The 57671-nt window shown below is 60.7% G+C and carries 49 protein-coding genes (1 of these 49 running past the window's edge); 22 read left to right on the top strand and 27 right to left on the bottom strand.

Annotated features, from left to right (window positions below; all coding sequences use genetic code 11):
* Positions 1 to 9, top strand: partial view of a PilZ domain-containing protein gene (locus tag DK870_RS12550; protein ID WP_060753167.1) — the end only. The gene continues 288 nt to the left of window position 1, outside the view; only the last 9 of its 297 coding nucleotides appear in the window; its start codon lies off the left edge, out of view; its stop codon occupies positions 7 to 9.
* Positions 10 to 71: 62 nt separating this feature from the next.
* Here the strand turns inward: DK870_RS12550 and DK870_RS12545 are convergent, their stop codons facing one another.
* Entirely contained in the window at positions 72 to 710 is a 639-nt protein-coding gene (locus tag DK870_RS12545) for a VacJ family lipoprotein (protein ID WP_372241670.1), read from the bottom strand.
* 247 nt (positions 711 to 957) lie between these two features.
* Here DK870_RS12545 and DK870_RS12540 point away from each other — a divergent pair, with 247 nt between their 5' ends.
* Together DK870_RS12540 and DK870_RS12535 are read left to right on the top strand one after the other, a co-directional pair.
* Positions 958 to 1566, top strand: a complete 609-nt coding sequence (locus DK870_RS12540; protein ID WP_161548750.1) for an HAD family phosphatase — start codon at positions 958 to 960, stop codon at positions 1564 to 1566.
* Between the two features lie 110 nt (positions 1567 to 1676).
* The gene (locus tag DK870_RS12535) at positions 1677 to 1943 is read left to right on the top strand and encodes a DUF4404 family protein (RefSeq protein WP_060753164.1); all 267 of its coding nucleotides are present in this window, start codon (positions 1677 to 1679) and stop codon (positions 1941 to 1943) included.
* Between the two features lie 74 nt (positions 1944 to 2017).
* On the opposite strand, the gene queF is transcribed toward DK870_RS12535, so the two are convergent.
* Together queF and DK870_RS12525 are read right to left on the bottom strand one after the other, a co-directional pair.
* Positions 2018 to 2848 carry an NADPH-dependent 7-cyano-7-deazaguanine reductase QueF gene (gene queF / locus DK870_RS12530; protein ID WP_161548749.1) on the bottom strand — a complete coding sequence of 277 codons (831 nt, stop codon included), beginning with the start codon at positions 2846 to 2848 and terminating at the stop codon, positions 2018 to 2020.
* 69 nt (positions 2849 to 2917) lie between these two features.
* Positions 2918 to 3439: a plastocyanin/azurin family copper-binding protein gene (locus DK870_RS12525; RefSeq protein ID WP_161548748.1), complete on the bottom strand. Its 522-nt coding sequence runs from the start codon at positions 3437 to 3439 to the stop codon at positions 2918 to 2920.
* Between the two features lie 156 nt (positions 3440 to 3595).
* Here DK870_RS12525 and DK870_RS12520 point away from each other — a divergent pair, with 156 nt between their 5' ends.
* Together DK870_RS12520 and DK870_RS12515 are read left to right on the top strand one after the other, a co-directional pair.
* Complete coding sequence (locus tag DK870_RS12520) at positions 3596 to 4276, top strand: heavy metal response regulator transcription factor (protein ID WP_090366148.1); 681 nt, start codon at positions 3596 to 3598, stop codon at positions 4274 to 4276.
* Complete coding sequence (locus DK870_RS12515; RefSeq protein WP_060753160.1) at positions 4273 to 5619, top strand: heavy metal sensor histidine kinase; 1347 nt, start codon at positions 4273 to 4275, stop codon at positions 5617 to 5619. Before DK870_RS12520 ends, DK870_RS12515 begins: the two co-directional genes overlap by 4 nt.
* Positions 5620 to 5724: 105 nt before the next feature.
* Here DK870_RS12515 and DK870_RS12510 read toward each other — a convergent pair whose 3' ends face one another.
* Genes DK870_RS12510 through DK870_RS12500 form a run of 3 tightly spaced genes read right to left on the bottom strand, consistent with a single transcriptional unit; the run spans position 5725 to position 8969 of the window.
* Positions 5725 to 6969: a lipoprotein-releasing ABC transporter permease subunit gene (locus tag DK870_RS12510; RefSeq protein ID WP_161548747.1), complete on the bottom strand. Its 1245-nt coding sequence runs from the start codon at positions 6967 to 6969 to the stop codon at positions 5725 to 5727.
* 58 nt (positions 6970 to 7027) lie between these two features.
* A complete protein-coding gene (gene lolD / locus DK870_RS12505; RefSeq protein ID WP_162843511.1) occupies positions 7028 to 7711 on the bottom strand; it encodes a lipoprotein-releasing ABC transporter ATP-binding protein LolD in 684 nt (227 codons plus the stop codon).
* Between the two features lie 7 nt (positions 7712 to 7718).
* Positions 7719 to 8969, bottom strand: a complete 1251-nt coding sequence (locus DK870_RS12500) for a lipoprotein-releasing ABC transporter permease subunit (RefSeq protein ID WP_060753157.1) — start codon at positions 8967 to 8969, stop codon at positions 7719 to 7721.
* Positions 8970 to 9063: 94 nt separating this feature from the next.
* Here DK870_RS12500 and DK870_RS12495 point away from each other — a divergent pair, with 94 nt between their 5' ends.
* Complete coding sequence (locus DK870_RS12495; protein WP_060753156.1) at positions 9064 to 9648, top strand: PilZ domain-containing protein; 585 nt, start codon at positions 9064 to 9066, stop codon at positions 9646 to 9648.
* A gap of 43 nt (positions 9649 to 9691) precedes the next feature.
* On the top strand, positions 9692 to 10414 hold the full coding sequence (locus tag DK870_RS12490; protein ID WP_060753155.1) for a glycerophosphodiester phosphodiesterase family protein: 723 nt from the start codon (positions 9692 to 9694) through the stop codon (positions 10412 to 10414).
* Between the two features lie 42 nt (positions 10415 to 10456).
* Here the strand turns inward: DK870_RS12490 and sthA are convergent, their stop codons facing one another.
* On the bottom strand, positions 10457 to 11851 hold the full coding sequence (sthA, locus tag DK870_RS12485; RefSeq protein WP_060753154.1) for a Si-specific NAD(P)(+) transhydrogenase: 1395 nt from the start codon (positions 11849 to 11851) through the stop codon (positions 10457 to 10459).
* Positions 11852 to 12210: 359 nt separating this feature from the next.
* Between sthA and DK870_RS12480 the strand changes: the two genes are divergently transcribed.
* Complete coding sequence (locus DK870_RS12480; protein ID WP_060753153.1) at positions 12211 to 13503, top strand: MFS transporter; 1293 nt, start codon at positions 12211 to 12213, stop codon at positions 13501 to 13503.
* Positions 13504 to 13565: 62 nt separating this feature from the next.
* Here the strand turns inward: DK870_RS12480 and DK870_RS12475 are convergent, their stop codons facing one another.
* The gene (locus tag DK870_RS12475) at positions 13566 to 15029 is read right to left on the bottom strand and encodes a glyceraldehyde-3-phosphate dehydrogenase (protein ID WP_060753152.1); all 1464 of its coding nucleotides are present in this window, start codon (positions 15027 to 15029) and stop codon (positions 13566 to 13568) included.
* Positions 15030 to 15369: 340 nt separating this feature from the next.
* Here DK870_RS12475 and mfd point away from each other — a divergent pair, with 340 nt between their 5' ends.
* The 3 genes from mfd to DK870_RS12460 are packed head-to-tail and all read left to right on the top strand — an operon-like array spanning position 15370 to position 22100.
* Positions 15370 to 18819, top strand: coding sequence for a transcription-repair coupling factor (mfd, locus tag DK870_RS12470; protein WP_060753151.1), 3450 nt, complete (start codon positions 15370 to 15372; stop codon positions 18817 to 18819).
* Positions 18820 to 18830: 11 nt separating this feature from the next.
* Entirely contained in the window at positions 18831 to 19400 is a 570-nt protein-coding gene (locus tag DK870_RS12465) for a CsiV family protein (protein ID WP_161548746.1), read from the top strand.
* Between the two features lie 9 nt (positions 19401 to 19409).
* The gene (locus tag DK870_RS12460) at positions 19410 to 22100 is read left to right on the top strand and encodes a DEAD/DEAH box helicase (RefSeq protein WP_161548745.1); all 2691 of its coding nucleotides are present in this window, start codon (positions 19410 to 19412) and stop codon (positions 22098 to 22100) included.
* A gap of 111 nt (positions 22101 to 22211) precedes the next feature.
* Here the strand turns inward: DK870_RS12460 and nagZ are convergent, their stop codons facing one another.
* A complete protein-coding gene (gene nagZ / locus DK870_RS12455) occupies positions 22212 to 23222 on the bottom strand; it encodes a beta-N-acetylhexosaminidase (protein ID WP_060753148.1) in 1011 nt (336 codons plus the stop codon).
* 153 nt (positions 23223 to 23375) lie between these two features.
* On the bottom strand, positions 23376 to 24083 hold the full coding sequence (locus tag DK870_RS12450) for a TetR/AcrR family transcriptional regulator (protein WP_053255043.1): 708 nt from the start codon (positions 24081 to 24083) through the stop codon (positions 23376 to 23378).
* Between the two features lie 262 nt (positions 24084 to 24345).
* Between DK870_RS12450 and lexA the strand changes: the two genes are divergently transcribed.
* Both lexA and sulA read left to right on the top strand, forming a co-directional pair.
* Complete coding sequence (gene lexA / locus DK870_RS12445) at positions 24346 to 24954, top strand: transcriptional repressor LexA (RefSeq protein ID WP_060753147.1); 609 nt, start codon at positions 24346 to 24348, stop codon at positions 24952 to 24954.
* A gap of 10 nt (positions 24955 to 24964) precedes the next feature.
* Entirely contained in the window at positions 24965 to 25438 is a 474-nt protein-coding gene (gene sulA / locus DK870_RS12440; protein ID WP_090366160.1) for an SOS-induced cell division inhibitor SulA, read from the top strand.
* A gap of 226 nt (positions 25439 to 25664) precedes the next feature.
* Here the strand turns inward: sulA and DK870_RS12435 are convergent, their stop codons facing one another.
* The 7 genes from DK870_RS12435 to DK870_RS12405 form a co-directional block, all read right to left on the bottom strand.
* Positions 25665 to 25898 (bottom strand): hypothetical protein, encoded by a 234-nt coding sequence (locus DK870_RS12435; protein WP_017254451.1) that lies wholly within the window; start codon positions 25896 to 25898, stop codon positions 25665 to 25667.
* A 130-nt stretch (positions 25899 to 26028) separates the two neighbouring features.
* A complete protein-coding gene (locus DK870_RS12430) occupies positions 26029 to 26550 on the bottom strand; it encodes a DUF6586 family protein (protein WP_060753145.1) in 522 nt (173 codons plus the stop codon).
* Between the two features lie 181 nt (positions 26551 to 26731).
* Positions 26732 to 29353 carry a type I DNA topoisomerase gene (gene topA / locus DK870_RS12425; protein ID WP_060753144.1) on the bottom strand — a complete coding sequence of 874 codons (2622 nt, stop codon included), beginning with the start codon at positions 29351 to 29353 and terminating at the stop codon, positions 26732 to 26734.
* 114 nt (positions 29354 to 29467) lie between these two features.
* Positions 29468 to 29704 (bottom strand): DUF1653 domain-containing protein, encoded by a 237-nt coding sequence (locus DK870_RS12420; protein WP_021490990.1) that lies wholly within the window; start codon positions 29702 to 29704, stop codon positions 29468 to 29470.
* Between the two features lie 98 nt (positions 29705 to 29802).
* The gene (fadA, locus tag DK870_RS12415; protein WP_016975260.1) at positions 29803 to 30978 is read right to left on the bottom strand and encodes an acetyl-CoA C-acyltransferase FadA; all 1176 of its coding nucleotides are present in this window, start codon (positions 30976 to 30978) and stop codon (positions 29803 to 29805) included.
* Between the two features lie 29 nt (positions 30979 to 31007).
* Positions 31008 to 33155, bottom strand: a complete 2148-nt coding sequence (fadB, locus tag DK870_RS12410) for a fatty acid oxidation complex subunit alpha FadB (RefSeq protein WP_060753143.1) — start codon at positions 33153 to 33155, stop codon at positions 31008 to 31010.
* Between the two features lie 484 nt (positions 33156 to 33639).
* Entirely contained in the window at positions 33640 to 34077 is a 438-nt protein-coding gene (locus DK870_RS12405; protein WP_161548744.1) for a hypothetical protein, read from the bottom strand.
* 105 nt (positions 34078 to 34182) lie between these two features.
* Between DK870_RS12405 and DK870_RS12400 the strand changes: the two genes are divergently transcribed.
* Positions 34183 to 34626 carry a universal stress protein gene (locus tag DK870_RS12400; RefSeq protein WP_060753141.1) on the top strand — a complete coding sequence of 148 codons (444 nt, stop codon included), beginning with the start codon at positions 34183 to 34185 and terminating at the stop codon, positions 34624 to 34626.
* Between the two features lie 181 nt (positions 34627 to 34807).
* Here DK870_RS12400 and DK870_RS12395 read toward each other — a convergent pair whose 3' ends face one another.
* Positions 34808 to 36727 carry an ATP-binding cassette domain-containing protein gene (locus DK870_RS12395; RefSeq protein ID WP_104995824.1) on the bottom strand — a complete coding sequence of 640 codons (1920 nt, stop codon included), beginning with the start codon at positions 36725 to 36727 and terminating at the stop codon, positions 34808 to 34810.
* Between the two features lie 213 nt (positions 36728 to 36940).
* On the opposite strand from DK870_RS12395, the gene DK870_RS12390 reads away from it, so the two are divergent.
* On the top strand, positions 36941 to 38869 hold the full coding sequence (locus DK870_RS12390; protein WP_060753139.1) for a transglycosylase SLT domain-containing protein: 1929 nt from the start codon (positions 36941 to 36943) through the stop codon (positions 38867 to 38869).
* 134 nt (positions 38870 to 39003) lie between these two features.
* Here DK870_RS12390 and DK870_RS12385 read toward each other — a convergent pair whose 3' ends face one another.
* Positions 39004 to 40773 (bottom strand): ABC transporter transmembrane domain-containing protein, encoded by a 1770-nt coding sequence (locus tag DK870_RS12385; protein WP_161548743.1) that lies wholly within the window; start codon positions 40771 to 40773, stop codon positions 39004 to 39006.
* A gap of 253 nt (positions 40774 to 41026) precedes the next feature.
* On the opposite strand from DK870_RS12385, the gene DK870_RS29340 reads away from it, so the two are divergent.
* On the top strand, positions 41027 to 41200 hold the full coding sequence (locus DK870_RS29340) for a PA1571 family protein (protein WP_060753137.1): 174 nt from the start codon (positions 41027 to 41029) through the stop codon (positions 41198 to 41200).
* Positions 41201 to 41268: 68 nt separating this feature from the next.
* Here the strand turns inward: DK870_RS29340 and pdxB are convergent, their stop codons facing one another.
* Entirely contained in the window at positions 41269 to 42411 is a 1143-nt protein-coding gene (pdxB, locus tag DK870_RS12380; RefSeq protein WP_104995821.1) for a 4-phosphoerythronate dehydrogenase PdxB, read from the bottom strand.
* A gap of 254 nt (positions 42412 to 42665) precedes the next feature.
* Here pdxB and DK870_RS12375 point away from each other — a divergent pair, with 254 nt between their 5' ends.
* Positions 42666 to 44060, top strand: a complete 1395-nt coding sequence (locus DK870_RS12375; protein WP_161548742.1) for an MATE family efflux transporter — start codon at positions 42666 to 42668, stop codon at positions 44058 to 44060.
* Between the two features lie 10 nt (positions 44061 to 44070).
* Here the strand turns inward: DK870_RS12375 and tusA are convergent, their stop codons facing one another.
* A complete protein-coding gene (gene tusA / locus DK870_RS12370) occupies positions 44071 to 44322 on the bottom strand; it encodes a sulfurtransferase TusA (RefSeq protein ID WP_060753134.1) in 252 nt (83 codons plus the stop codon).
* A gap of 56 nt (positions 44323 to 44378) precedes the next feature.
* Positions 44379 to 45455, bottom strand: a complete 1077-nt coding sequence (rlmM, locus tag DK870_RS12365; RefSeq protein WP_060753133.1) for a 23S rRNA (cytidine(2498)-2'-O)-methyltransferase RlmM — start codon at positions 45453 to 45455, stop codon at positions 44379 to 44381.
* Between the two features lie 196 nt (positions 45456 to 45651).
* Here rlmM and acnA point away from each other — a divergent pair, with 196 nt between their 5' ends.
* Complete coding sequence (acnA, locus tag DK870_RS12360; RefSeq protein ID WP_161548741.1) at positions 45652 to 48393, top strand: aconitate hydratase AcnA; 2742 nt, start codon at positions 45652 to 45654, stop codon at positions 48391 to 48393.
* Between the two features lie 73 nt (positions 48394 to 48466).
* On the opposite strand, the gene DK870_RS12355 is transcribed toward acnA, so the two are convergent.
* Together DK870_RS12355 and cysK are read right to left on the bottom strand one after the other, a co-directional pair.
* Positions 48467 to 49402 carry an aspartyl/asparaginyl beta-hydroxylase domain-containing protein gene (locus DK870_RS12355; protein WP_060753131.1) on the bottom strand — a complete coding sequence of 312 codons (936 nt, stop codon included), beginning with the start codon at positions 49400 to 49402 and terminating at the stop codon, positions 48467 to 48469.
* A 269-nt stretch (positions 49403 to 49671) separates the two neighbouring features.
* Positions 49672 to 50646: a cysteine synthase A gene (gene cysK / locus DK870_RS12350; protein ID WP_161548740.1), complete on the bottom strand. Its 975-nt coding sequence runs from the start codon at positions 50644 to 50646 to the stop codon at positions 49672 to 49674.
* A gap of 125 nt (positions 50647 to 50771) precedes the next feature.
* Between cysK and DK870_RS12345 the strand changes: the two genes are divergently transcribed.
* From DK870_RS12345 to DK870_RS12335, 3 genes are all read left to right on the top strand, one after another.
* Positions 50772 to 51845, top strand: a complete 1074-nt coding sequence (locus DK870_RS12345; protein ID WP_161548739.1) for a DUF748 domain-containing protein — start codon at positions 50772 to 50774, stop codon at positions 51843 to 51845.
* Between the two features lie 99 nt (positions 51846 to 51944).
* Positions 51945 to 52790, top strand: a complete 846-nt coding sequence (locus DK870_RS12340; protein WP_060753128.1) for a MoxR family ATPase — start codon at positions 51945 to 51947, stop codon at positions 52788 to 52790.
* Positions 52790 to 53968 carry a VWA domain-containing protein gene (locus DK870_RS12335; protein WP_161548738.1) on the top strand — a complete coding sequence of 393 codons (1179 nt, stop codon included), beginning with the start codon at positions 52790 to 52792 and terminating at the stop codon, positions 53966 to 53968. Before DK870_RS12340 ends, DK870_RS12335 begins: the two co-directional genes overlap by 1 nt.
* Before the next feature lie 127 nt (positions 53969 to 54095).
* Here DK870_RS12335 and DK870_RS12330 read toward each other — a convergent pair whose 3' ends face one another.
* From DK870_RS12330 to DK870_RS12320, 3 genes are read right to left on the bottom strand one after another with little or no spacing between them, the layout of a single operon-like run.
* A complete protein-coding gene (locus tag DK870_RS12330) occupies positions 54096 to 55010 on the bottom strand; it encodes a biotin-dependent carboxyltransferase family protein (protein ID WP_161548737.1) in 915 nt (304 codons plus the stop codon).
* The gene (locus DK870_RS12325; protein ID WP_104995814.1) at positions 55007 to 55711 is read right to left on the bottom strand and encodes an allophanate hydrolase subunit 1; all 705 of its coding nucleotides are present in this window, start codon (positions 55709 to 55711) and stop codon (positions 55007 to 55009) included. The genes DK870_RS12330 and DK870_RS12325 overlap by 4 nt, the downstream gene beginning before the upstream one ends.
* On the bottom strand, positions 55708 to 56448 hold the full coding sequence (locus tag DK870_RS12320) for a 5-oxoprolinase subunit PxpA (RefSeq protein WP_161548736.1): 741 nt from the start codon (positions 56446 to 56448) through the stop codon (positions 55708 to 55710). Before DK870_RS12320 ends, DK870_RS12325 begins: the two co-directional genes overlap by 4 nt.
* Positions 56449 to 56622: 174 nt before the next feature.
* On the opposite strand from DK870_RS12320, the gene DK870_RS12315 reads away from it, so the two are divergent.
* The gene (locus tag DK870_RS12315) at positions 56623 to 57534 is read left to right on the top strand and encodes a LysR family transcriptional regulator (protein ID WP_060753123.1); all 912 of its coding nucleotides are present in this window, start codon (positions 56623 to 56625) and stop codon (positions 57532 to 57534) included.
* Positions 57535 to 57671: the final 137 nt, after the last annotated feature.

Below are 57671 nucleotides of genomic sequence, written 5' to 3'. Positions count from 1 at the left end.
ATGCGCTGAATACCGCCCACAAAAAAGGCGACCACTGAGGATCGCCTTTTTCCATTTCAAAATGTCACGACTTAAAAGTCGTCGACGACCTTGCCATCCTTGACCTTGAACTCGCGGTTCTGCAGGTAAGCGTTACGGATGAAGGTGTATTTATCGCCGGTGATCAACTTCTCGCTGTCGAGCAAGCTGGCACGGGTATCAACCACGTTCAGGCCGAAGGTGCTGTTGCGCCAGCCGATATCGTTCATGTAGCGATACGGTTGGGTGTAGGTGTCCACGTACTTGGACGGCGCATCACGCAAGGTGCTCGGGCCCAGCAACGGCAGCATCACGTAAGGGCCGCTGCCCACGCCCCAGTAGCCGAGGGTCTGGCCGAAGTCTTCGTCGTTACGGTGCAGCCCCATTTTGGTGCCGACATCAATAAAGCCCAGCACGCCGAATGTGGTGTTCACCAGCAGGCGCGCGGTGTCGACGCCGGCCGCATGCGGTTTGAGCTGCAACACGTCGTTGGCAAAGTTGCCCACGTCGCCGATGTTGCGGAAGAAGTTATGGACGCCCGTCTGCACAAACTGCGGGGTGACAAACTGATAACCCTGGGCCAATGGCTTGAGCGCGTAGGTATCAACGGTGTCGTTGAAGGTGAAGATTGGGCGGTTGACGCTTTCCCATGGATCGTCTTCGGACGCAGCCTGGGCGGCGAACGGGGCCATTAAAATAGTGGCACACACAGATAGCTGAGCGAAATATTGGCTCCAGCGCATAGCTTTGGCTCCTTGAATAGTCTGTCATGGGCGCTATGCCCTGAAGAAGATCGTCAGTATATGACGGAAGTATCAATTTAGGCAGCTAGTAGGAAATGTCATATGGAAAACGAACAAAATTCCTACAATCACCTGTCAGTGTCATCTGCTTGTCATCGCGCCTCGCTAGCGTCACAGCTATTTCAGGGATGTCGAAATGCCTCACGCCGAAATTGCCGTCGCCAGCGCCCCCGCCTTGACTGCCGTCCTATTCGGCCTGAGTGGCTGCCTGGTGGATTTCGGTTCCCAGGCACGCTCCGATTCGCACTCTCTCGACTCACAAGCCACCCCGGGCGCCCTGAAGATCCTGCGCAGTCTCAAGGATCAGGGCGTGCCTTGCGCCTGGCTGGATGAGCTGCCCCCGGCAGTGACCCAACCACTGGCTGCCGGATTGCCCAATTGGCTGAAAGCAACACCTCCCTCCTCCATCCGCTGGCCTGCGCCGCATGCGTGCTGGCAAGCCTTGATGGAACTCAACATCGAACGCCTGGATGGCTGCGTGCTGGTCAGCGGTGAACCACGCCTGCTGCAATCGGGGCTCAATGCCGGCCTTTGGACCATCGGCTTGGCCTCCTGTGGCTCACTTTGCGGCTTGGCGCCCGAGCAATGGCAGGCTCTTACCGAGCAACAGCGCGAGCACAAACGCGCCAAAGCCACGGTAGCGCTGTATGGGCTGGGCGTGCACTCGGTGATCGATCACCTGGGCGAACTCGGCACTTGCCTGGCAGACATCGGCCGGCGCCGGCTCAAAGGCGAAAAGCCCTGATCGAGATCATGCACAGTCGGCGCCGGTGGATTAATCTACAGGTCAGCCCGTAGACCTTTCTCGGCGTGCCGCGGTCTATGCCAGTGCCTATCGATAAAAGGAAAAATGTCATGCCTGATCGCAAAAAACTGGAAGAACAGGTCGAAATCCTGCGCGGGCAACTGGAACAGGAACCGCCGCTGTCGCTGGAAAAACGTGAAGCACTGGAAGAGCTGATTGCCCGATTCGAAGTGCAACTTGAATTGGAACCGGCGACGCAGACACCCAGCATTGCTGACGATGTAAACCGGGCGCTGGAAGGTTTTGAACTGGATCATCCAGGCATTGCCGGGACACTGCGCAATATCGTGATCACCTTGGGCAACATCGGGATCTGATATCCCCGTCAGCCAAGCGCAGATCCAATGAGAGAGGGGCAAACTCCCCTCTCACACTTGAACCTGGGTACAGGCTACTGACGAGCCAGGCGCACGTTCTGGAACGTCACATTCTCGGTGCTGCGATACGGGTTGATATCCAACCCGCCACGGCGCACATACCGCGCATACACCGTCAACTTCTCCGGCTTGAGCAGGCGCTGCAGGTCCAGGAAGATGCGTTCCACACACTGCTCATGGAAGTCCGAGTGCTGGCGAAAGCTCACGATGTATTCCAGCAGGCTGGCGTGATCCAGCGCCGCCCCCCGGTACTCCACCACTACGCTGCCCCAATCGGGCTGGCTGGTGACCGGGCAATTGGATTTGAGCAAGTGGCTGTGCACGCTCTCTTCGACGATGCGCGAATCGTCGCAGCGCAGCAATTCGGGGCGCGGATGCTCGTAGTTGCTGACACTGATATCCAAGCCGTCGATACACACGCCCGGCAAGGCCATCACGCCCTCGGCCTCGATCTCGGCCAGGCTGCGGATGCGTACCGTCACCGGCTTGCCGGCGGCGGCGCTGAGGTCGTCGCGCAGCGTCGCTTCCAGGCCCTGGATGTCGGCAAAGGCGGTCTGGTTCAGCGAGTTGAGGTACAGCTTGAAAGACTTAGACTCGATGATGTTCGGCGAGTCGGCCGGGATGCTGAATTCACCGATGGCCACCACTGGCTTGCCCGACGGCAACAGCCAGGACAATTCGAAGCAGTTCCAGAAATCCACGCCCTGGTAAGGCAGGGTCTCGGCACTCAGGCCAAGCTCGGCCCACTTGGCGGCACGAGGGATCGGAAACAGCAACGACGGCGTGTAAGTGGAGATGTATTCACTGGACTTGCCCAGCGGCGAATGTTCGGCTGCGGGATGCATGGCGGAAACCTGGCTAAATAAACCGCGCCAGTCTATCAGCCTTTGCTCCCGCGCCTAAACGGCAGCGGATCAATCGACGTTGAGCTTGCCGACCATACCCGCCTGGTAGTGCCCGGGAAGGTTGCAGGCAAACTCCAGGCCGGTGGCTTTACTGAACGTCCAAGTCAATTCGGCGGTTTTACCCGGCTCGACCAGCACGCTGTTGGGATCATCATGCTGCATGCCGGCCCCGTCACCGTGCCCCATGGCACCGTGGTCCATCTTGCCCATGCCGGTAGCGGTGAGCATGCCGCTGGCCTGCATCTGTAACATTTCCTTCTGGTGCTCGGCATGCATCGCCGCATCGCCCAGGTTGAACTCGTGGAGCAACTGGCCTTTGTTGACGAGTACAAAACGCACCGTCTCACCGGCTTTTACGTCCAGTGACTTGGGCGCAAAAGAAATGTCCTGCAGGACAACTTCCACGGTGCGCGTGGCTTTGCTCGCCGGCGCCGGCTGGCCAAATGCGAAGGTGTGGGCTGCATCGGCAGCCGCATCGAAACTCAACGCCAACAAGCAACCCGCCAGGATCAGGGGTGTACGCAACGCCATGGTTCTTCTCCAAAAATGTGTGACTCGCTTGACCCGCACTCTAAGATTACGCCGCTGCCAGCTACCTGACTGCTAGATTACAACTTTGTCAGGTTGCGCCCTTCCCCCGGCGCCCACGGTATAAAGCCCGTCGAGCCCCGTTGCCAAGAGCTGCCCATGAAACTGCTGATCGTCGAAGACCAACCCAAGACCGGCCAATACCTGCGCCAGGGCCTGGCCGAAGCTGGCTTTACCACCGAGCTGGTGGCTGACGGCACCACGGGCCAGCACCTGGCACTGACCGGTGACTACGACCTGCTGATCCTCGATGTGATGCTGCCGGGCCGTGACGGCTGGCAGATCCTGCAAGCGGTGCGCAGCGCCGGCCTGGAGCTCCCGGTGTTGTTCCTGACCGCCCGCGATGCCGTGGAAGACCGCGTGCACGGCCTGGAACTGGGAGCCGACGACTATCTGGTCAAACCTTTCGCGTTTTCCGAACTGCTGGCCCGCGTACGCAGCCTGTTGCGCCGTGGCAGCAGCACCCCGCAGGAAACGGCACTGCAACTGGCTGACCTGCGCCTGGACTTGATCCGCCGCCGTGTCGAACGGGACGGCCAGCGTATCGACCTGACCGCCAAGGAATTCGCCCTGCTCGAACTGTTACTGCGGCGCCAGGGCGAAGTGCTGCCCAAGACCTTGATCGCCTCCCAAGTGTGGGACATGAACTTCGACAGCGATACCAACATCATCGAAGTGGCCATCCGCCGGCTGCGCTTGAAAGTCGACGATCACTACGCCAACAAACTGATCCACACCGTGCGCGGCATGGGTTATGTGCTGGAGGAACGCGCCAATTGATCAAGCGTTTATCCCTGGCCAGCCGCCTGGCACTGTTGTTTGCCGCCTGCACGGCGGTGGTCTCGTTGCTGGCCGGCGTGCTGTTCAACCGTGCCAGCGAAGCGCACTTCCTTGAGCTGGACCAACAACAGCTCGACAACAAGCTGCTGGCCTTGCGTGCGACCTTGCAGGGTGTCGACTCGCCGCAGTCGTTCGCCCAACGCGAAGCTCAACTGCGCGCCGAACTCCTTCACCAGCAGGACCTGACGCTGCGCATCAGCGCCGCCGGCCAGCGCTGGCTGGACAACGCGCCCAGCATTAGCCTGCCCGAGGCCCCCGGCTTGCACAGCCTGCAAAGTGCCGGCACCGAGTACCGGGTGTATAACGCGCCCCTGAGAGCAGGCCAGCCCGACTCGCCGCAACTGACCCTGATACTCGACATCACCCACCACCAGCACTTCCTGCAACGCATGCAACACCTGATCTGGCTCACCGTCGGGCTATCAGCCCTGGCTACCGCACTGCTCGGCGCCTGGGCGGCACGCAGTGGGTTACGGCCATTGCGGCGCATGGGGGAAGTGGCCGCCGGCGTGTCCGCGCATTCGCTGACCCAGCGGCTGCCCCAGGAACAAATGCCGGTGGAACTGGCCGAACTGGCGCAGGCTTTCAACGCCATGCTTGGCCGCCTGGACGATGCCTTCCAACGCCTGTCGGCGTTCTCCGCCGACATCGCCCATGAACTGCGCACGCCCCTGTCCAACCTGTTGACCCAGACCCAGGTGATCCTTACCCAACCGCGCCCGCTCGAGGACTATCGGGAGGCCCTGCACAGCAATCTGGAAGAGCTGCAATGGATGGCGCAGTTGGTGAATGACATGTTGTACCTGGCCAAGGCGGATCACGGTTTGCTGGTGCCCAAGCGGGAAGCGTTGGCGTTGGCGGATGAAGTGGATGCGTTACTGGAGTTCTTCACCTTGCTGGCCGAAGACGCACAGATCAGCCTGGTTCGCGAGGGGACAGCCCAGACGACGGGTGATCGCGGGATGTTGCGCCGGGCACTGTCGAACCTGCTGGATAACGCGCTGCGCTTTACGCCTGCGGGGGGCGAAGTGCGTGTGCGCCTGCAGAACGGGGTGAGGCTTTGCGTGGAAAACACCGGTAAAGGTATTCCAGCGGCAGTGCTGCCGAGGTTGTTTGACCGGTTCTATCGCGCCGACCCGGCGCGCCGTGAAGGCAGTAGCGAGCATGCGGGGCTGGGGCTGGCGATTACCCAGTCGATTGTGCGGGCGCATGGGGGGAGGATTTTCTGTGAGTCCGAGGCGGGATGGACGCGGTTTGTGATTGAGTTGCCCGCCGGGATTTGATGCAAGATGGGCCGGCGCTATCGGGAGCAAGCCCCCTCCCACATTTGGATGTATTCACAAATCAAAATGTGGGAGGGGGCTTGCTCCCGATAGCGGTCTCGAAACCTACGAATATCTCAGCGCATGCGCCGGCTCGATCTTCGCCGCCCGATAAGCCGGGTACAACGTCGCCAAAAAGCTCAGCACAAACCCGGCCGTGCAAATCAGCAACACATCGCCGCCCTGCAGCTCCGAGGGCAGGTTGCTGACAAAATACACATCCGAGCTGAAGATATGCTGCCCGGTCACCCGCTCCAGCCAGCCCACCAGTTCACTCACGTTCAATGCCGCGATCACACCGAGCACGCCACCGATCAAGGTGCCGACGATGCCGATCACCGTGCCCTGCACCATGAAGATCGCCATGATCTGGCGCGGCGTGGCACCGATGGTGCGCAGGATCGCGATATCCGCGCCCTTGTCGTTCACGACCATGATCAGGGTGGCGATGATGTTGAACGCAGCGACGGCGACGATCATCAGCAACAGCAGGCCGATCATGGTCTTTTCCATCTTCATCGCGCTGAACAGGCTGCCCTGGGTGTGGGTCCAGTCATCGGCCTTGTAGGCGGCGCCCAGGCTGGCGGCGATATCCGCCGAGACCTTGGGCGCTGCGTACAGGTCTTTCACCGCCAGGCGCACGCTTTGCACCTGGTTCGGCTGCCAATGCTGTATCTGTGCCGCGTCAGCCATGTGGATCAAGGCCATGGAGCCATCCAGCTCGGCGCCGACCTTGAAGATACCGACCACGTTCAAACGCTGCATGCGCGGCGTGATGCCCCCCGGTGCAGTGCTGACTTCCGGCACGATCAGGGTCAGCTTGTCCCCCACGTTCAGGCGAAAGCGCCGTGCGGTGATTTCGCCCACCACCACACCGAACTCGCCTGGCTTGAGGTCATCCAGTTTGCCGCGCACGATGTGCTGGGCCACGATGGATACCTTGCCTTCCTGGGCCGGGTCGACGCCGCTGATCTCGATCGGCTGCATCGCACCTTTGTAGGAAAACATGCCATCCATCTGCGTGAACGGCACGGCCGCCGTGACTTCAGGGTTCTTCATGGCGGCCGCAGCCACCGGCTGCCAGTCATTGATCGGGTTCACGCCGACGATGGTGGCGTGGGGCACCATGCCCAGGATGCGCGAACTCATTTCGCGCTGGAAACCGTTCATCACCGACAGCACCACGATCATCGCCAATACGCCCAGGGCGAGACCGATCATCGAGGTCATCGAGATAAACGAAACAAAACGGTTGCGGCGCTTGGCGCGGGTATAGCGCGTGCCGATGAAAATCGATAACGGTCTGAACATTCGCGGGCACCGTTGAAAAAATGGAAAACCCGACGTCCGGCGCCGGGCTTGAAACGGGTCAGATGGCGACCAGATGACCTTCCTGCAAGTGCAACACGCGGTCCATCTGGCGGGCCATGCTCATGTCATGGGTGACCACCAGGAACGCGGTGCGCATCTGGGTACTCAGTTCCAGCATCAAGTCCTTGATGCCCTGGGCCGTGTGGGTATCGAGGTTGCCGGTGGGCTCATCCAGCATCACCAGCCCGGGGTTGTTGACCAGGGCACGAGCAATCGCCACGCGCTGGCGTTCACCGCCGGACAGCTCGGCCGGTTTGTGCTCCAGGCGATGCCCCAGGCCGACACGCTCCAGCAGCGCCTTTGCGCGCTGGCGCGCTTCCGGGATGGCGGTCTTGCCGATCAGCAGCGGCATGCACACGTTTTCCAGGGCGGTGAATTCCGGCAACAGGTGGTGGAACTGGTACACAAAACCGAGCGAACGGTTGCGCAGTTGGCCACGGGCCTTCTCGCCCAGCGCCGACAATTCTTCACCGGCCAGCCAGACGCTGCCCGCCGACGGCGTATCCAGGCCGCCCAACAGGTTGAGCAAGGTACTCTTGCCGGAACCGGAACTGCCGACGATCGCCACGCGCTCGCCAGGATGAAGTTCCAGTTGCAGGTTGGACAGCACCACCACCGACTCCGGGCCTTCCTCGTAGGATTTGCCCAGGTTGCGGCAGCTCAGGATTGCTTTTTCACTCATGCCCGATTCACTCATAACGTAAGGCCTGTGCTGGCTGGGTACGTGCCGCGCGCCAGGCTGGATACAGGGTGGCAAGGAAACTCAAGACCAACGCGGCACCGCCGACCATCAACACGTCTTGGGCCTGAACCTGGGACGGCAGGTAGTCGATGAAGTAGACGTCGGCGTTGAGGAACTTGTGGCCAATGACTTTTTCCAGCGCAGCGATGGCGGCGCTGACATTCAGCGCGGCGAGAATGCCGACAGCGGTGCCGATCAACGTGCCGACCACGCCGATCACGGTGCCCTGCACCATGAAGATCGCCATGATCTGCCCCGGCGTGGCGCCGAGGGTACGCAGGATCGCGATGTCACCCTTCTTGTCATTCACCACCATCACCAGCGTGGAAATGATGTTGAAGGCCGCCACGGCGACGATCAGCAGCAACAGCAGGCCGATCATGGCTTTCTCCATGCGGATGGCCTGGTAGAGGTTGCCGTGGGTGCGGGTCCAGTCGCGTGCGTAGTACTGGCTGTCGCCCAAGTGCTGGGCGATTTCCCACGACGCGCGCGGTGCATCGAACAGGTCGTTGAACTTCAGCCGCAGCCCCTGCACCTGATCCGGCTGCCAACGGTGCAGGCGGGCCAGGTCGGTGAGGTTGGTCAGGCCGAGGTAGCCGTCGATTTCGCCGGCGCCCACGTGGAAGGTGCCGACCACAGTGAAGCGCTTCATGCGCGGGAACATGCCCGCCGGGGTCACGGTGACTTCCGGCGCGACGAAGGTCAGCTTGTCGCCCACCCCCACACCGAGCTTGGCCGCAGCCTTGTCGCCGATCACGATGCCGAAGCTGCCGGGCGCCAGGTCGTCGAGTTTGCCTTGCAGCATGAACTTATCGATGATCGAGACCTTGCGCTCCTCGGCCGGGTCGATGGCATTGAGCAGGATCTTCTGCACCTTGCCGTCGTTGGTCAGCAACCCCTGCATCTGGGTAAAGGGCGCCACGGCCACTACCTTGGGGTTCTGCTTGACCTTGTCGGCCAGGCTTTGCCAGTCGCTGATGGGCGAATCGGCCTCGATGGTCGCGTGGGGCACCATGCCCAGCACGCGGGTGCGCATCTCATGGTCGAAGCCGTTCATGACCGACAGCACCACGATCATCACGACCACGCCCAAGGCGAGCCCGATCATCGAGGTCAAGGAAATGAACGACACAAAATGATTGCGGCGCTTTGCACGGGTATAACGCGTGCCAATGAATACGAAGAGAGGTCTGAACATGTCGGGGCTTGTTCGGAGGAAAAGAAGACGTCCCGGTGGCGGGGTCTGGTAAGCAGCTTTACACTCTGACCATTACCGTTACCTGGGGTTCGCCATGTCGACATTAGATGAAGAAGAGCGCCGCGAATACTACCGTATCGACGACATGATCGCACTCCAAATCAAATGCCTGTCCGCCCCCGAAGCCGCGAGCAAGGAAGTGTTGCAGGATGATTCGCCGCTGTTCAATCTGCTCAGCGAGCTGCACCTCAGTGAATTCGAAGCCCAACACCTGTTACGCCAGCTCAGCGAGAAGGATCGTACCCTCGCCGCGTTCCTGCGCGTGCAGAACAAACGCCTGGACCTGCTCAGCCAGATCATGGCCCGTGGCCTGCTCGATGAGGTCGGCGCACCGCAGCCGGTGATCATTTCCGAAGGGGGCATCGATTTCCAACACCCCACCCCGCTGGCTACCGGCGCTCACCTCGCCGTCAAGCTGGTGCTCATGCCCCAGGCCCTTGGCCTGCTGCTGCGTGCGCGGGTAACCCATTGCGACCCCAAAGGCAGTGGTTTTGACGTGGGCACCGAATTCGAAGCCATGACCGATGCCCAACGCCAATTGCTGGCGCGCTATATCCTGCAGAAACAAGCACAGGAACGCCGCTTGGCGCGGGAAAAGAGCGACGCCCCAGACACCTGATTCATCTTTACCCGGCCAGCAGACCTGGCATTAAGGAGCAATTGTGACCCTGATCTACGGCCATCGCGGTGCCAAAGGCGAAGCACCGGAAAACACCCTGACCAGCTTTCAGGAGTGCCTCAAGCACGGTGTACGCCGTTGCGAACTGGACCTGCACCTGTCCATGGACGGCGAGTTGATGGTCATCCACGACCCGACCCTCAAGCGCACCACCGACCGGCGCGGCAAAGTCGTCGAGTATTCGGCGGCCGACCTTGTGAAGATGGACGCACGCAAAGGCGGCCCGGGCTGGGTCAAGCCGTGCCCGATTCCCCGCCTGGAAGAACTGTTCGAACAGTGCGACTTCGATCACTGGCAACTGGAAGTCAAAAGCGCTTCACGCACCCGCGCCGCCACCACCGTGCTGGCGATCCGGGAAATGGCTGTACGCTTTGGCCTGATGGACAAGGTCACCGTGACCTCAAGCTCGCGGGAAGTGTTGAAGGCGGCGCTGGAACTGACCCCGGACCTGTCACGCGGCCTGGTTGCCGAGTATGCCTGGCTCGACCCGCTGAAGATCGCGCAGAACTATGGCTGTGAGATCCTGGCGTTGAACTGGACGTTGTGCACCCCTGAGCGCCTGGAAAAAGCCCAGCGTCAGGGCCTGCACGTGTCCGTGTGGACAGTCAACGAACCTGCGCTGATGCGCAGGCTCGCCGACTTCGGCGTAGATAGCCTGATTACAGACTTTCCCGGTTTGGCCACTGCCACCCTAGAGAATTACTGAAATCGGTCTCCCCGGCCGGCTCAGGCCACCGGCCGGAGCCGCTCAAAAAAGCCGGTTGAGGCCGTCGTAGGCCGCTACCCGATAGGCTTCGGCCATGGTCGGGTAGTTGAAGGTGGTGTTGACGAAATACTTGAGGGTATTTTGCTCACCCGGCTGGTTCATGATGGCCTGGCCGATGTGTACGATCTCCGACGCCTGGTAGCCGAAGCAATGCACGCCGAGGACTTCCAGGGTTTCGCGATGGAACAGGATCTTCAGCATGCCTTGCGGCTCGCCGGCGATCTGCGCACGCGCCATGCTCTTGAAGAACGCCTTGCCCACTTCATAAGGCACCTTGGCCTTGGTCAGTTCGTGCTCGTTCTTGCCGATCGAGCTGATCTCCGGAATGGTGTAGATCCCGGTCGGCACGTCGTTCACATAGCGCCAGCTGCCATTGTCGACGATGCTGCCCGCCGCCGAACGGCCTTGGTCGTGCGCCGCACTGGCCAGGCTTGGCCAACCGATCACGTCACCCGCGCCGTAGATGTTCGGCACGCAGGTGCGGTAATTCTCGTCCACCTCGATCTGGCCACGGCTGTTGACCTTGACCCCGATGTTTTCCATGCCCAGCTTGTCGGTGTTGCCGGTACGGCCGTTGCACCACAACAAGGCGTCGGCCTTGATCTTCTTGCCGGACTTGAGGTGCAGGATCACACCATTGTCCAGGCCTTCGACCCGCTCATACTCTTCGTTATGGCGCACGGTGATGTTGTTGTTGCTGAAGTGGTAGCTCAACGCCTGGGAAATTTCCGAGTCGAGGAAGCTCAGCAACTGGTCGCGGTTGTCCACCAACTCCACCAGCACGCCCAGGCCGCTGAAGATCGAGGCGTATTCACAGCCGATCACGCCGGCGCCGTAGATGATCAGTTTGCGCGGGGTATGGCCCAGGCTGAGGATGGTGTCGCTATCGTAGATACGGGCGTGGTTGAAATCGATATCGGCCGGGCGATACGGGCGCGAACCGGTGGCGATGATGATGTGCTTGGCCACCAGCTTCTCGACCACACCATTGGAGCACACCACTTCAACGGTTTGCTCGTCGGCGAAACTGCCGGTGCCGAAGAACAGGTCGACACGGTTACGGGCGTAGTAACCGGTGCGCGAGGCCACCTGCTTGGCGATGACTTTCTCGGCACTTTTCAACACATCCGGAAACGAGAACCAGCGCGGCTCACCAATGGCCCGGAACATCGGGTTGGTGTTGAACTGCATGATCTGGCGCACTGAGTGACGCAAAGCCTTGGACGGGATGGTGCCCAGGTGGGTGCAGTTACCGCCGACCTGGCGACGGCTATCGACCATCGCCACCTTGCGCCCTGCCTTCGCAGCGTTCATCGCCGCACCTTCTCCAGCCGGGCCGGAACCCAGTACCACCACGTCGTAGTTGTAGACAGCCATGCGTACTCCTCAGAACAGGCCAGGCGCACGGTTGGACGCCTGGCTAAATCATGCCGCGGCCAGCGGTCATGAAGGACAATTCGGCTCAAGTGTGTGAACCGGGGCACAGTCTATATAAGGCTCAACGCCGCGCACATTAACCCTTGGTCGCGTCATAGGCCAGTATTGACTTAACGACAGATCCAGGAAATTGCAATAACTGCGACAACCAGTCACTTGACTATCGGTTTTTATTGCCTGGCATGGCTAATACACATATGGTTACAAAACTGTTCAGTGAAGCCTCGCGTAGCGACTTTGCAGCAAGGATGACCAGCGACCAGGGATCACCAATAAGATAGCCAAAATGAGTGCATGACATGTCCACGTCAACGGGCAAAGGCAAAGCGATCTTTCGCGTTGTCAGCGGTAACTTCCTCGAAATGTTCGACTTCATGGTCTACGGCTTCTACGCCACGGCCATTGCCAAGACCTTCTTCCCCACCGACAGCGCCTTCGCGTCCCTGATGCTGTCCCTGGCGACGTTCGGTGCCGGCTTCCTCATGCGCCCGCTGGGTGCGATCTTCCTCGGCGCCTACATTGACCGTCACGGCCGCAAAAAAGGCCTGGTGATCACCCTGGCGCTGATGGCCGCCGGCACCATCCTGATTGCCTGCGTGCCGGGGTATGCCACCCTGGGTGTCGCGGCGCCACTGATCGTACTGCTTGGCCGCCTGCTGCAAGGCTTCTCCGCCGGCGTGGAGCTGGGCGGCGTTTCGGTATACCTGGCGGAAATCGCCACACCGGGCCGCAAGGGCTTTTTCGTCAGTTGGCAGTCCGCCAGCCAACAGGCCGCGGTGGTATTCGCCGGCCTGCTCGGCGTGGGCCTGAACCACTGGCTCAGCCCCGAAGAAATGGGTGACTGGGGCTGGCGCGTGCCGTTCCTGATCGGCTGCCTGATCGTGCCGGTGATCTTTGTGATTCGCCGCTCCTTGGAGGAAACCCCTGAATTCCAGGCACGTAAACACCGCCCTACCCTGCAGGAAATCGTCCGCTCGATCGGCCAGAACTTCGGCATCGTCATCGCCGGCATGGCATTGGTGGTGATGACCACCGTGTCGTTCTACCTGATCACGGCCTACACACCGACCTTCGGCAAGGCGGAGTTGCACTTGTCGGACTTCGATGCCCTGCTGGTGACCGTGTGCGTGGGGATTTCCAACTTCATCTGGCTGCCGGTAATGGGCGCTGTGTCCGACAAGATCGGGCGTAAACCCCTGCTGATGGGGGCGACGATTCTGGCGATCCTCACAGCGTATCCGGCGCTGTCTTGGCTGGTGGCCAACCCAAGCTTCAGCCATCTGCTGATCGTGCTGTTGTGGCTGTCGTTCCTGTACGGTTCGTACAACGGTGCGATGGTAGTCGCGCTCACCGAGATCATGCCGGTCGAGGTGCGTACCACCGGTTTCTCCCTGGCCTACAGCCTGGCGACCGCAACGTTCGGCGGGTTTACCCCTGCGGCCTGTACCTACCTGATCCACGTACTGGACAACAAGGCGGCACCCGGGATCTGGCTCAGTGGCGCGGCCGTGCTGGGGTTGATTGCGACCCTGGTCCTGTTCAAGGGCAACCGGCATGCGCTGCGCACTGCCGAGGCCGCCATCGTTCGCTGAACACTGAACCGCAGACAAAAAAACGCCCCGACATGTCGGGGCGCTTTCATTACGGCTGATGCTTAGCGCGGGAACGCAGGCGGGTTGACCCCAGCCATGTCTTCCATCACGCGAACCACCTGGCAGCTGTAGCCGAACTCGTTGTCGTACCACACGTACAGGACAACGCGGTTGTCCTGGGTGATGGTCGCCTCGGCATCCACCACACCGGCGTGGCGCGAGCCAACGAAGTCGGTGGATACCACTTCCTGCGAATTGACGAAGTCGATCTGCTTATGCAGATCGGAGTGCAGCGCCATATAACGCAGGTACTCGTTCATTTCTTCACGGGTGGCGGCTTTCTCGAGGTTCAGGTTGAGAATGGCCATCGACACGTTTGGCGTTGGAACGCGGATCGCGTTACCGGTCAGCTTGCCGGCCAGCTCAGGCAATGCCTTGGCAGCAGCGGTGGCGGCACCGGTCTCGGTGATCACCATGTTCAACGCGGCGCTACGACCACGGCGATCGCCTTTGTGGAAGTTGTCGATCAGGTTCTGGTCGTTGGTGTACGAGTGAACGGTTTCGACGTGGCCATTGACGATGCCGAACTTGTCATTCACAGCCTTCAGCACCGGCACGATGGCGTTGGTGGTGCAGGAAGCGGCGGACACGATCTTGTCGTCAGCGGTGATTTCGCCGTGGTTGATGCCGTGAACGATGTTCTTCAGCTTGCCCTTGCCAGGCGCGGTCAACACAACGCGATCGATACCCGGGCAGGCCAGGTGCTGGCCCAGGCCGTCGGCATCACGCCATACGCCGGTGTTGTCCACCAGCAGGGCGTCCTTGATACCGTACTGGGTGTAATCCACCTCGGACGGGTTCTTCGCGTAGATCACCTGGATCAGGTTACCGTTGGCGGTGATGGTGTTGTTTTCTTCGTCGATGACGATGGTGCCATTGAACGGGCCGTGTACCGAGTCGCGACGCAGCAGGCTTGCGCGCTTGGTCAGGTCGTTCTCTGCGCCTTTGCGCACCACGATGGCACGCAGGCGCAGGCCATCGCCACCACCGGTTTTCTCGATCAGGATACGCGCCAGCAGGCGGCCGATACGACCGAAGCCGTACAGGACAACGTCGGTGCCTTTACGGGCAGCGGCGTTTTGCTGGCCAATCACCTCGGCCATTTCTTCACGCACGAACTGCTCGGCGCTGCGGCCATTGCCTTCGTTGCGGAATTTATAGGCCAACTTGCCCAGGTCTACCGAGGCCGCGCCGAGCTTGAGCTCGCTCATGGCCTTGAGCAGCGGGAATGTTTCGTGGACGGAGAGTTCGCTGTCGTCGGCGGAGCGATGGCGTGCAAAGCGGTGGGCTTTGAGAATCGCAATGACAGACTGGTTGATCAGGCTGCGGCCATAGATCGAGCTCACCACATTGTTATTGCGGTACAGCTGGCCGATAAGCGGAATCATCGCTTCTGCGAGTGCTTCACGGTCGATCCATTCACCAAGACACTGGTCGGGCTTCTGAGTCACGGGAACCTTCCACATGTAGGGGCAGAAAAAAGGGGCTACATTATGACGCCCGACCGCCCTCGGAGCAATGCGCCAAAGCCAACAAAAAGTGCTTGCCAAAAACAGACACCCCGCTGCAGCCCAGTAAATACGCGGCTTCCAGAAGGCCGCCGGATAGGCGACCCAGGCGACTTGTCCGTAACCCTCCGAAAACCATGCACCGTTTGGCACTACATATTGAGTCAAAACGCAGCTTTGTTTGTCTTAGCCACTACATTTCCTACAAACCGCATTAGGCACAGTCAGCAACTGACAGGCGGCACCTTGGGCCGTTACAATTACCGACTTTGTCGCAACGCTTGGAGCTCAACCTTCCGTGCCCGTTCTGCGTCTACCGCTTCTCCCTGCCGCGGCAGGTAAACAGCACTGGGGCAACCTGCCCGGTGCCGCCCTGAGCCTGGCCATTGCCGAGGCTGCCAGCGCAGCCAAGCGCTTTACCCTGCTGCTCACCGCCGACAGCCAAAGTGCCGAACGGCTGGAGCAGGAGCTGAGCTTCTTCGCCCCCGATTTGCCGGTGCTGCATTTCCCCGACTGGGAAACCCTGCCCTACGACCTGTTCTCGCCGCACCAGGACATCATTTCCCAGCGCATCGCCAGCCTGTATCGCTTGCCGGAGCTGGCCCACGGTGTACTGGTGGTGCCGATCACCACGGCGCTGCACCGCCTGGCGCCGACCAAGTTCCTGCTCGGTAGCAGCCTGGTGCTGGATGTCGGCCAGAAACTCGACGTGGACCAGATGCGCACGCGCCTGGAAGCCAGCGGCTACCGCTGCGTCGACACGGTGTACGAACACGGCGAGTTCGCCGTGCGCGGGGCACTGATCGACCTGTTCCCCATGGGCAGCAAACTGCCGTATCGCATCGACCTGTTCGATGACGAAATCGAGACCCTGCGCACCTTCGACCCGGAAAACCAACGCTCCATCGACAAGGTCGATTCGGTCAAGCTGCTGCCGGCGCGGGAATTCCCCCTGCAAAAGGATGCAGTGACCCGCTTCAAGGCGCGCTTTCGCGAGCGCTTCGACGTGGACTTCCGCCGCTGCCCGATCTTTCAGGACTTGAGCAGTGGGATTACGCCGGCCGGGATCGAGTACTACCTGCCACTGTTCTTCGACGAAACCTCCACCCTGTTCGATTACCTGCCCCAGGACACCCAGGTGTTCTCGCTACCGGGTATCGAACAAGCGGCGGAAAATTTCTGGAACGATGTGCGTAACCGCTATGAAGAGCGTCGCGTCGATCCGTCGCGTCCTTTATTGCCGCCCGCCGAATTGTTCCTGCCGGTGGAAGACTGCTTCGCGCGCCTGAAAAGCTGGCCGCGCGTGGTTGCCAGCCAGCAAGACGTGGAAGCCGGCAGCGGCCGCGAGCGCTTCCCCGCGCAAACGCTGCCGGACCTGGCGATTGAAGCCAAGGCCAATCAGCCGTTGGAAGCGCTGTCGAATTTCCTCGGCGATTTCCCCGGCCGCGTGTTGTTTACCGCCGAATCCGCCGGTCGCCGCGAAGTGCTGCTGGAGCTGCTGGAACGCTTGAAGCTGCGCCCGAAAACCGTCGACAACTGGCCGGACTTCGTTGCGGGCAAAGATCGCCTGGCGATCACCATCGCGCCGTTGGACGAGGGCCTGTTGTTGAATGACCCGGCCCTGGCGCTGATCGCCGAAAGCCCGCTGTTCGGCCAACGCGTGATGCAGCGCCGCCGCCGAGAAAAACGTGCCGACGCCAACAACGATGCCGTCATCAAGAACCTCACCGAGCTGCGCGAAGGCGCACCGGTGGTGCATATCGACCATGGCGTAGGTCGCTATCTGGGCCTGCAGACCCTGGAGATTGATAACCAGGCCGCCGAATTCCTCACCATGGAATACGCCGAGGGCGCCAAGCTCTACGTGCCCGTGGCCAACCTGCACCTGATCGCCCGCTACACCGGCAGCGACGACGCCCTGGCGCCGCTGCATCGCCTGGGTTCCGAGACCTGGCAGAAAGCCAAGCGCAAAGCCGCCGAACAGGTGCGCGATGTGGCCGCCGAGTTGCTCGACATCTACGCCCGCCGCGCCGCCCGCGAAGGTTATGCGTTCGCCGACCCGAAAGCCGACTACGCCACCTTCAGCGCCGGCTTCGCCTTCGAAGAAACCCCGGACCAGCAAACCACCATTGAAGCCGTGCGCGCCGACATGCTCGCGCCCAAACCGATGGACCGCCTGGTGTGCGGCGACGTGGGCTTCGGCAAGACCGAAGTGGCCATGCGCGCAGCGTTCATTGCCGTACACGCGGGCAAGCAAGTGGCGATTCTGGTGCCGACCACCCTGCTCGCCCAGCAGCACTACAACAGCTTTCGCGACCGCTTTGCCGACTGGCCGGTGACCGTGGAAGTGATGAGCCGCTTCAAGTCGGCCAAGGAAGTGAGTGCCGCCGTCGCCGATCTCGCCGAAGGCAAGATCGACATCGTGATCGGCACCCACAAGCTGCTGTCGGACGATGTGAAGATCAAGAACCTGGGCCTGGTGATCATCGACGAAGAACACCGCTTTGGGGTGCGCCAGAAGGAACAGCTCAAGGCCCTGCGCAGCGAAGTCGACATCCTGACCCTTACCGCCACGCCGATTCCGCGCACGCTGAACATGGCGGTGTCGGGCATGCGCGACCTGTCGATCATCGCCACGCCGCCGGCGCGCCGCTTGTCGGTGCGCACCTTCGTCATGGAGCAGAACAAAAGCACGGTCAAGGAAGCGCTGCTGCGCGAATTGCTGCGCGGCGGGCAGGTTTATTACCTGCACAACGATGTGAAAACCATCGAGAAATGCGCCGCCGACCTCGCCGAACTGGTGCCGGAAGCCCGTATTGCCATCGGCCACGGCCAGATGCGCGAACGTGAACTCGAACAGGTGATGAGCGACTTCTATCACAAGCGCTTCAACGTACTTATCGCCTCGACCATTATCGAGACCGGCATCGACGTGCCGAGCGCCAACACCATCATCATCGAGCGCGCCGACAAGTTCGGCCTGGCCCAATTGCACCAGTTGCGTGGCCGCGTCGGGCGCAGCCACCACCAAGCCTACGCCTACCTGCTGACGCCTCCACGCCAGCAGATTACCGGGGATGCCGAAAAGCGCCTGGAAGCGATCGCCAACACCCAGGACCTGGGGGCCGGTTTTGTACTGGCCACCAACGACCTGGAAATCCGCGGTGCCGGCGAATTGCTGGGCGACGGCCAAAGCGGACAGATCCAGGCGGTGGGCTTCACCCTGTATATGGAAATGCTGGAACGCGCCGTGAAGGCCATTCGCAAGGGCGAGCAACCGAACCTCGACCAACCCTTGGGTGGCGGTCCGGAAATCAACCTGCGCTTGCCGGCGCTGATCCCCGAGGATTATCTGCCGGATGTGCATGCACGATTGATCCTGTACAAGCGCATTGCCTCGGCCACCGATGAAGAAGGTCTCAAGGACCTGCAGGTGGAAATGATCGACCGCTTCGGCCTGTTGCCTGAACCGACCAAGAACCTGGTGCGCCTGACCTTGCTCAAATTGCAGGCCGAGCAGTTGGGGATCAAGAAGGTCGACGCCGGGCCTCAAGGTGGGCGCATCGAATTTGCAGCGCAAACGCCGGTTGACCCCTTGGTGCTGATCAAGCTGATCCAGGGGCAGCCCAACCGTTACAAGTTCGAAGGGGCTACGCTGTTCAAATTCATGGTCCCGATGGAACGCGCCGAAGAACGCTTTAATACCCTGGAGGCGCTGTTTGAGCGCCTCATCCCGAAATCCGCTTGAAGGACGCCCCCATGCGCCTGCTCCGCACCCTAAGCCTGCTGTTGGTGGTACTCGCACCGGCGGCCTTTGCCGACAGCCCGTATCAGGTGGAACTGATCCTGGTACGCCAGAACGCGGAGCCGGTGATCAACAGCCGCGCCGCACCGGAAAACTGGGATGCCGGTGCCGTTCACTTGGGCAGTGATAAAATCAGCCCGCCGCGCCTGAACAACATCGTCGACAAACTCAATGCGGACAACAGCTACACCGTGCTGGCGCACAAAGCCTGGGAGCAGAACCTTGGCGATCAACCGGTGAAAGTCGCGATCACCGACGGCCAGGAGCAATTCGGCCAGTTCCCTATCGAAGGCGTGCTGAACCTGCAATTGGGCCGTTTCACCGATATCGACGCCGACTTCTGGACCAACCAGTTCGACAGCAATGGCAGCGTGATCGCCAGCGAGCACCTGGCCCAGAAAGACGTGCGCACCAAGAACAACCAGCTCAACTACCTGGATGGCGGCCATCTGGCGCTGCTGATCAAGATCACTTCGCTGACCGCCAAGCCACCCAGCGCACCACCGCCCGACATTCAGGACTGATCCAGCGCCATGCCCCTGACGTCGTCATTGACCAAACCACTGGCCCCTTCGTGGGCCAACCGCTTTAAAGAGCAGAGCTTGGAGCGCGGGCGGCGTTATGCACTGGAAAATCGCGTGCGCATCGTCGAGTCCGGCGACAGCACCATCATCGCCAGTTGTGAAGGCTCCGGCAGCAACGTTTACCGGCAGACCATCTCACTGCGCGAATCGGCCAAGGGCACACTGATTCTGGTGGACAGCCGCTGTACCTGCCCGGTGCACACCAACTGCAAACACATCGCGGCGGTATTGCTCAAGGTTCAGGAAACCCTGGCTTACCCGGCCGCCGCCCAGGACGCCGAGCTGCTGGAAAAGCTCCAGGCCGTACTGGATAACCGCGTGGTGTTGCCGCAAGTGGTGATGGAAGATGTGCCGCCCGTGCCGCGCTTATGGCTGGCCAGTGCCGAATTCAGTGCGTTCGAGCCGCGCAACGGCAAGATGCAGCGCTATATCCAGCACCGTGCGGCGTTGTCGTTCAATTATTTGGGCAACTATGTCAGCGGGCAGAAAAACGCAGACATCATCGTGCGCCAGGAATCCCAGAGCCTGCGTATCAAGCGACATCCCGAGCTGGAACAGCGCTATCGCGAACAACTGCGCCTGCTGGGCTTCAAGATCGCCACGCGGCAGAGCAAAGCCCTGCCGGAAAGCGCCGGCGAACTGTTCGAAATGGTCAATGACAGCGCCTGGCTGAACTTCACCCTCAATGCATCGCCCACCTTGCGCAGCGACGGCTGGGAGCTGCAGATCGATGAAGATTTCGGCTTCGACCTGAGCGCCGTCGATGATTGGTACGCCACGGTCGATGAAGGGCCGGAGCGCGACTGGTTCGACCTGGAGTTGGGGATTATCGTCAACGGTGAGCGCCTGAGCCTGCTGCCGATCCTGTTGAACCTGATGCGCTCCCACACCGAAATTCTCAACCCGGAAAAACTCGCACGGCGCCGCGATGACGAGCTGATCCTGGTGAATATCCCGGGGCTGCCCAATGGTCATGGGCCGCTGCAAGTAGCGCTGCCCTATGGCCGGTTGAAACCGGTACTGGCCACCCTTGGCGAGTTTTATCTGCAAGATCCCGGCACCACCACACTGCGCCTGGCCAAGGCCGACGCGATTCGCCTGAACCCACTGGAAGACCTGCCACTGCAATGGGAAGGTGGCGAGAAAATCCGCAACTTTGCCCAACGCCTGCGCGACATCAAGGATTTCACCTGCATAGCGCCCGAGGGGCTGAACGCTACCTTGCGCCCGTATCAGCTGGAAGGCTTGAGTTGGATGCAGTCGCTGCGCCAATTGGACGTCGGTGGGATTCTTGCAGATGACATGGGCCTGGGTAAAACCTTGCAAACCCTGGCGCATATTCTCAGTGAAAAAACCGCCGGACGCCTGGACCGGCCGTGCATGGTGGTGATGCCCACCAGCCTGATTCCCAACTGGTTGGATGAGGCGGCGCACTTCACACCGCAACTCAGGGTATTGGCGCTGTACGGTGCGGGACGCAAGAAACATTTCCCGAACCTGCAGGAGTATGACCTGCTGCTGACCACCTATGCGTTGCTGCCCAAGGACATAGAACGGCTCGCCGCCCTGCCCTTGCATGTGCTGATCCTCGACGAAGCTCAATACATCAAGAACCCCAACAGCAAGGCGGCCCAGGCGGCGCGCGAACTGAATGCACGGCAGCGCCTGTGCCTGAGTGGTACGCCACTGGAAAACCACCTGGGCGAGCTGTGGTCGTTGTTCCACTTCCTGCTGCCGGGCTGGCTGGGCGATGTCAAAAGCTTCAACCGCGACTACCGCGTGCCCATCGAAAAGCGCGCCAGTGATGTGCGATTGCAGCATCTCAATGGTCGGATCAAACCGTTCCTGCTGCGCCGCACCAAGGAGCAGGTGGCAACCGAGTTGCCACCCAAGACCGAGATCATCCACTGGGTCGATCTCAATGAGGCCCAGCGCGATGTGTACGAGACCATGCGCCTGGCCATGGACAAGAAGGTGCGCGACGAGATCACCCGCAAGGGGGTGGCCCGCAGCCAGATCATCATTCTTGAAGCACTGCTCAAGCTGCGCCAGGTGTGCTGCGACCTGCGCCTGGTCAACGACGCGACCTTTCCCGTACGGGGCAGCAGCTCCGGCAAGCTCGACAGCCTGATGGAGATGCTCGAGGAGCTGTTTGAAGAGGGGCGGCGAATCCTGCTGTTTTCCCAGTTCACCTCGATGCTCAGCTTGATCGAGACCGAGCTGAAAAACCGTGGCATCGCCTATGCCTTGTTGACCGGCCAGACCCGGGATCGGCGTACACCGGTGAAGGATTTCCAGAGCGGCAAACTGCAGATTTTTCTGATCAGCCTGAAGGCCGGTGGCGTAGGCTTGAACCTGACCGAAGCCGACACTGTGATCCATTACGACCCATGGTGGAACCCGGCCACGGAAAACCAGGCCACCGATCGCGCCTATCGCATCGGGCAAGAGAAGCCGGTGTTCGTGTACAAGATGATTGCCCGAGGCACGGTGGAGGAGAAAATCCAGCACCTGCAGAAGGAGAAGTCCGACTTGGCGGCAGGCGTGCTGGATGGTCGCACGACCGGGGATTGGCAATTGGGCAACGAGGATATCGAGGCGTTGTTTGCACCGTTGCCCAACAAACAGGAAAAGCGCTGACGGTCAGACCGTCATCGGGAGCAAGCCCCCTCCCACACTGATCGCGTTTCTTCAGATGAAACGCGGTCAAGTGTGGGAGGGGGCTTGCTCCCGATGGCCGCGACGCAGTGTTCAGTCGATCAACTGAGCCTCGCGCAACGCAGTGAGCGCCACCAACCAACGCGGGTCCTGCTTGTAGTCCGTCGATGCAATCGCCTGGCCACGCATGCGTGCAATGCGGGCCGATGGCTTGACCTTCATACGCTGTGCCGCGCTGAGTGCAAGCTCGGCGGCGGCACGATCGTTACACACCAACCCCATGTCGCAACCCGCTGTCAGCGCCGCTTCAATACGGCTCGCAGCGTCGCCCACCACGTGCGCCCCGGCCATGGACAGGTCATCGCTGAAGATGACCCCGTCGAACTGCAATTCGCCGCGCAGGATGTCCTGCAACCAGCGGCGCGAGAAACCGGCGGGCTGGGAATCCACTTGCGGATAAATCACGTGCGCAGGCATCACTGCCGCCAACTGCTTGCTCAGGCGTGCGAAAGGCACCAGATCATTGTTACGAATCTGTTCCAGGCTGCGTTCGTCATTCGGAATAGCAACGTGGGAATCAGCCTCAGCCCAACCGTGCCCCGGGAAGTGTTTACCGGTAGCGGCCATGCCGGCGCTGTTCATGCCCCGGATAAAAGCCCCGGCGAGCACAGCGGCGCGTTCGGGGTCAGCCTCGAAGGAGCGCGTGCCGACCACGGCGCTGCGCTGGTAATCCAGATCCAGTACCGGGGCAAAGCTCAGGTCAAGGCCCACAGCCAGCACCTCGGTTGCCATGATCCAGCCACACTGCTCGGCCAGGTATTCGGCGTTGGGGTTATCCGCCAGGGCGCGCATCGCCGGCAAACGCACGAAGCCTTGGCGCAGGCGCTGCACGCGCCCGCCCTCCTGGTCAACCGCCAGCAGCAAGTCCGGGCGCACCGCACGGATGGCCGCGCTCAGCTCGCGGACCTGGCGCGGATGCTCGATATTGCGTGCAAAAATGATCAGCCCCCCCACTTCCGGCTGACGCAACAGGTGACGATCCTCGGCCGTCAGCCAGGTACCGGCAACGTCGACCATCAAAGAACCTTGCAGGGCAGCAGTCATAAACCTTCCTTAAATAACGCACACAACCCGTTGCCCTCACGCAGCCCCCTTCATCCTGGGCGCTGAGTGAAAGCAACGGGTTGCGAGTCAATAGCTGAAATCGGCATGGTGGCTAGCTTAGCGGATGCCAGCAGCCACGCACACCCGGCACGGTCATGCTTTGGCGACGGCCGGTGTCGATTTGCTGCGTGGACGCAATTGGGCGGCGGCCATGGCTTGATCGGTCACACCGGTTTCGGCACGCATGCCGGCGGCGAGAAATGGCACCATCAGGCGCATCACCTGCTCAATGGACGTGTTGACGCCGAAATCGGTCTCGGCAATGGCGCGCAATGCCTTGATCCCGGACATGCTGAACGCGGCGGCACCGAGCATGAAGTGCACACGCCAGAACAATTCGATCGGCGGAATACGTGGGGCGGCTTCATTGACCAACAACATGTAACGGCGAAATACCTTGCCGTACATATCTTCAAGATAACGCCGCAGGTGGCCCTGACTCTGGCTGAACGCCAGGCCTAACAGGCGCATGAAGATCGACAGGTCGTTGCCGCTGCGCGGTTGCACCACCAGCGCCTGTTCAACCAGGATTTCCAGCAGGTCTTCCAGGCTTGGCTTGTTTTCCGGCTTGGTCTGGCGACGCTCCAGTTCACGGTCGAGGCTGGCGCAGAACGGCCCCAGGAAGCGCGAGAATACCGCCTGGATCAGGGCTTTTTTCGAGCCGAAATGGTAATTCACTGCCGCGAGGTTGACCCCAGCCTTGCTGGTGATCAGACGCAATGAGGTTTCAGCAAATCCTTTTTCCGCGAACAACTGCTCGGCAGCATCGAGAATGCGTTCAACGGTTTCCGACTGGGCCATGGCTACTCCGCCTGACAAACACTTGTTTGAAACATACGTTTCAGAGTATGTCTTGTCAAGCCTGCGGTCCATTTTCCGGCCGGGCAGTCACCTGTTTCAGCGCTATTTAATCACATCCTGGCGGCTCTATAGGCAGCGCTGTCGCTGCCCTGCAGGCGCACCGACAAATGACCGTCCAGCGGAGCGCTCGAAAAGGATGATTGCCAAGCGCAGTCCACTGTATATAATCCCAGTCACTGTATAAAAAGACAGAGCGATCAACATGCTAAAACTGACGCCACGCCAAGCTGAGATTCTGGCTTTTATCAAGCGCTGCCTCGATGACAACGGCTACCCGCCGACCCGAGCGGAAATTGCGCTGGAACTGGGATTCAAGTCTCCCAACGCCGCCGAAGAACATCTCAAGGCCCTCGCTCGCAAAGGCGCGATCGAGATGACCCCAGGCGCTTCACGCGGTATCCGCATCCCTGGCTTCGAAGCCAAGGCCGATGAGTCGACGCTGCCCATTATCGGCCGCGTCGCTGCTGGCGCGCCGATCCTGGCGCAACAGCACGTCGAGGAGTCCTGCAACATCAACCCGACCTTCTTCCATCCGCGCGCCGACTACCTGTTACGGGTTCAAGGCATGAGCATGAAGGATGTGGGTATTTTCGACGGAGACCTGCTGGCCGTCCACACCACCCGCGAAGCCCGTAATGGCCAGATCGTCGTCGCCCGTATTGGCGATGAAGTGACCGTCAAACGCTTCAAGCGCGAAGGCAGCAAGGTCTGGCTTATAGCCGAAAACCCTGAGTTCGCCCCGATCGAAGTCAACCTGAAAGATCAGGACCTGGTGATCGAAGGCCTGAGCGTCGGCGTCATTCGCCGCTAAAGGAGGCACCATGCAGCTCGTGCACACCCCACAGCACACTCAACTGTCGCTGTTCGAGGCCTTCATGGCCCAACCTCTTGTGCCAATCCTCAAGGAAGCGGTCGAAGCGCCTTGGAGCGCCGAACCTGAGGCGTTCAGCGAGCTGTCGTTGCGCGGTGCTGCCGAGAGCTGCCTGAACCTGCTGGCGCCGATCCTTCGCGAATTAAGCGAGGAGAAAGACGCGCGCTGGCTGACGCTGATCGCCCCGCCCGCCAGCCTGACCCAGGCCTGGCTGCGGGACGCCGGCCTCAACCGCGAACGCATCCTGCTGTTGCAACCGCGCGGTACGCAAAGTGCCCAGCAATTGACCTGTGAAGCCTTGCGACTGGGCCGTAGCCATACAGTCGTCAGCTGGTTGAACCCGCTGAACGCTAGCGCAAAGCAACAGTTGATCAATGCCGCACGTGAAGGTGACGCGCAAAGCTTGAATATTCGATTAGGGTAAAAGCGGGATGCTGCATTCAATGCAGGGGGCTGTAGTGAGCGGGCTTGCCCCGCGCTGGGCTGCGAAGCGGCCCCAAATTGAACAACGCGATACATCAGAAACCAAGCGATCTTAAATCGACCAACGCACTACATCAGTAACTAAGCGACACCTGGTTTTGGGGCTGCTTCGCAGCCCAGCGCGGGGCAAGCCCGCTCACTACAAAAACCGCGCCCACAGGAAGGAATCAGTGAAGCACGCGTGGCCCATCTTCCTTCTCTGGCTCGCCTTCCGCCAGACGACCAGCCATCTGTACGCCCACGCTCAACATGGCTTTAGCCACTTCCACGTGCTGGCCTTGCAGGAACGCTTTTGCGTCCTCGGAAAAATCCAGAATAACCAGAGAACCCTCGTCCTCAGCGCGGCGCAGCTCGATTCGACCGTCAGGCAACTCGACAATTTCCAGAAAGGACGTTGGCATAAAAATGTGTTCTCCACGAAAGGCCAGGATTATATCAGTCATCCACCCAGCCCCGCAGAGGTTCTGAAGAGGTTTCTTTACAGCTTGATGAACGGTGCTTTGTGCTGTGCACCCGAACAATAGGGGTGCCTCAGCACTCGTTCAACCCTTCCCGAAACCGCAAGGCCATCTTTTTCAGCTCCTGGCGCCAGCTTTCCAGCTCTTCGCGGCTCAATGGCTTGGGTTCATCATCTTCCAGGGCAACCGCCACAATCAGCGGCTGGGTCACATCGCCCTTGGGCACGTGGCGAACCCGTGGCGGCTGGAACATATCAGCATGAGCCTTGAGCAGGCGGGCGACCCAACTGTCAGGGTTTTGAGCCATTTCTACCAATTCCGCCAGCTCTGGGATGGCCATGGCTTCCAGTACTTGCGGGCTCATGATCATCTCTGCACGAGGTGAGCCGGCCTGGGGCAAGCGATAGAACCCGGCAATTTCATGGCACAGCCCCAGCAAGGCGCCGTACAGATGAAACAGTGCGGCCTCACGCCCCGCCTGGACCAGCGCGATGGCGTTCATCTCTTTCCCTTCCTCGGCGCGGCCAAGGGCATCCAGGGACAAACCCGCGAAGTAAATTTTCTGGTTGGTACGGGTATAGAGTTCGTTGGCCATAAAGGCAGTCTCCACAACGAATAGAACGTGATGTCGGCTACGTTTGGAGCGGGCTTGCTCGCAAAAACCTGAGGAAGCCATTATGTACCTGGCTTCCCGCGTTATCGTTAACGATTTTCGCGAGCTCAACACAAAAAAGGCCGCCCATGCAGGCGGCCTTTGTCTTTCACGGATCAGTGGATCAAGCGCCCTGACGCTTGTCCTCCACCTTCCACTTGCCGCCGTCGTAGAACGCTTTCCAGCCGGTAGGCTTGCCGTCCACCTCGGTCTGCACGTACTGCTCCTTGGTCTTGCGGCTGTAGCGGATCACGGCCGGGCGACCGTCCGGATCTTTTTTCGGCGCTTCACACAGGAAGTGGTACTTCGGATCGATTTCATCCTTGTGTGGCACGATCTCCAGCACCAGCGGCGCACGGGTCTCGCGGTTTTTCGGGAACTGGCTGGCCGCCAGGAACAGGCCCGAAGCCCCGTCACGCAGGATGTAGGTGTCGTTGACCTTCTCGCACTTGAGCTCAGGCATCTTCACCGGGTCCATCTTCGGCGGCGCCGCATCGCCGCTCTTCAGCAGCTTGCGGGTGTTCTTGCAGGTCGGGTTGGTGCAACCGAAGAACTTGCCGAAACGGCCAGTCTTGAGCTGCATCTCACTGCCGCACTTATCGCATTCCAGGCTCGGGCCTTCGTAGCCCTTGATGCGGTAGGTGCCTTCTTCAATCTCGTAGCCATTGCAATCGGGGTTGTTACCGCAGATGTGCAGCTTGTGCTTCTCATCCAGCAGGTAAGCGTCCATCGCCGTGCTGCAGATCGGGCAGCGGTGCTTGCCACGCAGGACCAGCGACTCGGATTCGCCCTCATCATCGGCGGCAATTTCATCGCCCGGCACCAGGTTGACCGTCGCCTTGCAGCGTTCTTTTGGCGGCAGGCTGTAGCCCGAGCAACCGAGGAATACACCGGTAGAAGCCGTACGAATCTGCATCGGCCGCCCGCAGGTCTGGCACGGGATGTCGGTCATCACCGGCTGGTTGGCACGCATGCCGCTCTCAGGGCTTTCGGCCACTTCGAGTTTTTTCTTGAAGTCGCCGTAGAACTCGTCGAGGACGTTTTTCCAGTCGCGCTCGCCCTGGGCCACGTCATCGAGGTTCTCCTCCATGCCGGCAGTGAAGCCGTAGTCCATCAGGTTGGAGAAGCTCTCGGACAACCGTTCGGTGACGATGTCACCCATTTTTTCCGAATAGAAGCGACGGTTATGCAGCGCCACATAGCCGCGGTCCTGGATGGTGGAGATGATCGCGGCGTAGGTCGAAGGACGACCGATACCCCGTTTTTCCATCTCTTTTACCAGGCTGGCTTCCGAATAACGCGCCGGCGGCTTGGTGAAGTGCTGGGACGGGTCGAGCTTGATCAACTTCAGGCTGTCGCCCTGGGCCATGTCCGGCAGCACATCGTCGTCGCCAGGCTTGGCAATCTGCGGCATGACACGGGTGTAGCCGTCGAACTTGAGGATACGGCCCTTGGCACGCAGCTCGAAGTCGGAAGCCGCCACGGTGACCGTGGTGGACAGGTATTGCGCCGGCAGCATCTGGCAGGCCAGGAACTGGCGCCAGATCAGCTCATAGAGGCGCTCAGCATCGCGCTCCATGCCGCTCAGCTTGGCGGGCGTGGTATTGGCGTCGGACGGACGAATCGCTTCGTGAGCCTCCTGGGCGCCTTCCTTGCTGCTGTAGACGTTCGGCTTCTCCGGCAGGTACTTGTTGCCGAACTCGCTTTCAATATAGGTACGCGCCATTGCCACCGCGTCCACCGACAGGTTGGTGGAGTCGGTACGCATATACGTGATGTAGCCGGCCTCATACAGACGCTGGGCCATCATCATGGTTTTCTTCACACCGAAGCCCAGGCGGTTGCTCGCGGCCTGCTGCAGGGTGGAGGTGATGAACGGAGCCGACGGCTTGCTGCTGGTCGGTTTGTCTTCACGCTTGACGATGCTGTAGCTGGAAGCCTTGAGCTTTTCCAGCGCGGCCATGGCCTGGGCTTCGTTCAGCGGCTTGAACGCCTCGCCTTTCTCGCGGGCCACTTCAAAGCGTACGCTGGCGCCTTTGGCGGTGCCCAGGTCGGCGTGGACTTCCCAGTACTCTTCGGGGTTGAACGCACGGATCTCGCGCTCACGCTCCACGACCAGTTTCACCGCGACCGATTGCACACGACCAGCGGACAGGCCACGGGCGATCTTCGCCCACAGCAGTGGCGAGACCATGTAACCCACCACGCGGTCAAGGAAACGCCGCGCCTGCTGCGCATTGACCCGGTCGATGTCCAGCTCGCCCGGCTGGGAGAAGGCTTCCTGAATGGCTTTCTTGGTGATTTCGTTGAACACCACACGCTTGTAGCGGCTGTCGTCACCGCCGATGGCTTCCCGCAGGTGCCAGGCAATGGCTTCCCCTTCGCGGTCCAAGTCCGTTGCGAGATAGATGGTGTCGGCATCCTTGGCGAGCCGGCGCAGCTCTTCGATGACCTTTTCCTTGCCCGGAAGGATTTCGTACTTGGCCTTCCAGCCATGATCCGGGTCCACACCCATGCGCGAGACCAGTTGCTTGCGCGCTTTCTCTTTAGGAGTGAGCACCGGACCTTCGCCCGCAGCCGCCTTGCCGCGCTTGGCGGCAGGCTCCTTGCTGGCGCTAGCCGAACCGCTGGTGGGCAGGTCTCGGATATGGCCGATACTCGACTTCACCACGTACTCGTTGCCCAAGTACTTGTTGATGGTCTTGGCCTTAGCCGGGGATTCCACAATGACCAGCGATTTGCCCATGGATCGGAAAATTCCTGAATTCGAGAAGTGAAAGGCAGTTGGCGCCTGTCGCGGCAACGCTATATATAGTGGCAACAAGGTGAGGTCAAGCGCAGCATTCTGCGCGGCCTGCCGTTATTGCCCTGAAAAAAGACTGGGTTCGGCCTGGACCAAAGCAAAGCGCGGGACCTGCTCGCCGTCAACCTCAACGGTCTCCAGGAACATGCTCAACGGGCGCACCCAAAAGCCGTAATCGCCATACAGTGCTTGGTAGAACACCACTTCCTCTTCGGTCTCGGAGTGCCGCGCCACATTAAAAACGCGGTACTGCGGACCTTTATAATGCTGGTAGAGCCCCGGTTCGACTTTCATGCTCTGGCCCTCTTACAAAAATTTGTTAAAAAAAAAATACAAAACCGCCAAAAAACAAAAACCGGGGCACTGGGCCCCGGCTTGCGTCAACTCAACGCTTAGACGCGTTCGAAGACGGTGGAAATGCCTTGGCCGAGACCAATGCACATGGTTGCAACCCCAAGGTTACCGCCATTTTGCTTCATCACGTTAAGCAGAGTGCCGGAGATACGTGCACCGGAGCAACCGAATGGGTGGCCCAGGGCAATTGCACCGCCGTGCAGGTTAACCTTCTCATTCATCTTGTCGAGCACTTTCAAATCTTTCAGCACCGGCAGGGCCTGTGCGGCGAAAGCTTCATTGAGCTCGAAGAAGTCGATGTCGTTGATGGTCAGGCCCGCGCGCTTCAAGGCTTTTTGTGTGGCCGGTACTGGACCATAGCCCATGATTGCCGGGTCCACACCTGCCACCGCCATCGAACGGATCACCGCCAGCGGCTGGATACCCAGGTCCTGGGCACGTTGCGCCGACATCACGATCATGCACGAAGCACCGTCGGTAATCTGCGAAGAAGTACCTGCGGTCACGGTGCCGCCCTTTGGATTGAAGGCCGGCTTCAGGGCCGCCAGGCTTTCCAGGGTGGTATCCGGACGAATGGTTTCGTCGTAGTCGAACAGTTTCAGGAAACCGTTCTCGTCGTAGCCGTTCATCGGGATGATTTCATCCTTGAACTTGCCTTCCACGGTCGCCTTGTGGGCCAACTGGTGGGAACGCAGGCCGAACGCGTCCTGGGCTTCACGGGTGATGCCGTGCATTTTTCCGAGCATTTCCGCAGTCAGGCCCATCATGCCCGAGGCTTTTGCCGCGTACAGCGACATGTGCGGGTTAGGATCGACACCGTGCATCATGCTGACGTGGCCCATGTGCTCCACGCCACCGACCACGAACACATCACCGTTGCCGGTCATGATCGCCTGGGCGGCAGTGTGCAGCGCGCTCATCGACGAACCGCACAGGCGGCTGACGGTCTGGCCGGCAGCCGTGTGCGGGATCTGGGTCATCAGCGACGCCATGCGTGCGATGTTCCAGCCCTGCTCCAGGGTCTGGTTGACGCAGCCCCAGATCACGTCCTCGACTTCGTTCGGGTCGACCTTGACGTTGCGTTCCAGCAGCTTGCTGATCAGGTGCGCCGACATGTCCTCGGCGCGGGTGTTGCGGTGCATGCCGCCCTTGGAGCGGCCCATCGGAGTACGACCGAAGTCGACGATCACGACGTCTCTTGGATTCAAGCTCATAAATATTCTCGCTCTAGTCGTCTGGGCACTTAACCGAAGAAGCGCTGGCCGTTCTTGGCCATTTCACGCAGCTTCGCGGTCGGGTGGTACAGCGGGCCCAGATCAGCGTATTGATCAGCCAGGGCAACGAACTCGGCCACACCGATCGAGTCGATGTAACGCAGCGCACCACCACGGAATGGAGGGAAACCAATACCGTACACCAGGCCCATATCGGCTTCGGCGGCGGTTTCAACGATGCCATCTTCCAGGCAACGCACGGTTTCCAGGCACAGGGCGATCATCATCCAGTTGATGATGTCCTCGTCCGACACCTCACGCTGTTCGTAGATGACCGGAGCCAGCACTTCGTGCACCGACGGGTCGGCCACTTTCTTCTGCTTGCCCTTCTTGTCGGCCTCGTAGGCATAGAAGCCCTTGCCGTTCTTCTGACCCAGGCGCTTGGCCTCGTACAGCGCGTCGATCGCCGAGCGGCGGTCGTCCTTCATGCGGTCCGGGAAGCCCTCAGCCATCACATCGCGACCGTGGTGGCCGGTGTCGATGCCGACCACGTCCATCAGGTACGCCGGGCCCATCGGCCAGCCGAATTTTTCCATGACCTTGTCGATGCGCACGAAGTCCACGCCGGCGCTGACCAACTTGGCGAAACCACCGAAGTACGGGAACAGCACGCGGTTGACCAGGAAGCCCGGGCAGTCGTTGACCACGATCGGGTTCTTGCCCATTTTCTTGGCGTAGGCAACGGTGGTGGCAATGGCCAGCTCGCTGGACTTCTCGCCACGGATCACTTCCACCAGCGGCATCATGTGCACCGGGTTGAAGAAGTGCATGCCGACAAAGTTTTCCGGACGCTTGAGGGCCTTGGCCAGCAGCGAGATGGAAATGGTCGAAGTGTTCGAGGCCAGGATCGTGTCGTCCTTGACCTGGGCTTCCACTTCAGCCAGCACGGCTTGCTTGACCTTCGGGTTCTCGACAACGGCTTCGACTACCAGGTCGACGTGGCCGAAATCACCGTAGGACAGCGTAGGACGAATGCCGTTAAGCACTTCAGCCATCTTCGCGGCGGTCATACGGCCTTTGTCCACACGGCCTACCAGCAGCTTGGCGGCTTCCGCCAGGCCTTGCTCGATACCGTGCTCGTTGATGTCCTTCATCAGGATCGGCGTGCCTTTGGACGCCGACTGATAGGCGATACCGCCACCCATGATACCGGCGCCGAGTACGGCGGCCTGTTTCACGTCCTTGGCGATCTCGTCGTAGGCCTTGGCCTTTTTCTTCAGTTCCTGGTCGTTCAGGAACAAGCCGATCAGGCTCTGGGCCGCCGAGGTTTTCGCCAGTTTGACGAAGCCCGCCGCTTCCACTTCCAGGGCTTTGTCGCGACCGAAATTCGCGGCTTTCTGGATCGTCTTGATCGCTTCAACCGGCGCAGGATAGTTCGGGCCGGCCTGGCCAGCCACGAAGCCTTTGGCGGTTTCGAACGACATCATCTGTTCGATGGCGTTGAGCTTGAGTTTTTCCAGCTTCGGCTGACGCTTGGCCTTGTAGTCAAATTCGCCACTGATGGCGCCCTTGATCAGGTTCAGCGCGGCTTCGGCCAGCTTGCCCGGCGCAACCACGGCGTCGACGGCACCGACTTTCAGCGCGTCTTCAGCCTTGTTTTCCTTACCGGCGGCGATCCACTCGATGGCGTTGTCGGCACCGATCAGGCGCGGCAGACGCACGGTGCCGCCAAAGCCCGGATAGATGCCCAGTTTGACTTCAGGCAGGCCGATCTTGGCGGTGGCCGACATGACGCGGAAGTCTGCGGCCAGGCACATTTCCAGGCCGCCGCCCAACGCGATGCCATTGATCGCGGCAACGGTAGGCACGTTGAGGTCTTCGAAATCGCTGAAAATCTTGTTGGCTTCGAGGTTGCCAGCCACCAGCTCGGCATCGGGCAGCTTGAAGTTGTCGACGAATTCGGTGATGTCAGCGCCGACGATGAACACGTCCTTGCCGCTGGAAACGATCACGCCCTTGACCGAAGCATCTGCTTTGATGGCGTCTACGGCCTGACGCAGTTCGTTCAGGGTTAGACGGTTGAACTTGTTGACGGACTCACCCTTGAGGTCGAATTTCAGTTCGACGATGCCACTTTCAAGAGCCTTAACCGTGATGGCTTTACCTTCGTAAATCATCAACTGATCTCCACGATATGGAAGCTGAACAGTACACATTGAACGCTGGCCTCTGGTTGGGCATTGATAGTTGCGTCAATGCTCACTCCAATCCGCCAGGCACACCCGCCAATGCGATAGTCGGGGTTCTGTATGAGCGGTCTGACAGACAAACGCTCAATTCATACGCCCGTTTGATTTGGGTACGTCACCTTCATTCAATTCCGAGCAATTGTCAATCGCTCCGAAAGGCTAGTAAAAACGCGACTTTCCAGTCATTTCAGAACCTTTAGCCTAGGTGCGCCTCGCATCAATATTCAAACATTCACGAAATCAATAAGAGAAAAGTTCTGGGAAAAGGCTGTACAGAACGGGATATGCCGCTAGGCTAGCGACAACCTTAATGCGCTGGAGAGAACATCCGTCGCGAGAGATACACAAAATTACCGGCCTGCCTGGCCAACTCCAGCCCGATGAACATGTCGGGCTTTTTATTGCCTATTTTTCAGGCCAACGCCTTGAGCAACGCATCAATGTCCTTCAGGACACCAGCTTCGCCCTTCTCCCCCCAATACAGGGCGATCATTTGCCTGTCGGCCTCGACTTTGTAGACATTGGCCGGCAGCGTCGCAAAATGCGGCAACAACTTTTCATCGACGCAGGGTTCACGCCATTGGTTGACCCACATTCCGGGCTCAAGCTGCCAGTAACTCCAGATGGCCGGCGCGCTGCCACGGCGCGGCCGACAGTACTGTGCACAGGGGCTCGGCGGCTCCAGCTTGAGCCAGTGCGGCCACTCCTGGGGCGCCAATTGCATGGTCAGGCCAATGCGGCGTGCCTCCATGCGCAGGGCCATGCGCCCACTCTGATGGCGCGACGGACGCAGCCATGCCAGAGGGCTCAGAACCACCACAAGGATTGACACCACTATCCAGACCGTCATATGTGTACTCCCGAATTTCCAGTTGAGCGGATTTGATCTGACGCAACTCGATCCGCTTGAAAGCAGCCATACTGAATATATTGCAGTCCCCTGGAGGAACGCCCCATGTCATACGAACATATTCTGGTCGCCGTCGACCTGACCGAAGAGTGCGATCCAGTGATCAAGCGCGCCCGTGCCTTTGCGGTCGCAAGCGGCGCGAAGCTGTCGCTGGTACACATCGTCGAGCCCATGGCCATGGCCTTCGGCGGCGACGTGCCCATGGATCTCTCCCAGTTGCAGCAACAACAATTCGACCAGGCCAAAGAACGCCTCGACCGGCTCATCCTCAAATATCCCGAAGTGACCAAGGAAAACTCCCACCTCACTTACGGCCAGCCGCGGCAGGAGATTCACCACCTGGCCAAGGAACAGCACTGCGACCTGATCGTGGTCGGCAGCCATGGCCGCCATGGCCTGGCGTTGTTGCTGGGCTCTACCGCCAATGACGTGCTGCACGGCGCGCCGTGTGATGTGCTGGCCGTCAAACTGGTGAAAAACCCTTCTTAAATCAATGAGGGTCAAATGTGGGAGGGGGCTTGCCCCCGATGGCGGAGTGTCAGTCACCAGATGTATCGACTGACAGACTGCTATCGGGGGCAAGCCCCCTCCCACATTTAAACTGCATTCTCATATGAAAAACCCGGTGCTCATCAGATGAGCACCGGGTTTTTCAATGCACTGGAATCACTCAGGCATCCAGCTCAGCCCAACGCTCCATCAGCACTTCCAGCTCCTGGTTCAATGTCTCCAGGGAAGCGATGACCTTGGCGGTTTCAGCCGCAGGGCGCAGGTAGAAACCCGCGTCAGCCATTTCCGCTTCCACCGCGGCAATCTGCTGTTCCTTGGCGTCGATATCACCCGGCAAGGCTTCCAGTTCGCGCTGCAGCTTGTAGCTGAGTTTCTTCTTGCCAACCGGTGCCGCCGGCTCAACCGGTGCCGCAGCGGCAGCCGGGGCGACGACCGCCGAGTTCAGGTCGGCCTTGCCGGACTTGCTCTCGGTCACACCCAGCAAGCGCGGCGAGCCGCCCTGACGCAGCCAGTCCTGGTAACCACCCACATATTCACGCACCTTGCCTTCACCTTCGAAGACCAGGGTACTGGTGACCACGTTGTCGAGGAATGCCCGGTCGTGGCTGACCATCAGCACCGTGCCGTTGAAGGTCAGCAAGACCTCTTCGAGCAACTCGAGGGTTTCCACATCGAGGTCGTTGGTCGGTTCGTCGAGCACCAGCAGGTTGGCCGGCTTGCTGAACAGCTTGGCCAGCAGCAGGCGCGCACGTTCCCCGCCGGACAAGGCTTTGACCGGCGTGCGTGCACGCTGCGGGCTGAACAGGAAGTCGCCCAGGTAGCTGAGCACATGGCGGCTCTGGCCGTCGATATCGATAAAGTCGCGACCTTCGGCAACGTTGTCGATCACGGTTTTTTCAAGGTCCAACTGATGGCGCAACTGGTCGAAGTAGGCCACGTCGATCTTGGTGCCCTCCTCCACCTTGCCGCTGGTGGGCTGCAGGCCGCTGAGCATCAGCTTGAGCAACGTGGTCTTGCCGGTGCCGTTGGCGCCCAGCAGGCCGATACGATCGCCGCGCTGCAAGACCATGGAGAAGTCCTTGATCAGGAACGGACCGTCCGGGTGATGGAAGCTGACGTTTTCCAGCACCATCACTTGCTTGCCCGACTTTTCGGCGGTATCCAGCTGGATATTGGCCTTGCCGGTGCGCTCGCGACGTTCGCTGCGTTCCACGCGCAGAGCTTTCAGGGCGCGTACGCGGCCTTCGTTACGGGTGCGGCGCGCCTTGATACCCTGGCGGATCCAGACTTCTTCCTGGGCCAGCTTCTTGTCGAACAGCGCATTGGCGGTTTCTTCAGCGGCCAGCGCGGCTTCCTTGTGCACCAGGAAGCTGGCGTAGTCGCCGTTCCAGTCGATCAGGCCACCACGGTCCAGTTCGAGGATGCGCGTCGCCAGGCTCTGCAGGAAGGCACGGTCGTGCGTGATAAACAGCACAGCCCCCTGGAAGTCCTTGATGGCTTCTTCCAGCCAGGCGATCGCGCCGATGTCCAGGTGGTTGGTCGGCTCGTCGAGCAGCAACAGGTCCGGCTCGGATACCAATGCCTGGGCCAGCAGCACACGGCGACGCCAGCCGCCGGACAACTCGGCCAGGGTCTTGTCAGCAGGCAATTGCAGGCGGCTCAGGGTGCTATCCACCAACTGTTGCAGGCGCCAGCCATCGCGGGCTTCGAGGTCTTGCTGGACGTGCATCAGCTTGTCCAGATCGGCATCGGTCACGCAGTTCTGCGCCAGGTGATGGTATTCGGCGAGCAATGCGCCGACGCCGTCCAGACCCTCGGCAACCACATCGAACACTGTCCGTCCGTCGGCTACCGGCAATTCCTGCGGCAGCTCGCCAATCTTGAGGCCCGGCGCGCGCCATACGGCGCCGTCATCGGGTTTCTGATCGCCTTTTACCAGCTTCATCATGCTGGACTTGCCGGTGCCATTGCGGCCGATGATGCACACCCGCTCACCACGGGCGATCTGCCAGGACACCTTGTCCAACAACGGCATAGCGCCGAAAGCAAGGGACACATCGCTGAATTTGAGCAGGGTCATGAGCTTCTCCAAAAACTGGGCGCGCATTCTACCTGAGTTGCGGGTGGGATGCGGCCGGCATTTTCGCTATGAACAGGTTCTACAGGACATTTGCGTCTAACTTGGATCAAGCGGGCCGCAAAGCTTTCACCGGCTGCGGGCAAAAGGCTAAGCTAGGGGCAGTCAGTGTCGGCGGTGCCGGCGCTATTCGTGATTTCTCTGCACGGACGTCTCATGCGCAGCCGCCTTTTCAGCTTTTTATCTTGTCTGCTTCTTTCCGCCACCGCCGTTCAATCCGCCCAGGCCGTGGATCTCACCACCCAACGTCAATATTACGATGAAGCCAAGCGCGCCCTGGCCAAAGGCGACAGCGGCCCCTACATGCAATACAGCCAGGCCCTGGCCGACTACCCGCTTACGCCGTACCTGGCCTACGACGAGCTGACCGCGCGCCTGAAAACCGCGAGCAACGAGGAAATCGAACAATTCCTCGCCAAAAACGGCGACCTGCCCCAGGCCAACTGGATGAAGTTGCGCTGGTTGCGCTGGCTGGCCGACCGTGGCGACTGGCAGACCTTTGAAAAGTACTACGACCCCAAGCTCAACTTCGTCGAACTGGACTGCCTGCACGGTCAATATCAGCTCACCCACAACCTGAAAGCTGAAGGCTACAAGACCACCGAGAAGCTGTGGATGACCGGCAAGACACAACCCACCGCCTGCGACGCCACCTTCGGTCAATGGGCGGCCGACGGCCAGCTCACCGAGAAAAAGATCTGGGACCGCGCCAAACTCGCCGCCGAAGCGCGCAACTACGCACTGGCCAACAGCCTGGTGAAAACCTTGCCGACCCTCGGCGCCCAAGGCCGCTTGATGGTGGATGTCGCGCAAAAGCCTGACATGCTCGGCGACCCGTCGCGCTTCCTGCCGGCCACCGAAGCCATGTCCGATGCAGTTGGCCTGGGCCTGCGCCGCCTGGCGCGCCAGGACCCGGACAAGGCCATGGCCCTGCTCGACGGCTACGCCAGCAGCATGCACTTCTCCCGTGACGAAAAAGTGTCGATCGCCCGCGAAATCGGCCTGACCCTGGCGCGCCGCTACGACCCGCGCGCGCTGGACGTGATGACCCAGTACGATCCGGAGCTGCGTGACAATACCGTCTCCGAATGGCGCCTGCGCCTGTTGCTGCGCCTGGCTCGCTGGGAAGAAGCCTACCAGCTCACCCGCAAACTCCCGCAAGACCTGGCGACCACCAACCGCTGGCGCTACTGGCAGGCGCGCAGCCTGGAACTGGCCGAACCGAAAAACCCACAGGCGCTGGTGCTGTACAAAAACGTGGCCAAGGAACGGGACTTCTACGGGTTCCTCGCCGCCGATCGCTCCAAAGCGCCCTACCAGCTGACCAACAAGCCACTGGTCATGAGCCAGGCACTGATGAACAAAGTGCGCAACACCCCCGGCGTGCGTCGTGCCCTGGAGTTCTATGCGCGGGGCCAGGTGGTGGATGGCCGCCGCGAGTGGTACCACGTCAGCCGTCACTTCAACCGTGACGAGATGGTGGCCCAGGCCAAGCTGGCCTACGACATGAAGTGGTATTTCCCGGCAATCCGTACCATCAGCCAGGCGCAATACTGGGACGACCTGGATATCCGCTTCCCGATGGCGCACCGCGACACCCTGGTGCGCGAGGCCAAGGTGCGTGGACTGCATTCAAGCTGGGTGTTCGCTATCACCCGCCAGGAAAGCGCCTTCATGGACGACGCCCGCTCCGGCGTCGGCGCCAGCGGCCTGATGCAACTGATGCCTGGCACCGCCAAGGAAACCGCACGCAAGTTCAGCATCCCGCTGGCCTCCCCGGCCCAGGTGCTCGACCCGGACAAGAACATCCAGCTCGGCGCCGCCTACCTGAGCCAGGTGCACAGCCAGTTCAGCGGCAACCGCGTCCTCGCCTCTGCCGCCTACAACGCCGGCCCCGGCCGTGTACGCCAATGGCTGCGCGGGGCGGACCACCTGAGCTTCGATGTGTGGGTTGAAAGCATTCCTTTCGACGAAACCCGCCAGTATGTGCAGAACGTCCTGTCTTATTCGGTGATCTACGGGCAAAAGCTCAATTCCCCCCAACCGCTGGTGGATTGGCATGAGCGCTACTTCGACGATCAGTAACAACTTGTAGTGAGCGGGCTTGCCCCGCGCTGGGTGGCGCAGCCGCCCCAACCAGGACACCACGGTGTTTCAGGAATACCGAGGTGCCTGGCTTTGGGGCGGCTGCGCCCCCCAGCGCGGGGCAAGCCCGCTCACTACTTGTCGCCTTCCTTCCCATCACTGAACTGCAAAGCGGCCAATCGCGCATACAGCGGGTTGATCGCAATCAACTGCTGGTGCGTGCCGACCGCGATCAATTTGCCTTGATCCATGACTGCGATCCGATCCGCGTTCTTGACGGTTGCCAATCGATGCGCAATCACCAGCGTGGTGCGCCCTTGCATCAACTGCGGCAGCGCCTGCTGGATCAAATGCTCGCTCTGGGCATCCAGGGCGCTGGTGGCCTCGTCCAACAGCAGGATGGGCGCATCTACCAGCAATGCACGCGCGATGGCCAGGCGTTGGCGTTGACCGCCGGAAAGGCCCATGCCGCCGTCGCCGAGGTGGGTCTGGTAGCCGTCGGGCATTTGCAGGATAAAGTCGTGGGCGTGGGCAATGCGCGCGGCGGCTTCGACCTGCTCACGCGTGGCGGACGGGTTGCCGTAGCGGATGTTTTCTTCGACGCTGCCGAAAAACAGCGCCGGGCTCTGGGATACCAGGGCAAAATGCCGACGCAGGTCCATGGGGTCGAGATCGGTCAGCGGGTGGCCTTCCAACAGGATGCGGCCTTGTTGTGGATCGTAGAAGCGCAGCAACAGGTCGAAAATCGTCGATTTACCCGCCCCGGACGGCCCCACCAGGGCGAGGGTTTCGCCAGGGTTGATCGTGAGGCTCAGGCCATCGATGGCATAGCGGTCTGGCCGCGACGGGTAGGAAAAATGCAGGTCCTGCAATTCCATACGCCCGCTGACCCGCTCCGGCAACTGCAGCGTGCCAGTGGCCGGTGCCTGGATCTCGTTGCTCGACTGCAATAGCTCGCCGATACGCTCAGCGGCCCCCGCAGCGCGCTGCAATTCCCCCAGCACCTCACTCAAAGTGCCTACGGCACTGCCGACGATCAAGCTATAGAACACAAACGCCGCCAGTTCACCGCCGGAAATGCGCCCGCTGATCACGTCCATGCCACCCACCCACAGCATCACCCCCACGGCGCCCAGCACCAGCATGATCACCAGCGTAATCAGCCAGGCCCGTTGGGCGATGCGCTTGCGCGCCGTGGCAAACGCGTCTTCCACGGTCACGGCGAAGCGTTGTTCGTCCTGCACCTGGTGGTTGTAGGCTTGCACGGTCTTGATCTGGCCGAGGGTCTCGGACACGTAGCTGCCCACATCGGCGATACGGTCCTGGCTCAGGCGCGAGAGGCTGCGCACGCGGCGACCGAAAATCAGGATCGGCGCCAGCACCAGCGGCAAGGCCACCACCACAATACTGGTCAGCTTGGGGTTGGTGACAAACAACAAAACGATGCCGCCGATGACCATCAATCCGTTACGCAGGAACAACGACAAGGACGAGCCGATCACCGATTGCAGCAGCGTGGTGTCGGTGGTCAGCCGTGACTGGATTTCCGAACTGCGATTGTTTTCATAGAACCCCGGATGCAGATAGATCAGGTGGTTGAACACCTGCCGACGGATGTCCGCCACCACCCGCTCGCCAATCCACGAGACCAGGTAGAACCGGGTAAAGGTGCCTACGGCCAGGCCCAGCACCAGCACCATGAACAGCCCGATGGACTGGTTGAGCAGGTGCGGTGACTGGGTCATGAACCCTCGGTCTACCAACAGACGGATGCCCTGCCCCATCGACAAGGTGATACCCGCCGTGACAATCAGCGCCAACAAGGCTCCCAGCGCCTGCCAGCGATAGGGCGCAATAAAACGGCTGGCCAAGCGAATCGCATGACGTTGACGGACTGAGAACATGGAGGGTTTCACCTGCGCCAAGAAAGAGAGGTCTGTGCAGCAACATTGGGGGAACTTGTGTAAATAACAATGAGTCAGGTTATTTATGCCCGCCGATACAGGCTGCTAGAGGCTATCGGTCTAAAGCACGGCTGGAAATATGTATCGGTTTCTGGTGGACTGGATACCCGCACCGTGACTTTGCAAGGAGTTGTAATAGCTCGGTCACGCGGAGAAATTAAACTAGGTACACAACCTGATGAGGAGACAGGCCATGACCTTGCAAAACAGCAGCGATGCCAAAATTAACGTAATCCGCCAACCGCAGCAGTTGCCTTGCTCGTACATCGACGCCAAGGGCCGCGAGGTTCAGATTACCGAAGAGATGATCCAGCAAGCGTGTCACGAGCTGGAACAGCGACTGGTCAAACCTGCCCAGCAAGGCTGAAGCGCCCACGCTCTTTCAAACCCGGCCTCGATGGCCGGGTTTTTTATTGTGTGCTCGTTTATTGGGTGCTAGATCGTTACCGCGCCCAAGGCGGACACGATGCTCGACAAGGCTGGCGATTCGCCGTTGATCCGCACGCGCAGGCCATCGATCTCGCGGCGCTCCGGATAGTGCTTGCGCAGCAGGTCGAAAGCCTTGCGCTGCTCTTGCTCGCTGCCTACGAGGCTGCGGCGAAAATCCGCATCATCGCGGCGCGGGTCATACACGCTGCGGCACAAGGTCGCCAGCGCCCAGGCCGGGTCGGTCGAGGCATTCAGGTGCACCTCGGCCAGCCACGGCGCCGGCAGCAGGTCGCTCAATTGAATGCTGGCCGGCTGGCCCAGATGCGCACAGAGCGCTTGATAGATCTGCGCCGTCCCACGTTGCTTGCCGTCCAGGCTGTAACCGGCAATATGCGGCGTGGCCAGCACGCACAGGTCAGCCAGGTCGACATCCACCTGCGGCTCGCCTTCCCACACGTCCAGCACCGCTTGCAGGTCTTCGCGAGCCAGCAACACCTCGCGCAGGGCTGCGTTGTCGACCACCGGCCCCCGGCTGGCATTGATCAGCCAGGTGCCGGGCTTGAGACGATTCAGACGCTCGCGATCAAACAGATGCCAGGTGGAACCATTGCCGGATTGAGTCAGCGGCGTATGCAGGCTGATCACATCGCATTGTTCGATGATCTGCTCCAGGCTGACGTAATCACCGTCTTCGGCGATCTGGCGCGGCGGGTCGCACACCCGCACATCCCAGCCCAGGCCCTTGAGCACCTTGACCAGGCGCCCGCCCACTTCACCCGCGCCCACCACGCCGTAGGTGCGCTGCTTGAGGTCGGCCCCCTCGATTTCAGCCAGGGTGTGCAAGCTGCCCAGCACATAATCCACCACACCCCGCGCATTGCAGCCGGGGGCGCTGGACCAGGCAATGCCGGCCTGCGTGAAGTATTCCAGGTCCAGGTGATCGGTGCCGATGGTGCAGGTTCCGACAAACCGCACCGCTGTCCCCTCCAGCAAGGCTCGGTTGACGTGGGTCACCGAACGCACCAGCAGCACATCGGCCTGCTCGACCGTGGCGCGGTCGATGGAGCGACCGGGCACCCGGCGAATTTCGCCAAACCCTTCGAAGAAGGCATCGAGCAGCGGGATATTTTCGTCGGCAACAATCAGCATGGCAGGCTCCTTTCGCGGACCCGCAGTGTAACAGCGCGCATTCCCGGTGGGAGGGGCTTGCTCCCGATAGCGGTAGTCAGTTGCACATTTGTCTCTGAACCGCCGCTATCGGGAGCAAGCCCCCTCCCACTTGGATTCGCGGTGTTGGGGGAGGACGCTTACAAATCGCTAACACAGGTTTTTTCCTGGCCAATGCGTCAAAGCGTAGAATCCGCCGTCCTTGCACTTCGCTTCCCGATTGGACACCCCCGCACGTGAACACTGCCACCCCCCCCCTCACCCGCCCCGCCCGTATCAGTCGGGAAGTGCGCGGCCTGCTGACCCTCGCCCTGCCGATCATGATCGGCCAACTGGCAACCACGGCGATGAGCTTTGTCGACGCCGTGATGGCCGGGCGCGTCAGCCCGCAGGATCTGGCCGCGGTGGGCCTGGGCAATTCGATCTGGATTCCGGTGTATCTGCTGATGACCGGCACCCTGCTGGCCACCACGCCGAAAGTCGCCCAGCGCTACGGCGCCGGCCAGTTCAGCGAGATCGGCCCACTGGTGCGCCAAGCCCTGTGGCTGGCGCTGGTGGTCGGGATCAGTGCCGCGTTGTTGCTGCTCTGCGCCGAACCCATCCTGCATGCCATGAAGGTCGAGCCCGACCTGATCGAACCCTCCATGGGCTACCTGCACGGTATTGCCGCAGGCATGCCGGCTGTCGCGTTCTATTACGTGTTGCGCTGCTTCAGTGACGGCCTGGGCCGCACGCGGCCAAGCATGGTCATGGGCCTGTGTGGGTTGGCGCTGAACATTCCCCTGAATTACATCTTCATCTACGGCCACCTGGGCGTACCGGCCATGGGCGGCGCGGGCTGCGGTTGGGCCACGGCGATTGCGATGTGGGTGATGATGCTCGGCCTGGCCGCCTGGACCCGCTGGGGGCCGGCCTATCAGAGCAGCGAGCTGTTCAAGCGTTTCGACTGGCCCCAGTGGTCGGTGATCAAGCGCGTGCTGGGCATCGGCCTGCCCATCGGCGTCGCGATCTTTGCCGAGTCGAGCATCTTCGCGGTGATCGCCCTGCTGATCGGCAGCCTGGGCGCTACCGTGGTCTCGGGTCACCAGATCGCGCTGAACGTCAGCTCCCTGGTGTTCATGATTCCTTATTCCCTGAGCATGGCGATCACCGTACGCGTCGGCCAGGCCCTGGGCCGTGGCGAACCCCGTGAAGCGCGCTTTGCCGCCGGGGTCGGCATGGGTACGGCGTTGGCGTACGCCTGCTTGTCCTGCGGCCTGATGCTGGTGTTCCGCGAACAGATTGCGACGATCTACACCCCCGACCCGGTCGTGATCCACCTGGCCTCGACGCTGATCGTGTTTTCGGCGCTGTTCCAGTTCTCCGACTCGGTCCAGGTCACCGCCGCCGGCGCGCTGCGTGGTTACCAGGATACCCGGGTGACCATGGTGCTGACGTTGTTCGCCTATTGGGGCGTGGGCCTGCCGGTGGGCTACGCCCTGGGCCTGACCGACTGGCTCGGCGCGCCCAGCGGCCCAAGCGGCTTGTGGCAAGGGCTGATCGTGGGCTTGAGCTGTGCGGCGGGGATGCTGCTGGTACGCCTGGCGCGCAGCGCACGCCGGCGCATCCGTGCGCACAAGGCGTATAGCTAGGAACGCAAATTCAGGAAGCGTTCTTGCGAATCCAATACAGGTACGTACCGGCCTGCTCCTGCTGATCCACCAGTTCGTGGTCAAGGAACACGCAGAACTTGGGAATATCGCGGCGGGTCGACGGGTCGGTCGCGATCACCTTGAGCAAGCCGCCCGGCGGCAGGTCACGGATGTGTTGGTGCAGCATCATCACCGGCTCCGGGCAGTTGAGGCCCGTTGCATCGAGCACTGCGTCTACAGGCAAATCGAGGGGTTGGTTCATACATCACTCCTGAAACGGCACCGCTCCCACAGGGGTTTTGTGGTCAGTTCAATTCTTCAGCGGGTCTTGGGTTTCTTCGCAGTTTCCAGCCGACGCAAGTGGCAAGTCACTTCTTCACGATCGTGATACAGCTGTTTGCAGCCGATCTCCACGCGAATGCCGCGCGCCTTGAAGCCTTCCTCGATACGCTCCAGCAAGCGCTTGACTTCGGCATAGCGCTGCTTCATCGGCAACTTGAGGTTCACCACCGCCTCACGGCAATGCCCCTCGCCGATCCAGGTTTCCAGCAGCGCCGCATTACGTGCAGGCTTTTCAACGATGTCGCAGACCATCCAGTCCACCGGCTGCTTGGGCACGAAGGTGAAGCCGTCGGCCATCAAATGCTGCACCAGGCCGGTGTCCATCAGGCTTTCGGCCATGGGGCCGTTATCGATGGCGGTCACCAGCATGCCGCGGTTGACCAGTTGCCAGGTCCAGCCGCCCGGTGCTGCGCCCAGGTCGACGCCGGTCATGTCGCTGTGCAGCCGCTCGTCCCACTGCTCGCGGGGGATAAAGTGGTGCCACGCCTCTTCCAGTTTCAACGTCGAGCGGCTCGGCGCTTCGCGGGGGAACTTCAGGCGGGGGATACCCATCGGCCACATCGCCGAATTATTCGACTCGGCCAGGCCCATGAACACCTCACGGCCACTCTTGAAGGTCAGCAGCAGGCGCGGCTTGCTCGGGTCGTCCACCAGCTTGCCGGCGTTCAACAAGGCTTTGCGCAGGTGCACTTCGAATTTCTTGCAGAAATTCGACAGCTCTTTGCCGTCGTTGGTGTCGACCATTTCCAGCCACAGGCTGCCGCACACCGGGAAGCCTTGCAGGTGCGCGAGGATCACGCTGATGCGATCCGTTTCCGGCAAGTCGATAAACACCCCGCGCGCCCACTGCCTTGGGAAGATCAACTCGGCAAAACGCTGGCCGTGCATCAGGCGCTGGGCGCCGTCTTCTTCGGTGCAGACAAATTCGGCGCAGGCGCTGCCGGTCTTGGCCTTGGCGTAGCCGGAAACGTTCAGGCGCGCGGCGTGCTCCGCGATCTCGGAACAGACTTCGCCTTCAAAACCCGGGCGGCAGTGCATAAAAAGGGTGTTCATCAACTCTCCTGGTGAATCGACCGGCTTGCGCTATCGCAATACCTGTCATGAAAACCCGCGCATGATAACGGAGTTCTGAACCTTGGACTTAGCGATAGAGTCCAGTTATTAGCCTGCTAATGAAAACAGGGCTAACGTGTAAGGCTCTGTTCGTCCCGTCAGGTCCGTAGCCGTGCGGACCATAAGGAGTCACGTAATGTCATCCCTTGATAGCCTGAGAACCCTTAAAACACTGGAAATAGACAGCAAGACCTACCACTACTTCAGCCTGCCCGAAGCCGCCAAGAGCCTGGGTGACCTGGACACGTTGCCGATGTCGCTCAAGGTGCTGCTGGAAAACCTGCTGCGCTGGGAAGACGCCAAGACCGTCACCGGTGCCGACCTCAAGGCCATCGCCGCCTGGCTCAAAGAGCGCCGGTCCGACCGCGAGATCCAATACCGCCCCGCACGGGTGCTGATGCAGGACTTCACCGGCGTACCCGCCGTGGTCGACCTGGCCGCCATGCGCGCCGCCGTGGCCAAGGCCGGGGGCGACCCGCAGCGCATCAACCCGCTCTCCCCGGTGGACCTGGTGATCGACCACTCGGTGATGGTCGACAAGTTCGGCAGCACCAGCGCGTTCGAGCAGAACGTCGACATTGAAATGCAGCGCAACGGCGAACGCTACGCCTTCCTGCGCTGGGGCCAGAGCGCCTTTGACAATTTCAGTGTGGTACCGCCCGGCACCGGCATCTGCCACCAGGTCAACCTCGAATACCTGGGCCGCACCGTATGGACCAAGGACGAAGACGGCCGCACCTACGCATTCCCCGACACACTGGTGGGCACCGATTCCCACACCACCATGATCAACGGCCTGGGTGTACTCGGCTGGGGGGTGGGCGGGATCGAAGCGGAAGCGGCGATGCTCGGCCAACCGGTGTCGATGCTGATTCCGGAAGTCATTGGCTTCAAGCTCACCGGCAAGCTCAAGGAAGGCATCACCGCTACCGACCTGGTGCTGACCGTCACCCAGATGCTGCGCAAAAAAGGCGTAGTGGGTAAATTCGTCGAGTTCTATGGCGACGGCCTGGCCGACCTGCCTCTGGCGGACCGCGCCACCATCGCCAACATGGCCCCGGAATATGGCGCCACCTGCGGTTTTTTCCCGGTTGATGAAGTGACCCTGGACTACCTGCGCCTGTCCGGTCGCCCGACCGAAACCGTCAAGCTGGTGGAGGCCTACACCAAGGCCCAGGGCCTATGGCGCAATGCGGGCCAGGAGCCGGTGTTCACCGACAGCCTGGCACTGGACATGGGCGACGTCGAAGCCAGCCTCGCCGGGCCGAAACGCCCGCAGGACCGGGTCTCGCTGCCCAATGTGGGCCAGGCGTTCAGCGACTTCCTCGACCTGCAGTTCAAACCCGCCAGCAAAGAAGAGGGCCGCCTGGAAAGCGAGGGCGGCGGTGGCGTCGCGGTGGGCAATGCCGACCTGGTGGGCGAAACCGACTATGAAGAGGCTGGCCAGACCTATCGCTTGAAAAACGGCGCTGTGGTGATCGCGGCGATCACCTCCTGCACCAACACCTCCAACCCCAGCGTGATGATGGCGGCCGGGCTGGTAGCGAAAAAGGCCGTGGAAAAGGGCCTGACCCGCAAACCTTGGGTCAAGAGTTCCCTGGCGCCTGGCTCCAAGGTGGTCACCGACTACTACAAGGCGGCGGGCCTCACTCAATACCTGGACAAACTGGGCTTCGACCTGGTGGGTTATGGCTGCACCACCTGCATCGGCAACTCCGGCCCATTGCCCGAGCCGATTGAAAAGGCCATCCAGAAAGCCGACCTCACCGTCGCTTCGGTTCTGTCCGGCAACCGCAACTTCGAAGGCCGCGTACACCCGCTGGTGAAAACCAACTGGCTGGCCTCACCGCCGCTGGTGGTGGCGTATGCCCTGGCCGGTACGGTGCGCATCGATATCAGCCGCGAACCGTTGGGCAACGACCGGGATGGCAAGCCGGTGTACCTCAAGGACATCTGGCCAAGCAGCCAGGAAATCGCCGACGCGGTGGCCCAGGTCAGCACGGGCATGTTCCACAAGGAATATGCCGAGGTGTTTGCCGGGGACGCGCAATGGCAAGCGATTGAAGTACCGCAGGCCGCGACCTACGTGTGGCAGAAGGACTCCACCTACATCCAGCACCCGCCGTTCTTCGATGATATTGCCGGGCCTTTGCCGGTGATCGAGGACGTCAAAGGCGCCAAGGTGCTGGCCCTGCTGGGGGATTCGGTGACCACCGACCACATCTCCCCTGCCGGTAATATCAAGACCGACAGCCCCGCCGGTCGCTACCTGCGCGAGCAAGGCGTGGAACCGCGCGACTTCAACTCCTACGGCTCACGCCGGGGCAACCATGAAGTGATGATGCGCGGCACCTTTGCCAATATCCGCATCCGCAACGAAATGCTCGGCGGCGAGGAAGGCGGCAATACGTTGTATATCCCCACCGGCGAGAAGATGGCGATCTACGATGCGGCGATGAAGTACCAGGCGGCGGGCACGCCGCTGGTGGTGGTTGCCGGGCAAGAATACGGCACCGGCTCCAGCCGAGACTGGGCGGCCAAGGGTACCAACCTGTTGGGGGTCAAGGCGGTGATCGCCGAGAGTTTCGAGCGTATCCACCGCTCCAACCTGGTGGGCATGGGCGTGCTGCCCTTGCAGTTCAAGCTGGATCAGAACCGCAAGACACTCAAACTGAGCGGCCGGGAGACGATCGATATTCTTGGGCTGACCCATGCCGAGATCGAGCCGCGAATGAACCTGACGCTGGTGATTACCCGGGAAGATGGCAGTACGGAGAAGGTCGAAGTGCTGTGCCGGATTGATACCCTGAACGAAGTCGAATACTTCAAAGCCGGGGGCATCCTGCACTACGTACTGCGCCAGTTGATCGCCTCGTAGAAAACCAGGCAAATCAAAGGAGAACCAATGTGGGAGGGGGCTTGTCCCCTCCCACTTTTTTACTGTGTTGCGATCAGAACAACCAGCGCCACAGCAACACCAGCACCACCACAGCCAGCACCGGCCGTGCAACACGGTAGGCCTTGGGATGCTTGCGCTTCCACTGCTTGACCACACCACTGAACTTGTCGCTGAAGGTCTTGCTCCAGGCATAGGCCTGGTTGATCCCGCCTACGCGTTCGTCATCCAGGTTCTGCGGCGCGGTGGCGCGGCCCAGTTGCTTGCTGACCCAACGGTTGACGCGGGTCATCAGGCGGTTGCTCAGCGGGCGCTCGATGTCGCAGAACAGGATGACGCGGGTCTGTTCGGTTTCGTTCTTCACCCAGTGCACATAGGTTTCGTCGAACATTACGTCTTCACCGTCGCGCCAGGCATAGATCTGGCCGTCGACAAAGATGCGGCAATCGTCGGAGTTCGGCGTGGACAGGCCCAGGTGATAACGCAGGGAACCGGCAAACGGGTCGCGGTGCGGGTTCAGGTGACTGCCGCCCGGCAACAGCGCGAACATTGCGCCCTTGACGTTAGGGATGCTGCTCACCAGCGCCACGGTTTTCGGGCACAGTGCCTCGGCCGACGGCAGCGGTTTGTCGTACCACTTGAGGTAGAAACGCTTCCAGCCCTTTTTGAAGAACGAGCCGAAACCGGCGTCGTTGTTCTTTTCGGCGGCGCGGATGTAACCCTCGTCGAACAGGTGCATGGCCTCTTCGCGGATCACTTCCCAGTTGTCCTTGAGCACATCCAGTTCGGGGAACTTGCTGCGGTCCAGGTAGGGTTTGGACGGCACCGCCGAAAACAGGTACATCAAGGCGTTATAAGGGGCGAACAGCGCCGAATGGTTGACGAACTGACGCAACACCGGCAAACGCGCCTTGCCGCGCAAATGCACGTACAGAATGCTGCCGATAAAAAGCGACAGCACCGACAGTTTGGCGGCCAAAGAAAAGGTCATGCAGCAACTCCTGGAAATAAGCGCCTGGCCAACAGCAGACGTAGCAGCCGGCCATGATAAACACTTGAGCCAGTATGCAGAAGGCCCAGGTCGACCGGCTGACCTACATCAACCCCCTTGGATAAAGACTTGTAGTGAGCGGGCTTGCCCCGCGCTGGGGGGCGAAGCCGCCCTAAATCCAGACACCTCGGTCTTTCTAAAACACCGCGGCGTCCTTGTTGGGGCGGCTGCGCCCCCCAGCGCGGGGCAAGCCCGCTCACTACAGGCGATCAAGCCTGGTTCTCTTGCTCGGTAAACAAATCACTGAACAGCATGCTCGACAAGTAGCGCTCACCGGAGTCCGGCAGGATCACCACGATGGTCTTGCCCTGCATTTCCGGTTTCTCGGCCAGGCGTACGGCCACCGCCATGGCGGCGCCACAGGAAATACCGCACAGGATCCCCTCCTCCTGCATCAGGCGCAGGGCCATGGCCTTGGACTCATCGTCGGTCACCAGTTCGACGCGGTCGACCATCGACAAATCGAGGTTTTTCGGCACGAAACCGGCGCCGATCCCCTGGATTTTATGCGGGCTGGGCTTGATCTCTTCCCCGGCCAGCGCCTGAGTGATCACCGGCGAGATGATCGGCTCGACGGCCACCGACACAATCGGCTTACCGACCGTCTTCTTGATATACCGCGACACGCCAGTAATGGTGCCGCCGGTGCCCACACCTGCCACGAGCACATCCACGGCGCCGTCGGTGTCGTTCCAGATTTCCGGGCCGGTGGTTTTTTCGTGGATCGCCGGGTTGGCCGGGTTTTCGAACTGGCCCGGCATAAAGTACTGGGACGGATCGCTGGCAACGATTTCGCCGGCTTTTTCGATGGCGCCCTTCATGCCTTTGGCCGGCTCGGTCAGCACCAGTTCGGCGCCGAGCGCCTTGAGCACCTTACGGCGTTCGATGCTCATGGACGACGGCATGGTCAGCAGCAGTTTGTAGCCACGGGCCGCGGCAACAAAGGCCAGGCCAATGCCAGTGTTGCCGGATGTCGGCTCGACAATGGTCATGCCCGGCTTGAGTTTGCCGGTGCTCTCGGCGTCCCAGATCATATTCGCGCCAATGCGGCACTTCACCGAATAGCCCGGGTTACGCCCCTCGATCTTGGCCAGGATAGTCACGCCACGCGGTGCGATGCGGTTGATCTGTACCAGGGGCGTATTACCGATGGAGTGCGCGTTGTCTGCAAAGATGCGGCTCATGACGGGTCCTTAAAGCAATTTGAACAATGGCCCCAAGGGTATGCCTCGTCATCCGAGGCGTCCAGTCAGAGGAACGTTGCGCCCACGCCAAAGGTCCATCGCCTATACCGTTGGAGAACCTCACTATGAAACGTCGCTACAGTGGGCTGCTATGGATCGTCGCCGTACTGGTGGTGCTGTTGATCGCCCTGGACCTGGCCCTGCCCTATCTGGTGCGCAATTACCTCAATGACAAGCTCGCCGACATGGGCGATTACCGTGGCCAGGTCACTGATGTGGACGTGGCGCTGTGGCGCGGCGCGTACCGGATCAACGGCTTGCAGATCGTCAAGGTCGACGGCAAGGTGCCGGTGCCGTTCGTCAAGGCGCCGGTGATCGATCTGTCGGTGAGCTGGCATTCGCTGTGGTACGACCACGCCGTGGTGGCCGAGGTGCAGTTCTCCCAGCCGGAGCTGAATTTTGTCGACGGCGGCAACCAGCAATCCTCGCAGACCGGTAAGGGCACCGACTGGCGTGAACAGTTGGGCAAACTGTTGCCGATCACGCTCAACGAAGTGCGCATTCAGGACGGCAAGATCGCCTTCCACAACTTCACCTCCAAGCCGCCGGTGAATATCAAGGCCAGTTCGGTGAACGCCAGTTTCTACAACCTGACCAATGTGGTCGACGTCCAGGGCAAGCGTGACGCCAGCTTCGAAGGCAAAGCCCTGTTGCAGGGCCAGGCTCCGCTGGAAGCCTCCGCCACCTTTGACCCGTTGAGCAATTTCGAAGATTTCGAATTCCGTTTCCGCGCCAAAGACCTGCAACTCAAGCGTATGAACGAGTTTGCCTCGGCCTACGGCAAATTCGACTTCAAGGCCGGCACCGGCGATGTGGTGATCGAGGCCCAGGCCGAAAAAGGCCAGTTGAAAGGCTATATCAAGCCGCTGCTGCGCGATGTCGAGGTGTTCGACTGGCAGCAGGACGTCGAGAACAAGGACAAGAACATCTTTCGCTCGATCTGGGAAGCCGTGGTCGGCGCCAGCGAAACCGTATTGAAGAACCAGAACAAAAACCAGTTTGCCACCCGCGTAGAGTTAAGCGGCAGCGTGCACCAGCAAAATATCAGCGCGTTCTCCGCGTTTTTGGCGATTTTGCGTAACGGTTTCATCCAGGCCTTCAATGCGCGATATGAACAACCCAAACCTTCGGCGAATTGAATGTGACCGGTCATTCAGAGACTGAATAATCCGCCTGCGTTCACAGTCGCCGGGGCTGCGCGGTATAGTCCGGGCATAGATGAATTCGAGGAATGACCGATGAAGTTCGAAGGCACCCAGGCCTACGTTGCCACCGACGACTTGAAACTGGCCGTCAACGCTGCCATTACTTTGGAACGCCCTTTGCTGGTCAAGGGCGAACCGGGCACCGGCAAGACCATGCTCGCCGAGCAACTGGCCGAATCCTTCGGCGCCAAGCTGATCACCTGGCACATCAAATCCACCACCAAGGCCCACCAGGGCCTGTACGAGTACGATGCGGTCAGCCGCCTGCGCGACTCGCAGTTGGGCGTGGATAAAGTCCACGACGTGCGCAACTACCTGAAGAAGGGCAAGCTCTGGGAAGCCTTCGAATCCGAAGAACGCGTCATCCTGCTGATCGATGAAATCGACAAGGCCGACATCGAGTTCCCCAACGACCTGTTGCAAGAACTCGACAAGATGGAGTTCTACGTCTACGAGATCGACGAGACCATCAAGGCCAAAAAACGCCCGATCATCATCATTACCTCCAACAACGAAAAAGAACTGCCGGACGCCTTCCTGCGCCGCTGCTTCTTCCATTACATCGCCTTCCCCGACCGCACCACCCTGCAAAAGATCGTGGATGTGCACTACCCCGATATCAAGAAAGAACTGGTCAGCGAAGCGCTGGACGTATTCTTCGATGTGCGCAAAGTCCCGGGCCTGAAGAAAAAACCTTCCACTTCCGAACTGGTCGACTGGCTCAAACTGCTGATGGCCGACAACATCGGCGAGGCCGTGCTGCGCGAGCGCGACCCGACCAAGGCCATTCCGCCCCTGGCCGGCGCCCTGGTGAAGAACGAGCAGGACGTTCAGTTGCTGGAACGCCTGGCCTTCATGAGCCGTCGCGGTAATCGATAATGTTGCTCAACCTGTTCAATGAGATGCGTGCAGCCAAGGTGCCGGTGTCGGTACGCGAGCTGCTCGACCTGATCAACGCCCTGAAACAGCGGGTGACTTTCGCCGACATGGACGAGTTTTACTACTTGGCCCGGGCGATTCTGGTCAAGGACGAACGGCATTACGACAAGTTCGACCGCGCCTTCGGTGCCTACTTCAACGGCCTGGAAAAACTCGATGACCATCTGCAGGCGCTGATCCCGGAAGACTGGCTGCGCAAGGAGTTCGAACGCTCGCTGACCGATGAGGAACGCGCGCAGATCCAGTCCCTGGGCGGCCTCGACAAATTGATCGAGGAATTCAAGAAACGCCTGGAAGAACAGAAAGAACGCCACGCCGGCGGCAACAAGTGGATCGGCACCGGCGGCACCAGCCCATTCGGCTCCGGTGGTTACAACCCGGAAGGTATCCGCGTCGGCGATGCGGGCAAGCGCCAGGGCAAAGCCGTAAAGGTGTGGGACCAGCGCGAGTACAAGAACCTCGACGATCAGGTCGAGCTGGGCACGCGCAACATCAAGATCGCGCTGCGCCGCCTGCGCAAGTTCGCCCGTCAAGGCGCGGCGGAAGAGCTGGACATCGACGGCACCATCGACCACACCGCCCGCGATGCCGGCCTGCTGAATATCCAGATGCGTCCGGAGCGGCGCAACACCATCAAGCTGCTGTTGCTGTTCGATATCGGCGGCTCGATGGACGCCCATGTGAAGATCTGCGAAGAGTTGTTTTCCGCGTGCAAGACCGAGTTCAAGCACCTGGAGTACTTCTACTTCCATAACTTCGTGTACGAGTCGGTGTGGAAGAACAACCAGCGTCGCACCTCGGAACGCACGTCCACACAAGACCTGCTGCACAAGTACGGCGCGGATTACAAAGTGATTTTCATCGGCGACGCGTCAATGGCGCCCTACGAAATCACGCAAGCCGGTGGCAGCGTCGAGCACTGGAACGAGGAGCCTGGGTATATGTGGATGCAGCGCTTCATGGCCAAGTACAAGAAGCTGATCTGGATCAACCCGTATCCGAAGGACACGTGGGGCTATACGGCGTCGACCGGGATTGTGCGGGAGTTGGTGGAAGACCAGATGTATCCGCTGACCCTGCGCGGGCTCGAAGAAGGCATGCGCTTTCTCTCCAAATAAACACGCCTCCTGAGATCCAATGTGGGAGGGGGCTTGCTCCCGATGGCGGTGGCTCAGTACCTGATGGGCTGACTGACACACTGCTATCGGGAGCAAGCCCCCTCCCACATTTTGATCCCAGTGTCTTTTAGACCGTGGCCAGCCGCAGTAAAAAGTCGACATGCTGCCGGTGCGCAGTCTCCTGCACCACCGGCGTCAACCTCACCGTATCCCCCGGCAGGCACTGCGCCAATCGCGCCAGCGCCAACGGCGTCAAGGCACCCAGGCGCGGATACCCCCCAATCGTCTGTCGATCATTAAGCAACACAATCGGCTGCCCATCCGGCGGCACCTGGATCGCCCCCAACGGAATCCCTTCGGAAATCAATGACGGCCCCTGGTACTGCAACGGCGTGCCCAGCAGGCGCATACCCATGCGGTCGGCGCGGCTGTCGAGGATCCATTCGCTGTTGAACGCATCAAACAGGCTTTGGCCGCTGAACTGGCCGATCTGCGCACCGACGATCACCTCCAGCGGCGCCTTGGGGGGCAAGGCCGGATCAGCCAACACCCTCATCGCCCCGCCGACACCGGAATAAGCCAGGCGACCGCCTTGGGCCAACGCCTTGCCGAAACCGTCCGGGCCGCCCAGCTCCTCGCGCACGACCGTGGCGCAGCTGCCCAACACCGGCGGCGCATCGAACCCGCCCGGTGCCGCCAGGTAAGCCCGGGCGCCACTGAACGGCTGGGTAAAGCGCAGCCGCTGGCCCTTTTGCAGGATAAAACTGCGGCCTGGGCTGATCGCGCGCTCATCGATATACGCGCCCAGATCCGCCCCGGCCAACGCCAGCAGGCAATAATCCTCGGCCTGCAGGGTAAAGCCGCCCAAGGTGATTTCCACTACCGGCGCATCCAGCGCATTGCCCAGCAGCCAATTGGCCCAGGACATCGAGACCCAATCCAGCGCCCCGCCCTGCGTCACGCCCAGGTGGCGCACACCAAAGCGGCCCGCATCCTGCAACAGGCACAGCGGCGTGCTGGCCTCGATCAACAAGTGGCTCATGCCTGCGCCTCCAACGGCGTGTCGTCGCCACCCAGGTTGATGAATTCGGCGTGGTCGACCGGCTCGAAACGCACCGTGTCGCCGGGCTGCATCAGGCTGTAGCCGTCACGTTCGCGGTCGAAGAGTTTGGCCGGGGTGCGCCCGATCAGGTTCCAGCCGCCGGGAGAGATCACCGGGTAGGCGGCGGTTTGCCGTTCAGCGATGCCGACGCTCCCCGCCGCGATGCGTTTGCGCGGCGTATTGAGGCGCGGTGTGGCGAGGATTTCATCGACCAGCCCCATGAACGCGAACCCCGGGGCAAAGCCGAGGGCGAACACCTGATATTCATGGGCGCTGTGACGGCGGATCACCTCCTCAACCGCCAGGCCACTGCGCCGGCTGAGCAACGTCAGCTCCGGGCCCACGCTCAGGTCGTACCACACCGGCAGCACATGGGCTTGGCCGCTGCCCTGAACCTGAGGTTGCAGGTCAGTCAATGCAAGGTCGATCAACTCGCGTGCCTGGGCCGGGCTGAGCGCCGTGAGATCGTAATGCACCATCAAGGTGGTGTAAGACGGCACCAGATCCACCAGCGCCGCGCCGAACCTCTCGCGCAAGCGCTGAGTGGCGGCGAGCATCCACGGCATATTGGCTTCGGCAATCACGTCGAACAGACGCACCATCAAGCCGTCAATGGCGACCACTTCAATGCGTGGCTTCATGCTGACTTCAACGCCTCGCGGATGCGTTGTACCGCAGCGATCGAACTGGCGTTATCGCCATGCACGCACAAGGTGTTGGCCTGCAAGATCAAGGCGCTGCCGTCGCTGGCCGTCAGGGCTGTGCCACGGGAAATGGTCAGGGCCTGCTGCAAGATCGTGTCGGCGTCGTGATGCACGGCCCCCGGCAATTGACGGGAAACCAGGTGACCCTTGGCGTCGTAGGCGCGGTCGGCGAACGCTTCAAACCACAGGATCACACCGTATTCATCACCCAGCGCCTGGGCCGCGCTGTTGTCGCGGGTGGCCAGCAGCATCAGCGGCAAATCGCCATAAGCCGCCACGGCCTGGATCACTGCACGCAGTTGCGCAGGGTTGGCCATCATGTCGTTGTACATCGCCCCATGGGGTTTGACGTAGCTGACCCGTCCGCCCTGGGCGCGACAAATGCCATCGAGAGCGCCGATCTGATAATGCAGCAGGTCCTGGATCTCCTGGGCCGTGTAGGCCATGGAGCGACGGCCGAAGCCTTGCAGGTCCTGGTAGGCCGGGTGTGCACCGACTTGCACGCCATGCTTGAAAGCCAGGCTGACGGTCTTGCGCATGATGCTCGGGTCGCCGGCATGAAAACCGCAGGCCACGTTGGCGCAATCGATGAACGGCATGACCTCGGCATCCAGACCCATGGTCCAGTTACCGAAGCTTTCGCCGATATCGCAATTCAATAACAGACGGCTCACGGTGGGCGCTCCTGTAGGCGTTGTTTTTTTGTAGTGTGGGATTTTTTACCCGGAACTCGCAACTTGTCCTCATACCCCAACGACGCTTATCGTGGAATGGCTCGATTTTTGGCGTTTGCCCGGTGCGGCGTCCAACTAATAAAAACCGATCCATGCATAAGAAAAGTTGATCCCATGAATTTGAAGTTCCTCGAAACCTTCGTCTGGGTGGCCAAGCTCAAGAGTTTTCGACTGACCGCCGAGAAGCTGTTCACGACCCAGGCCTCGATTTCCAGCCGCATTGCGGTGTTGGAAAGCGAGCTGGGTGTGAAGCTGTTGCTGCGCGACTCACGGGGCGTGAGCCTGACCCCGGAAGGCTTGAAGGTGCTCGATTACGCCGAGCAAATGATGGGGACCATGCAAGAGCTGAAGCGGTCCCTGGAAACCACCAGCAGCAAGGTCGGGCGCATTCGGATCGGCGTGATGGACACTGTCATCCACACCTGGCTGAGCCCGTTGGTGGCGGAACTGATGGATCATTTTCCGCTGGTGGAAATCGAGTTGATCGCCGATACCGCATTGAACCTCAGCGATCAGCTGCAAAAAGGCTTTCTCGATCTTATCCTGCAAACCGACCTGCTGCGCCTGGAAACCGTGCGCAGCCTGGAACTGGCCAGCCACCCCATGGCCTGGATCGTCGCCAGCCACTCGATTTACCACCGCGACTACGCTTCCCTCGCCGAACTGGCCCAGGAGCGCATCATTACCTACTCGAAAAATTCCCACCCGCATCAGGACGTGCTGAGCCTGATGCAGGCCAACGGCGTGGCCGCGCCACGGATGAACTGTGTGAATTCGGTGTCGGCGATTACCCGTTTGCTGCGCGATGGCTTCGGCATTGGGGCGCTGCCGCCGGTGCTGGTCAGCGAGGAATTGGCGCGGGGGGAATTGGTGATGTTGCCCATGACGCAAAAACTGCCGAACTTGCAGGTGGTGGTGTCATGGCGTGTGGGAGTGGAGTTGGTGGAGGAGATTGTGGGGTTGTGCCAGACAGTCGTGGCCCGTTATGCCGAGGAAGTCGGCGAGGAGCGGATGGTCCTGAGCTGAAACGGTGGGAGGGGGCAAGCCCTAATGCTCGTCAGTCAAGAGAACCTGCCGCGACCAAGCTCTGTAGTGAGCGGGCTTGCCCCGCGCTGGGTGGCAAAGCCGCCCCAACAAAGACGCCGCGGTATTTCAGGAGGACC

This window comes from Pseudomonas sp. Q1 (genome assembly GCF_009935975.1).
Lineage (GTDB): Bacteria > Pseudomonadota > Gammaproteobacteria > Pseudomonadales > Pseudomonadaceae > Aquipseudomonas > Aquipseudomonas palleroniana.
This window is presented reverse-complemented; position numbering and strand designations above follow the sequence as displayed.

What these genes read in the sequence shown, in the direction of transcription:
- DK870_RS12545 (WP_372241670.1), bottom strand. Translation starts at nt 710, where the DNA reads ATGGCCCCGTTCGCCGCCCAGGCTGCGTCCGAAGACGATCCATGGGAA.
- DK870_RS12540 (WP_161548750.1), top strand. Translation starts at nt 958, where the DNA reads ATGCCTCACGCCGAAATTGCCGTCGCCAGCGCCCCCGCCTTGACTGCC.
- DK870_RS12535 (WP_060753164.1), top strand. Translation starts at nt 1,677, where the DNA reads ATGCCTGATCGCAAAAAACTGGAAGAACAGGTCGAAATCCTGCGCGGG.
- queF (WP_161548749.1), bottom strand. Translation starts at nt 2,848, where the DNA reads ATGCATCCCGCAGCCGAACATTCGCCGCTGGGCAAGTCCAGTGAATAC.
- DK870_RS12525 (WP_161548748.1), bottom strand. Translation starts at nt 3,439, where the DNA reads ATGGCGTTGCGTACACCCCTGATCCTGGCGGGTTGCTTGTTGGCGTTG.
- DK870_RS12520 (WP_090366148.1), top strand. Translation starts at nt 3,596, where the DNA reads ATGAAACTGCTGATCGTCGAAGACCAACCCAAGACCGGCCAATACCTG.
- DK870_RS12510 (WP_161548747.1), bottom strand. Translation starts at nt 6,969, where the DNA reads ATGTTCAGACCGTTATCGATTTTCATCGGCACGCGCTATACCCGCGCC.
- lolD (WP_162843511.1), bottom strand. Translation starts at nt 7,711, where the DNA reads ATGAGTGAAAAAGCAATCCTGAGCTGCCGCAACCTGGGCAAATCCTAC.
- DK870_RS12500 (WP_060753157.1), bottom strand. Translation starts at nt 8,969, where the DNA reads ATGTTCAGACCTCTCTTCGTATTCATTGGCACGCGTTATACCCGTGCA.
- DK870_RS12495 (WP_060753156.1), top strand. Translation starts at nt 9,064, where the DNA reads ATGTCGACATTAGATGAAGAAGAGCGCCGCGAATACTACCGTATCGAC.
- sthA (WP_060753154.1), bottom strand. Translation starts at nt 11,851, where the DNA reads ATGGCTGTCTACAACTACGACGTGGTGGTACTGGGTTCCGGCCCGGCT.
- DK870_RS12480 (WP_060753153.1), top strand. Translation starts at nt 12,211, where the DNA reads ATGTCCACGTCAACGGGCAAAGGCAAAGCGATCTTTCGCGTTGTCAGC.
- DK870_RS12475 (WP_060753152.1), bottom strand. Translation starts at nt 15,029, where the DNA reads ATGTGGAAGGTTCCCGTGACTCAGAAGCCCGACCAGTGTCTTGGTGAA.
- DK870_RS12465 (WP_161548746.1), top strand. Translation starts at nt 18,831, where the DNA reads ATGCGCCTGCTCCGCACCCTAAGCCTGCTGTTGGTGGTACTCGCACCG.
- DK870_RS12460 (WP_161548745.1), top strand. Translation starts at nt 19,410, where the DNA reads ATGCCCCTGACGTCGTCATTGACCAAACCACTGGCCCCTTCGTGGGCC.
- nagZ (WP_060753148.1), bottom strand. Translation starts at nt 23,222, where the DNA reads ATGACTGCTGCCCTGCAAGGTTCTTTGATGGTCGACGTTGCCGGTACC.
- DK870_RS12450 (WP_053255043.1), bottom strand. Translation starts at nt 24,083, where the DNA reads ATGGCCCAGTCGGAAACCGTTGAACGCATTCTCGATGCTGCCGAGCAG.
- lexA (WP_060753147.1), top strand. Translation starts at nt 24,346, where the DNA reads ATGCTAAAACTGACGCCACGCCAAGCTGAGATTCTGGCTTTTATCAAG.
- sulA (WP_090366160.1), top strand. Translation starts at nt 24,965, where the DNA reads ATGCAGCTCGTGCACACCCCACAGCACACTCAACTGTCGCTGTTCGAG.
- DK870_RS12435 (WP_017254451.1), bottom strand. Translation starts at nt 25,898, where the DNA reads ATGCCAACGTCCTTTCTGGAAATTGTCGAGTTGCCTGACGGTCGAATC.
- DK870_RS12430 (WP_060753145.1), bottom strand. Translation starts at nt 26,550, where the DNA reads ATGGCCAACGAACTCTATACCCGTACCAACCAGAAAATTTACTTCGCG.
- topA (WP_060753144.1), bottom strand. Translation starts at nt 29,353, where the DNA reads ATGGGCAAATCGCTGGTCATTGTGGAATCCCCGGCTAAGGCCAAGACC.
- DK870_RS12420 (WP_021490990.1), bottom strand. Translation starts at nt 29,704, where the DNA reads ATGAAAGTCGAACCGGGGCTCTACCAGCATTATAAAGGTCCGCAGTAC.
- fadA (WP_016975260.1), bottom strand. Translation starts at nt 30,978, where the DNA reads ATGAGCTTGAATCCAAGAGACGTCGTGATCGTCGACTTCGGTCGTACT.
- fadB (WP_060753143.1), bottom strand. Translation starts at nt 33,155, where the DNA reads ATGATTTACGAAGGTAAAGCCATCACGGTTAAGGCTCTTGAAAGTGGC.
- DK870_RS12405 (WP_161548744.1), bottom strand. Translation starts at nt 34,077, where the DNA reads ATGACGGTCTGGATAGTGGTGTCAATCCTTGTGGTGGTTCTGAGCCCT.
- DK870_RS12400 (WP_060753141.1), top strand. Translation starts at nt 34,183, where the DNA reads ATGTCATACGAACATATTCTGGTCGCCGTCGACCTGACCGAAGAGTGC.
- DK870_RS12395 (WP_104995824.1), bottom strand. Translation starts at nt 36,727, where the DNA reads ATGACCCTGCTCAAATTCAGCGATGTGTCCCTTGCTTTCGGCGCTATG.
- DK870_RS12390 (WP_060753139.1), top strand. Translation starts at nt 36,941, where the DNA reads ATGCGCAGCCGCCTTTTCAGCTTTTTATCTTGTCTGCTTCTTTCCGCC.
- DK870_RS12385 (WP_161548743.1), bottom strand. Translation starts at nt 40,773, where the DNA reads ATGTTCTCAGTCCGTCAACGTCATGCGATTCGCTTGGCCAGCCGTTTT.
- DK870_RS29340 (WP_060753137.1), top strand. Translation starts at nt 41,027, where the DNA reads ATGACCTTGCAAAACAGCAGCGATGCCAAAATTAACGTAATCCGCCAA.
- pdxB (WP_104995821.1), bottom strand. Translation starts at nt 42,411, where the DNA reads ATGCTGATTGTTGCCGACGAAAATATCCCGCTGCTCGATGCCTTCTTC.
- tusA (WP_060753134.1), bottom strand. Translation starts at nt 44,322, where the DNA reads ATGAACCAACCCCTCGATTTGCCTGTAGACGCAGTGCTCGATGCAACG.
- rlmM (WP_060753133.1), bottom strand. Translation starts at nt 45,455, where the DNA reads ATGAACACCCTTTTTATGCACTGCCGCCCGGGTTTTGAAGGCGAAGTC.
- acnA (WP_161548741.1), top strand. Translation starts at nt 45,652, where the DNA reads ATGTCATCCCTTGATAGCCTGAGAACCCTTAAAACACTGGAAATAGAC.
- DK870_RS12355 (WP_060753131.1), bottom strand. Translation starts at nt 49,402, where the DNA reads ATGACCTTTTCTTTGGCCGCCAAACTGTCGGTGCTGTCGCTTTTTATC.
- cysK (WP_161548740.1), bottom strand. Translation starts at nt 50,646, where the DNA reads ATGAGCCGCATCTTTGCAGACAACGCGCACTCCATCGGTAATACGCCC.
- DK870_RS12345 (WP_161548739.1), top strand. Translation starts at nt 50,772, where the DNA reads ATGAAACGTCGCTACAGTGGGCTGCTATGGATCGTCGCCGTACTGGTG.
- DK870_RS12340 (WP_060753128.1), top strand. Translation starts at nt 51,945, where the DNA reads ATGAAGTTCGAAGGCACCCAGGCCTACGTTGCCACCGACGACTTGAAA.
- DK870_RS12335 (WP_161548738.1), top strand. Translation starts at nt 52,790, where the DNA reads ATGTTGCTCAACCTGTTCAATGAGATGCGTGCAGCCAAGGTGCCGGTG.
- DK870_RS12330 (WP_161548737.1), bottom strand. Translation starts at nt 55,010, where the DNA reads ATGAGCCACTTGTTGATCGAGGCCAGCACGCCGCTGTGCCTGTTGCAG.
- DK870_RS12325 (WP_104995814.1), bottom strand. Translation starts at nt 55,711, where the DNA reads ATGAAGCCACGCATTGAAGTGGTCGCCATTGACGGCTTGATGGTGCGT.
- DK870_RS12315 (WP_060753123.1), top strand. Translation starts at nt 56,623, where the DNA reads ATGAATTTGAAGTTCCTCGAAACCTTCGTCTGGGTGGCCAAGCTCAAG.